The sequence below is a fragment of the Stenotrophomonas sp. TWI1149 genome, assembly GCF_039673155.1.
Lineage (GTDB): Bacteria > Pseudomonadota > Gammaproteobacteria > Xanthomonadales > Xanthomonadaceae > Stenotrophomonas > Stenotrophomonas maltophilia_AA.
Map to the genome: position 1 here is coordinate 1 of NZ_JBDJLB010000018.1, position 57671 is coordinate 57671.

A 57671-nucleotide genomic window follows, 5' to 3' on the forward strand; every position below is an offset into this window, starting at 1 on the left:
TTGTTGCTTTTCGGTAGTTGATTTTAAACTCTTCGTGTCCTCTCTGCCCCCCCCCCCCCCCCCCCCCCACTACTGTGCGCCCCGACACGCATTTCACACGCGGCGCCATGCCAGAATCCAGGCATGAATCGCCAAGACGTCCCACTGAACCTGTCCAGCAGCGCACGCCGCGTGGTGCGCTGCGCCGTCGCGTGGGCGGCGCTGGCGGCGATCCCGCTTTCCGGATGTGCAGGAGATCACGTGAAACCGAGCTATTCCAAGTCAAGCGTCGAGCCGGTCGTGGTGACCAAGGTGTCCGACTCCACCCTCCAGGTGCAGTTCGAGGAACCTGCCGAAAGCATGTACTACGCAGCGGGAATCAGCTACGTCGTCGAGGCGGACACCATGAAGATCGTCATCGACCGGTGTCCGATATCCGGCAACTGCGCAACCATGCTGCGCCGTCACATCGTGCCTGGCCCACCCAAACCTGCGGTGCAGGATATTCCGCTGTTGGCGCCTCGCGTTGTAATGCTCTTCGCCGACGGCGAAGAGCAAGTCTTTCCTTAAGGGGGCGCTATGGCTGACAAGGTAGTCCTGGGTATCCATAGCGACGTAGACCCCAACACGCAAGGATCATTCAATCAGTTTGTGGATGGTCATGCCTGGATCACGGTCACCCGAAATGGCGACACGCAGTACTACGGCCTGTGGCCAGACGGGCACCCACGCGCAGGCGATAACGGACCCGAAACGGACATCAGGGTCGGCTTGGAAACAAGGTTCAGGTCGTCGGCCTCCCGCTACTACGAGCTGACACCCCAGCAGGAAAAGCAGCTCGATCAGGCCCTGAACGAGAATGTCGCATGGGCATACACGAACACCTGCGCGTCATGGGCGACGGCGACAGTCTCCAAGGTGACCGGGCAAACGCTGGATGCCGGCGAGTTGATGCTCACCGATACGCCCCGGGAACTGATCGAGTCCATCCGCAAGGCAGAACGTCTTCAGCCCACTACCCCGGCGAACCCGCAGCCTCCGCCGGAACCCAGGCAGCAGGGATCCAGTGCAGGATCGCTGAGCGACACGTCCCTGTCGCTGCACCAACAAGCCATCGAGGGCGTCCACAAGCTGGACGCAGCCCTGGCCCGGCAGCCTGACCAGTCCAGCGAGCGCATGGCCGCCAGCCTGGCGAACCTGGCCCGGGCCCAAGGACTAGAGCGGATTGACCACGTCGTCCTGGGAAAACCCACTGGCCCCTCGTCCGACTCACAGAACGTATTCGTGATCCAGGGCGCGCTGGACGACCCTGCCCACCGGCGGGCCCATATGGGGATCGACGCCGCAGTGCATACCCCGGTCGACGATTCGATCCGGCAACTGCAGCAGATCGACCGCCAGCAGGCTGCAGCCACGGTCGCCGAACCTGCCCAGGTACTTGAAGAGGTACAGCATCGGCGGCTGGTTTGATCCAGTCCCGTTGAGACAGCCACTGACTGGCGCCACAGCGAACGACCCGAAGAGAGTGCACCTGGAACCGGCAAACCACGCTACGGTTTGCCGTATCCAGCCGCATCGGTGAAAATCGGGGCATTCCCCACATTGCGAGCCCCGATGCACCATGACACCGACCTGATCAACATCGTGGCCGTTGGCCTTGGGCTCGCCTTCATCCTTGGCGCGCTGGCCAACAAGCTGCGTTTGTCCCCGCTGGTCGGTTACCTGGTTGCTGGCATCTGCGTAGGACCGTTCACCCCCGGCTTCGTCGCCGACCAGGCGCTGGCCAACCAGCTGGCCGAGATCGGCGTGATGCTGCTGATGTTCGGGGTCGGCCTGCATTTCTCGCTGAAAGACCTGATGGAGGTCAAAGCGATCGCCATCCCGGGTGCGATCGGCCAGATCCTGGTCGCCACCCTGCTCGGCTGGGGCCTGGCGGCCCTGATGGGCTGGCCGGTGATCTACGGCGTGGTGTTCGGTTTCTCGCTGGCCACGGCCAGTACCGTGGTGCTGCTGCGCGCGATGGAAGAACGGCGCCTGCTGGAGACCACGCGCGGCAAGATCGCCATTGGCTGGCTGATCGTGGAAGACCTGGCCTGCGTCCTGGCGCTGGTGATGATGCCGGTCATGGCCGGCGTGTTCGGCCCGGACGCGGCCAATGAAACCCACACCGTCGGCAGCGTGCTGGCCAGCATCGGCTGGACCTTCGTGCAGCTGGGCCTGTTCGTGGCGGTGATGCTGGTGGTCGGGCGCCGCGTGATCCCGTGGATCCTGGAGCGCATCGCCGGCACCGGTTCGCGCGAGCTGTTCACCCTGGCCGTGCTGGCGATCGCGCTGGGCGTGGCGTTCGGCTCGGCGATGCTGTTCGGCGTGTCGTTCGCGCTGGGCGCGTTCTTCGCCGGCATGCTGCTCAACGAATCCGAACTCAGCCACAAGGCCGCCAACGATTCGCTCCCGCTGCGCGATGCATTCGCGGTGCTGTTCTTCGTCTCGGTCGGCATGCTGTTCAATCCGGCCATCCTGATCGAGCACCCGTGGCAGGTCCTGGCCACCGCGGCGATCATCATGTTCGGCAAGTCCGCCGCTGCGTTCGTGATCGTGCGTGCCTTCGGCCACCCGACCGGTACCGCGCTGACCATTTCGGCCAGCCTGGCGCAGATCGGCGAATTCGCCTTCATCATCGCCGGCCTCGGCGTGACCCTGAAGATCCTGCCGCCGACCGGACAGGCGCTGGTGCTGGCCGGTGCGTTGATCTCGATCATGCTCAACCCGCTGGTGTTCGGCCTGCTCGACCGCTGGCTGCTCAAGCACCAGGAAACCGCCCCGACCACGGTGGAGACCGAGCTGCCACCCGGCCCCTCGCTGGACCTGCACGACCATGCCATCGTGATCGGCTACGGCCGCGTCGGCAGCGCGCTGGCGCAGGTGCTGCGCGACCGTGGCGTGCCGGTGATGATCATCGACGACAACAAGGAACACGTCGCCGAAGCGCATGCGGCCGGCCTGCCCGGCATCCGTGGCAGCGCCGCCTCCGACCGCGTATTGGCCGAAGCACATCCCGAGCGCGCCAAGATCGCCGTGCTGGCGATCCCGCAGCCGCTGGAAGCCGGTGAAACCCTGGCCAAGCTGCGCGCGCTCAATCCCGGCCTGACCCTGCTGGCACGTGCGCACAGCGATGCCGAGGTGAAACACCTGCTCGCCCACGGCGCCGATGGCACGGTGATGGCCGAGCGCGAGCTGGCCTATTCGCTGGCCGAGATGGTGATGTCCACCCCGCCGTACCGCAAGATGAGGCAGCAGCACAGCATTCCAGTGGTGTGAGGGACGCTACGCGACCGGCACGCAGATGTCCGCACGCAGGATCGCCTCAGGGACCTCTTCCGGATCGTCGAGGTAGTGGTAATACAGCTCGGCATCGCGCAGCGTGTGGCCGCTCTCGGGCAGCCAGTCCCGCAGCAGCACGTCGGTGGCGGCCTCCAGCCCTGCATAGCTGCCCAGATGGCGCCGCACCGCATACGCGCCGCCGCCCAGTGTCAGCGCACGCAGCGGTGCCGGCAGCGCGTGCGGCGTGCGACCGAACCCGATGCCGCAGTCGAACACGCACTCGCGCACCGGCACATCGCGGTGATCGGTGCGTGCAATGCCGACCAGCTGCTGCAACTGCTCGGCCCAGCCCTGCTCGGCCGCCCAGGTGAAGATCTCGCCGAACGCCTGGTCGAGATCATCGAAGGCGCCTTCCCTGCGCAGCGCGACCACGTCGAAGGGTTCCAGCGTGGTCACGGTCACCTGCAGGGGTACCGCGTCGCCGCTGTGATCACCCGCCGGCAGCGACAGCTGCTGCTGCCAGTGGCTGCGCAGCCCGGCATCCTCGCGCAGGGTACTCGGCGTGGCATCCAGCGCCTGGCGGCAGGCACGGGCCAGCGCCTGTGGACTCTCATAACCGACATGCAAGGCGACCTCGGTGACCCGGCTGTCGGCCTGCCCCAGCAGCGTCAGCGCCTGCAGCAGGCGCAGCCGGGCCACGGTACGCCCGGGGGTTTCGCCGGTCAGCGCGCGGTACAGACGATGGAAGTGGAACGGGGACTGGTGCGCGATCGCGGCCAGTGCCTCCAGATCGGGCAAGGCATCGCCAGCGCGCAGGCACGCCTGCAGATGGGCGATGACGCGGTCGATACCGTGGCGCTGGCGTACCTGGGCAATGCGGCTCATGGCGGGCTCCATCTCGGGGTGACGCTCAGCGTGCGTCGTGCCCCACCCCGGCGCGTGGCCGATCTTGCGCAGTTGGGGAATCGTCAGCCGATCCTAACCCTGCCGGTAGAGCCACGCCAAAAAACCCCACGGCAGCCGGCCCGCACCGGCCGCCGTGGGTCCTGCCTCTACGCGTTGGCCAACGCCTGCTCCAGGTCCGCCAGCAGGTCATCGATGTGCTCGATGCCCACCGACAGCCGTACCGTGTCTTCGCTGACGCCCGCTTTTTCCAGCTCGGCCGCATCCAGCTGCCGGTGGGTGGTCGAGGCAGGATGCGTGGCCAGGGATTTGGCATCGCCCAGGTTCACCAGGCGGGTGAACAGCTGCAGCGCGTCCAGGAAACGCGCGCCTGCCGCGCGACCACCGGGCAGGCCGAAGGTCAGCACGCCGGAGCCGTGGCCGCGCAGGTACTTCTGCACCAGCGCATGTTCGGGGTGGTCGGGCAATGCGGCGTAGTTCACCCAGGCGACCTTGGGATGCCCCTGCAGATGGTTGGCCACGGCCAGGGTATTGGCGTTGATCCGGTCCAGCCGCAGCGCCAGCGTCTCGATGCCCTGCAGGATCAGGAAGGAATTGAACGGCGAGATCGCCGCGCCGGTATTGCGCAGCGGCACCACCCGCGCGCGACCGATGTAGGCAGCCGGCCCAAGGGCTTCGGTGTAGACCACGCCGTGGTAGCTCACGTCCGGCTCGTTCAAACGACGGAAGCGCTGCTTGTGCTCGGCCCATGGGAAGCGCCCGGAGTCGACGATGGCGCCACCCAGACTGGTGCCATGACCGCCGAGGTACTTGGTCAGCGAATGCACCACGATGTCCGCGCCGAAGTCGAACGAGCGCTGCAGGTACGGCGTGGCCACCGTGTTGTCGACGATCAGCGGGACGCCATGCGCATGCGCGATCTTCGCCACCGCCTCGATGTCGGTGATGTTGCCGCGCGGGTTGCCGATCGACTCGACGAACACCGCCTTGGTGCGGTCATCGATCAACGCACCGAACGCCTGCGGATCGCGGTAGTCGGCAAAGCGCGTCTCAATGCCGAACTGCGGCAGCGTATGCGCGAACAGGTTGTAGGTGCCGCCATACAGCGCGCTGGCCGAGACGATGTTGTCGCCCGCTTCGGCGATGGTCTGGATCGCGTAGGTGATCGCGGCCTGTCCCGAGGCCAGCGCCAGCGCGCCGATGCCGCCCTCGAGCGCGGCGATGCGCTGCTCCAGCACGTCCGTGGTCGGATTCATGATGCGGGTGTAGATGTTGCCCGGCACCTTCAGGTCGAACAGGTCCGCGCCGTGCTGGGTGTCATCGAAGGCGTAGGCCACGGTCTGGTAGATCGGCACCGCCACCGCGCGCGTGGTCGGGTCGGGCCGGTAGCCGCCATGCACGGCGATGGTCTCCGCGCGCCACTGTGATTCGGGACTGCCGTGTTCGGACATCGCATCGTCTCCAGGTGAATGCCGACGATACCGAACAAAAAACCCCCGCCGAGGCGGGGGTTCATGCCAAACCAGCATGGTCTGAGGCGCAACGGTTATCAGGCCGCCGGCGCGTGCGGGGCTCAGCCCTTCACGAACACCAGCTTGCCCTCGGCCGCATCGACGCGGATCACATCGCCATTGAGGAACTCGCCGGACAGGATCTTCTGCGCCAGCGGATTCTCCAGCTGCGACTGGATCGCACGCTTGAGCGGGCGGGCGCCGTACACCGGATCGAAGCCGACATTGCCCAGCAGCTCGAAGGCGGCGTCGCTGACCTCGATGCGCAGGCCACGCTCGGCCAGGCGCTTTTCCAGGCCCTGCATCTGGATGCGGGCGATCTGCTTGATCTGCACCTTGTCCAGCGGATGGAACACGACGATGTCGTCCAGGCGGTTGATGAATTCCGGGCGGAAATGCGCCTGCACCACGCCCATCACCGCCGCCTTCATCTGCGTATAGGCCTCCGGACTGTCATCGCTGCTCATGTCCTGGATCTGGTGCGAGCCCAGGTTGGAGGTCATCACGATGACGGTATTGCGGAAGTCCACCGTGCGGCCCTGGCCATCGGTCAGGCGACCGTCGTCGAGCACCTGCAGCAGGATGTTGAACACATCCGGATGCGCCTTCTCCACTTCATCCAGCAGGATCAGCGAATACGGGCGACGACGCACCGCCTCGGTCAGGTAGCCACCTTCCTCGTAGCCCACATAGCCCGGGGGCGCACCGATCAGGCGCGCGCCGCTGTGCTTCTCCATGAACTCGCTCATGTCGATGCGGATCATCGCGTCGCTGCTGTCGAACAGGAACTCGGCCAGCGATTTGCACAGCTCGGTCTTGCCCACGCCAGTCGGGCCCAGGAACAGGAACGAGCCGCTCGGGCGGTCCGGATCGGACAGGCCCGCACGCGAGCGCCGCACCGCATCGGAGACCACCTTGATCGCCTCCTCCTGGCCGACCACGCGGTTGTGCAGCACCTCTTCCATGCGCAGCAGCTTGTCGCGCTCGCCTTCCAGCATGCGGTTGACCGGGATGCCGGTCCAGCGCGACACCACCTCGGCGATTTCCTCGGCGGTGACCCGGTCCTGGACCAGCTTGAACTCGCTCGTTTCCACTTCCTGCGCGGCAGCCAGCTGCTTTTCCAGCTGCGGCAACTGCCCGTACTGGATTTCGCTCATGCGACCGAAGTCCTGGCGGCGCTGCGCCGACTCCAGCTCCAGCTTGGCCTGCTCGATCTGCTCCTTGATCCGGGTCGCGCCCTGCAGCGTGGCCTTTTCCGACTTCCAGATCTCGTTGAGATCGGAGAACTCGCGCTCCAGCGCATCGATGTCGGTTTCCAGATCGGCCAGGCGTTGGCGCGACGCGTCATCCTTTTCCTTCTTGAGCATTTCGCGCTGGATCTTGAGCTGGATCACGCGCCGCTCCAGGCGGTCCAGTTCTTCCGGCTTGGAGTCGATCTCCATGCGGATGCGCGACGCGGCTTCGTCCATCAGGTCGATGGCCTTGTCCGGCAGCTGGCGATCGGCGATGTAGCGGTGCGACAGCGTGGCCGCCGCGACGATCGCCGGGTCGGTGATCTCCACGCCATGGTGCACGGCGTACTTTTCCTTCAGCCCGCGCAGGATCGCGATGGTGTCTTCGACGCTCGGCTCGCCCACCAGCACCTTCTGGAAGCGGCGCTCGAGCGCGGCGTCCTTCTCGATGTACTTGCGGTACTCGTCCAGCGTGGTCGCACCGACGCAGTGCAGCTCACCACGCGCCAGGGCCGGCTTGAGCATGTTGCCCGCATCCATCGCGCCATCGGCCTTGCCTGCGCCGACCATGGTGTGCAGCTCGTCGATGAACAGGATCACCTGCCCCTCGCTCTTGGCGAGGTCGTTGAGCACGCCCTTCAGGCGTTCCTCGAACTCACCGCGGAACTTGGCGCCGGCGATCAGCGCGCCCATGTCCAGCGAAAGCACGCGCTTGCCGCGCAGGCCTTCGGGCACTTCGTCGTTGATGATGCGCTGGGCCAGGCCCTCCACGATCGCGGTCTTGCCCACGCCGGGTTCGCCGATCAGCACCGGGTTGTTCTTGGTGCGGCGCTGCAGGACCTGGATGGTGCGACGGATTTCCTCGTCGCGGCCGATCACCGGATCCAGCTTGCCGCTCTCGGCGCGCGCGGTCAGGTCGATGGTGTATTTCTCCAGCGCCTGGCGCTGGTCTTCCGCATTTTCCGACTGCACGGTCTCGCCACCGCGCACCTTCTCGATGGCGGTTTCGATCTTCTTCTTGTCGGCACCGGCAGCGCGCAGCGCCATGCCCAGGGTGCCGCCATCGTCGACCGCGGCCAGCACGAACCACTCGCTGGCGATGAAGGCATCGCCGTGCTGCTGGGCCAGCTTGTCGGTGTTGTTGAGCAGCCGGTTCAGATCGTTGCCGATCGACAGATTGCCTTCCTGCCCGGAGACCTTGGGCAGGGCCTCCATGGTTTCGTTCAAACGTTCGCGCAGTACCGGCACGTTGACGCCGGCCTGGGCCAGCAGCGGGCGCGTGCTGCCGCCCTGCTGGTCCAGCAGCGCGCTGAACACATGCACCGGTTCGATGATGTTGTGGTCGCGGCCCACGGCCAGCGACTGCGCGTCGGCCAGCGCCTGCTGGAAACGCGAGGTGAGCTTGTCCATCCGCATGATTCTTGTCCTCGATGTAAACGGGAGCTGGCCGTGCCAGCACTCTCTGTCAGATGCGGTTACGCGGGCGTGTTTCAAGGGTGGATGAGATGCCGATTCAGCCGCCGTCGGCCTTCCCGCAGTCCTTTCCGCCCCCCGCCCGCGCGGGCCTTCACGCGCTGGGCGGCCGCTCCAGCACAGGCGGCGCGGCCGGGCGCGGCACCAAGCAGCCAAGGCTGGCGGGCAGGTCCAGCGCCACGTCATAGCCCCCGGTGACGCCGTAGCCGATCCGCCACGAGGACGGGAACAGGTCCGGCGGCTGGAAGGCGATATCCACCGGAATCGCCGCCACCGTGTCGGTGATCTGCAGCGGTGTGCTGGCCGGGGCGTACTCTATGTCCTCCGCGCCGCGCGTGGTGATCACGTTCCGGCGCTGGATCGCCGCGGCCGGCACCGACGAGCGCGCCGCGCCGCGCATCTGGAAGGCCCCGTGGAAGCCGGTATCGACCAGCATCAGGTGGTGCTCGCGGCCCCGGATCGGATAGCGGACCTGCTGGAACGGCCCCCACAGCGACGAGGTGTAGACCATCCGGCGCGTGCAGGCAGCCGGCGTGTGCGACCCCAGCAGCGTCAACGTTTCGCGGGACAGCCGGACCGGCCCCAGCGCGCGCAGCACGTCCAGGCCGATCAGGTTGATCCCGCGCGCGGCTTCGCTGTTGAACGACACATCGCGCACGCGCTGGCCACCGAGTTCGATATCGATCGGCGCGACCAGCCCCGCCTGCTGGATCTCGTCCCCGACGATGCGCGACACCACGAAGTTGCCGGTGACCGCCAGTCCCAGCGATTCGGCCAGGGCGCGGCTGATATGCGAGCGCGGCGCACCGGTGTCGATGATGAAAGAGGCTTCGTGGGCGACGACAGCGCCATCGCGGCTGCCATGCAGCGTCACCGTCACCGAGGGCAGCTCATTGCTGAACTGGATCGGGACCTCCACGTCCTGCCCGCGCCCGGCCACCGGCAGCGCGCTGCGCGGCCACGCGGTGAACGCCGCGAACGCGGGCCGGGTGACATCGGGCACTTCATCACCGGGCGCGAGCATCGGCACGATGGTGCGCTGGTAGTCCTCGCGCACACGCAGCATCAGCCTCGCCCACTGCGCGATGTCGCCCTCGATCAGCGCATTGCCGGCCAGGGTGGATTCGCACAGGAAGGCCAGGCCCTGCAGCGCCGGCGGTGCATCGGCGGTTTCGGCCAGGCACTGGCGTGCGGCACGGTTGGAGGCATCCAGCTCTCCACGGACGCGGTGGTAGCCCGCCGCGCCGAGATGGCGGCGCGGGCCGGACGCCCCGCTCATGTCGCGCAGCGTCATCAGCTCCGCGCGCAGCACCGCATCGCTGTAGCCGAACCCATCGTGGAGCGCCACCGGATCGGCCGCCACGGTGACCGGCAGCATCGCCACGCACGCGCCCAGTACCCACATCCGCATCCCGTACTCCCGTCGACGTCCCCGCTCGACCCTAGCACGGGAACCACGCTGCGCTCACGCCTGCTTTCGTCGGCGCGGGCGATGCTGGGGGCCGGTTCCGCACGGAGTGACTGCATGCATTACGAACTGTATTACTGGACCGGCATCCAGGGCCGCGGCGAGTTCGTGCGGCTGGCGCTGGAAGACGCCGGTGCGGGCTACACGGACATGGCGCGCGTCCATGGTGATGCGGTGATGCAGCCGCACCTGGATGGCAAGGTCGAAGGCCTGCAGCCGTTTGCCCCGCCGTTTCTGCGCACCGGGCGGCAGGTGATCGCCCAGGTCGGTGCGATCCTGGATCATCTGGGCCCGGAACTGGGCCTCGTTCCCGATGCCAGCTCGCGGCGACAGCAGGCGCTGCAGCTGCAGCTGACCATCGCCGATCTGGTCGCCGAGGTGCACGACACCCATCACCCGATCGCCGCCTCGAAGTACTACGACGACCAGAAGCGCGAAGCCAAGGCGCGCGCCGAATCGATTCGCGCCGAACGCATGCCGAAGTTCCTGGGGTATTTCGAGAACGTACTCAAGCACAACGGCGGCCGACATCCCCTGCGAGAGCATTCCTACGTCGATCTGTCGCTGTTCCAGCTGCTGAGCGGGCTGGAGTACATGTTCCCGCGCCGCATGCAGGCGCTGTGGCCGTCGCTGCCGCAGCTGCGCGCGTTGAAGGACCGCGTGGAAACCCGACCCAACATCGCCGCCTACCTGGCCTCGGAACGGCGCCTGGCCTTCAACACCAACGGCATCTTCCGGCACTACCCGGAGCTGGATGGGGAAGCCTGATCCCTCGCCGGCCCGCCTCCACCCGGTAGCTCACGACCGTTGGTCGTGAGCGCAGGTTGGGTCGTGAGCCGGTAGTGCCGTCGCCGGAGCGTCAGGTCCGCTCAGCAGGCTGCTTCTGCAGCGACAACAGCGCCAGCAACCCCGCCAGCACCACATACGCGCCTGCAAACTGCCAGCTGATGATCTTCGGCAGGCCTTCCAGCTGCCACGGCAGGTAAATCCCACCGCGCGGGTCCACCGAATGGATCAGGCCGAACAGCGTCAGCGCGGCGGCCACCAGCAGGAACCCGGACGCGCGCAGCAGCTTCCCGTCGATCATCGCCACCACCGCCGCGATCCACAGCATCGAGGTGATGATGAAGCCATTGCCCAGGGTGAAGATCACTGCCAGCTCGGGCAGGCCGTGCCCGTCCAGCGTGGTGGTCAAGGCCACCAGCTGCTCCGGCGCGATCCAGCCCGGCGCCTTGATCGCCAGCAGGTAAGCGACCGAAGGCAGGAAGCCCAGCACCATCGCCCCGGCATGCTCGCGCGGCGTGGCCTGGAAGGCCTGGGTGGTGATGTCGATCGCCACGTACACGATGATCGGCGCCAGCACCGCCAGCGGCAGCCACTGCACCAGGCCGGAGATCACCCCCAGCATGCCGCCGATGCCGACGAACAGGCCGGTCAGCAGCGTGTAGCCGCTGCGCGCCCCCATGTGCTTGTAGGCCGGCTGGCCGATGTACGGCGTGGTCTGCGCCACACCGCCGCAGAAGCCGGCCACCAGCGTGGCGATCGCTTCCACCAGCAGGATGTCGCGGGTGCGGTAGTCGTCACCGGCAGCGCGTGCACTCTCGGAGACGTTGATGCCACCCACCACCATCAGCAGGCCGAACGGCAGCAGCAGCGGCAGGTAGGTGATCGCGGTCGGCAGGCCGTCGATGAAGCCCAGCGTCGGCCACGGCAGCACCACCTGCGGCGGCACCCACTCGGGCACCTTGAAGCCCGGTGCGCCCAGCCCGGCGAGCCCGAGGCCGTAGTACAGAATTGTGCCGAACACGAACGCGACCAGCACGCCGGGCGCGCGGATCGGCAGCTTCCGCTTGGCGATCAGCACGTACAGCAGCAGGCCCAGCGTGACGAAGCCGACGATCGGCGAGCGCAGCGTTTCCAGCAGCGGCAGGAACCCCATCAGCACGATCGCGATGCCGGCGATGGAGCCAAGCAGCGAGGCCCGCGGCAGCGCGCGCGTGACCGCTTCGCCGAAGAACGACAGGATCACTTTGAGCACGCCCATGATCACCAGCGAGGCCATGCCCAGCTGCCAGGTCGCGATGGCGGCATCGTGCGGGGCCAGCCCCTGCCCCTTGAAGGCGAGGAAGGCCGGGCCGAGCACCAGCAGCGCCATGCCGATGCTGGTCGGGGCATCCAGGCCCAGCGGCATCGCGGTGACATCATCGCGGCCGGTGCGGGCGGCCAGGCGTCGTGCCATCCAGGTGTAGAGCACGTTGCCGACCAGCACGCCGAACGCGGTGCCCGGGAACATCCGGCCGAACACCACATCCGCGGGGAACTGGAAAATGCCGACCAGTGCCATCGCGATGAAGCCGAGGATCGACAGGTTGTCGACCACCAGGCCGAAGAAGCCGTTGAGATCGCCGGCAACGAACCAGCGGGGGCGTCCGGAGGGGACGGGGGCAGTGGCGGACATGCGGGGGACGGCCGTGGGGAGGGGGTAGCCGATGGTAGGGCCTCACCGCCGCCAGTAACAGGCGCATGGATGGAACGCCGGGAAACGTCCGCGGGTGGGACGCGTCACCGCGCGGCAGTGCCGGCCGCTGGCCGGCACCTTCAGGATGCTTCAGGCAATGGCGGGAGCCGGCCAGCGGCCGGCACTACCGGAACGCGTGCGCCTCAGGGCTTGTTGAGGAAGTTGTTGGCCAGCAGGTCCCGCACATCCCCGACCCGCCCGCTGAGCAGCGCCTTGGCCGCATACAGCGCGGTGCCGGCCACCTGCTTGGCTTCCACCTGCGGCGGCATCACCAGCTCGGTCGGGCTGGTGTGCACGTCCAGCAGCGCCGGGCCGGGATGGGCCAGGATGTCCTGCACGGCCTGCTCCAGGTCCTCCGAGCGGGTCACGGTGCGCCCGTAGAAACCGATCACCTCGGCCAGGCGGCCGAAATCGGGGTTCTGCAGGTCGGTGTAGTTGTCCAGCAGGCCTTCGACCTTCTGCTCCAGCTCGACGAAGTTCAGCGAGCTGTTGTTGTAGACCACCACCTTGATCGGCAGGTTCTCCTGCACCGCGGTGAGCAGATCGCCGAGCAGCATCGCCAGGCCACCATCACCGGAGAGCGAAATCACCTGGCGGCCCGGGTAGGCCTTCTGCAGGCCCAGCGCCTGCGGCATCGCGTTGGCCATCGTCCCGTGCAGCAGGCTGGTCAGGGTGCGGCGACGCCCATTGACGCGGATATGGCGCAGGATCCACACCATCGGCGAGCCGCCGTCGGCAGTGAACAGCGCATCGTCGGCAGCGTGGCGGTCGATCAGCGCGGTCAGATGCTGGGGGTGGATCAACTCGCCCTCGCCCGGCTGCTCTTCCCTGGCCCGTGTAGCCAGCGCCTTTTCGCGATGCTCCATGCACTCGTCCAGGAAGCTGCGGTCCTCGCGCTCCGGCAGCAACGGCAGCAGCGCCTCCAGGGTCGGGCCGATGTCGCCCACCACGCCCAGGTTCACCGGATGGCGGCGGCCAAGATGGCTGCCATCGCGATCCACCTGGATCAGCGTGGCCTTGTCCGGGTAGTACTGGCCCCAGGCGAAGTCCGCGCCGAGCAGCAGCAGCGTGTCGCAGGCCATCAGCGTGTGGTAGCCGGACTCGATGCCGAAGATGCCGGTCATGCCCATGTTGTACGGGTTGTCGTACTCGACGAAATCCTTCGCGCGCGAGGTATGCGCGATCGGCGCCTTGAGCTTGGCACCCAGCGCGACCAGCGCGTCATGCGCATGCTCGCAGCCGGCGCCGGCGTAGATGCCGATGCGCTTGCCCTCGCCGATCAGCGCGGCGATGCGCTGCAGTTCATCGTCCGAAGGACGCAGCACAGGCTGGGTGTAGTGCACCGAGAACGGCGGATCGTGCTTGACCTCGGCTTCGCTGATGTCGGCCGGCAGAATCACGACGGCCACACCACGACGGCTGATCGCCGCCTGGCACGCCAGGGTCACCACGCGGCGCGCCTGCTCCGGGCTGTGCACCTGCTCGCAGAACACGCTGCAGCTGCCGTACACCGCCTTGAAATCGACTTCCTGCGGGAACTCCATCCCCAGCTCGGCGGTGACCACCTGGCTGGCGATCAATACCATCGGCGCGCGGTTGCGGTTGGTTTCGAACACGCCGTTGATGAAGTGCAGGCCACCCGGACCGCACGAGCCGGCGCAGGCGGTGAGCCGCCCGCTGATCAGCGACTCGGCACCGGCGGCAAACGCGGCCACTTCCTCATGCCGCATGTGCACCCATTCGATATCGCTGCGATGGAGGGCATCGGTGACATGGTTGAGGGTGTCACCGACGATGCCGTAACAGTGACGGACACCGGCGGCCTGCAGGGTTTCAACCACGATCTCGGCAACGCGCTTGCTCATGACATGCTTCCACGACGAGGGGGAAGCGTCAGCCTAGTATCGGGCAAGTGACACTCATGTGGGTTTGCGCGATCAGGGCTGCGTGTTCACCCATCCCCGCACCGCACCGCGCGTGGGATTTTCATAACGCACCTGCACCCAGCCGTCGCGCTCATCCAGCAGCGCGACACGGTCGTCCCGGACCAGATAGCGCTTGGTAGCGGCATCGCCCGGCTGGCTGTACAGGGGCAGCCGCGCCGCCATCACACGGCCGGAAACAGGGACCAGCGCCGAGCCGGCGGGCGGCGTCTCCAGGCCATCGGCGATGGCGGTCTCCAGCACCTTGCCGGCAGGATCGAAGGTGCTCCAGACCGCCAGCGGACCGCCGTCGGCGGTCTGCGTGACGAGCACGTAGGGCTCGAGGAGTTCGTCGAGCATCAGCAGGCGTTCGGCGCGGTACAGATACAGGCGCGTGCCGTCGTAACGGTACTGGTCCACGTACCACATCGGGCCACCGCGGCAGCTGCTGCCCAGGGTGCGGGTCGCTGCATCCACGGTCAGGCCCATCAGGCCACCGCATTGCGCACCGTCGGTCGAGACCGGTTCGAGCGCGACCAGCTGCTGCTGCGCCGGGTCGTAGCGATAGACCGCCACCGCCTCATTGACCATGCCCACCGAGGCGCGCGCGACCAGCTCCGGGCGGCCATCGAAGTCGACATCCTCGGCCGACAGGCGCGCAGTGCCGTCCGCATCGGCCGCACCCGGCAGCATCTGGCGCGTGCCGGAAGGCGTGAGCAGCACGGCGATGCTGCCGCCCTCCTGCACCTCGGCCTGCGCCTGCACGCCCGGCGCAACCTCCCATCGCAGCGGGGCCGGGTCGGCATCCTGCGCGTGCGCGCACGTCACCGCCAGGCCCATCACCACCGCGGCCAGCATCGCATCCCTGTGTTTCATCATCGCTCCGTGAGGCGCCACCGCGGCGCCCGGGATCAGAACGATACTTCAACCGCCTGCTGCGCCCACAGCACCGACTGATGGCCGGTCGCCTGCTTCCATGCCAGGCGGATGGCTTCGATGTCGGCGCGGCGCTGCGGGGTGTTTTCGTGCAGGACCACCAGCACCTTGGTGCGCAGGCGGTTCGGTTCGGGGGCGCCGCGGAACAGCCACTGGCCGTAGGCATCGAACACGGTCAAGCCGTCCGGGAAGCGCGGCGTGACCTCCTTGTCGAGGAAGGCGCGCCACTGCGCGTCGCTGATGCCCTCGGTCTGCGGGCGGTCGGCCACGCCGGTTTCCTCGCCCACGCCGAAGTAGAGCTCGCTGCGGACCCAGCCGGCGGCCGCGTCCGGGCGCGCGGCATCGCCCTGCAGGGTGGCCGTGGCGGTGGTGGCCGTGGCGGTGGTGGGCGGGGTCGGCTTGGCGGCCGGGGCGGCGGTGGCACAGCCGCTGGTGGCCAGGACCAGGGCAAACAGAATGGCGCGGAACGACATGGACAACTCTCCGGAAACACAGGGACAGGCAGGGGAAGGAGCGTGCCGGACATCCGGGTCCGGTGCAGATCGCCAACGGCTATCTGCTGATAACCACCCCGATGGGACTTGCGTCACACAGGGACATCACGCGAAGATAATATATCGCTTCATCCGGATGGATTGGTAGTGCTGGCCATGGGTCGGCAACACCTCCCCCCTCCCTCCCCCTCGTCGTCCTGCTGGAGTCCGCATGTCCCGTCCGTCCGCGTCGCGCCTTGGCCTTGCCATCGCGCTCGTCCTCTCCTCCCCCCTGCTGGCCCAGGACGTACTTGCGCAGGACGCGCCGACCACCGCCAAAACGCTGGACACCGTGATCGTCACCGGCACCCGCGCCATCGACCGGACCGTGCTGGAATCCACCTCGCCGGTGGACGTGCTCACCGCCGAGGACATCCGCAAGGCCGGCGTGGTCAATGGTGAACTGGGCAGCGCGCTGCAGGCGCTGCTGCCCTCGTTCAACTTCCCGCGCCAGTCCAACTCCGGTGGCGCCGACCATATCCGTGCCGCCCAGCTGCGCGGGCTCTCGCCCGACCAGGTGCTGGTGCTGGTCAACGGCAAGCGCCGCCACAGCAGCGCGCTGGTGAACACCGACAGCAAGATCGGCAAGGGCACCACCCCGGTCGACTTCAACGCGATCCCGGTCAGCGCGATCAAGCGCATCGAGGTGCTGCGCGACGGCGCCGGCGCGCTGTACGGCTCCGATGCGGTCGCCGGGGTGATCAACGTGATCCTCGATGACGCCCCGGAAGGCGGCGCGTTCGAAGCCAGCTTCGGTGCCAACCACACCGACCTCAAGCCGATCGACCGCACGATCACCGATGGCCAGACCAGCTATGCCAGTGCCAAGGTCGGCACCGCGCTGGGCGACGAAGGCGGCTTCCTGCGCGTCGGCCTGGAGCTGAAGAACCACGAGGGCACCAACCGCGCCGGCTTCGATCAGATTCCGCCGTGGGACCAGAGCGAGACCAACCTTGCCCTGCAGGGCAAGCGCAACTACGTGCTCGGTGACGGCAAGACCCGGGATCTCAACGCCTGGTACAACGCGCAGCTGCCATTCGGCGAGACCTCCACGTTCTACAGCTTCGCCACCTTCAACCAACGCGACAGCGAAGGCGCGAACTACTTCCGCTACCCGGACAGCGACGCCAACTGGGCCCAGGTCTACCCGAACGGCTACCGCCCGATCTCCGAAGGCGAGAACCGCGACGTGCAGGCCGTGGCCGGCGCGAAGGGCCAGTGGGGCGAGTGGAACTACGACGCCAGCCTGGATTACGGCGTCAACACGTTCACCTACCGCCTGCGCAACTCGATCAATGCCTCGCTGGGCCCGACCAGCCCGACCCGCTTCAAGACCGGTGATTACCGCAACGAGCTGACGGTCGCCAATGTCGACCTCGGCCGCGTGTTCGCGCAGGGCGACAGCATCACCCACAGCCTGGGCCTGGGCCTGGAAGCGCGTCGCGACCATTACGAAACCCGGCCGGGTGACCCGAGCAGCTATGCCGCCGGCCCGTTCACGGACCGCCCGACCGGCTCGCAGGCCGGTGGCGGCCTGACCCCGCAGGATGCGACCTCGCTGTCGCGGGATGTCGCCAGCGCCTACGCCAGCCTGTCCAGCCAGTTCGGCGAGCATTTCTCCAGCGATCTGGCCGCGCGCTACGAGCACAGCGACGACTTCGGTGGCGAGCTCACCGGCAAGCTGGGCCTGCGTTACGAGTTCACCCCGGCGTTCGCGCTGCGTGGCGCGATCTCCAACAACTTCCGCGCGCCGTCGCTGGCGCAGATCGGCTACGAGTCCACCTCCACCGGCTACAACGCCGCTGGCCAGCTGGTCCAGGGCCGCGTGCTGTCGGTCAACAATCCCATCGCCCGCGGCCTCGGCGCCACCGACCTGAAGCCGGAGAAGTCGCTCAACACCAGTCTGGGCTTCACCAGCCGCATCGGCGACCACTTCGACGTCTCGCTGGACTTCTTCCAGATCGACATCGACGACCGCATCGCGCTGTCGGAGAGCATCACCGGCGATGCGCTGACCGATTACGTGCAGCAGCAGTTCGGCGTGGCCGGCCTGCAGAGCGCCAGCTTCTTCGTCAACGCCGCCGATACCCGCACCCGGGGCGCCGAACTGGTGAGCAACTGGCGGCAGTCGCTGGGCAATGGCGAGCTGGTGCTGACCGGCACCTACGCCTACACCAAGACCACCCTGAAGAACGTGCTCGCCACGCCGCCGGGTCTGCTGGCGCTGGATCCGGACTACGTGCTGTTCGGCGTGGAAGAGACCAATACGCTGACCGACGCCACCCCGCGCACCCGCGCTGCGCTGGCCGCCAGCTGGGCCAATGACCGCTGGTCGCTGAGCAGCCGTCTCAGTCGCTATGGCAGCGTGACCCGTGTGTTCAACTTTGGTGATGGCTACATCCCACGCCAGACCTACGGCGCGGAATGGCAGCTGGATGCCGAGGTCGAATACAAGATCACGCCGCAGTGGAGCGTGGCACTGGGCGGACAGAACCTGACCGACAACTACTCGGATCTGTCCAACGATGACATCTACTACTTCGGCAACCTGCCGTACGACGTGCTGTCACCGATCGGCAGCAATGGTGCGTACTACTACGGCCGCGTCCGCTACACGTTCTGACCGATGGTGCCGGCCGCTGGCCGGCACCGCTGCATGAATGTGGTTGCCATGACCTGGCAATCACATCCACGCTGGCATGTTGGTCACCATGGCCAACGACTTCCCCCAACGTCCGCCGCCGCCGCTGCTGGACGATGCCTGTGCGCTGTTCCTGGATGTGGATGGCACCCTTATCGAATTCGCGGACGACCCCGAGTCGGTCGCGCTGCTGCCCGATGTACGTGAAGCAATCGGGCGCATCAGCGACCGCCTGGATGGCGCGGTCGCGCTGATCAGCGGGCGACCGCTCGCCCAGCTCGACACACTCTTCGCGCCCCTGAGCCTGCCCGCTGCCGGCCTGCATGGCCACGAGCTGCGCAACCATGAGCAGCGCGCGCAGAGCACTGATCCCTCCGCCGATACCAGCGAGTGGCTGCATGCCCTGCACCAGCAGGCGATGCGGTTCGCGCATGGCTATCCCGGCGTGCTGGTGGAGGACAAGGGCCGCAGCCTGGCCCTGCACTGGCGCGGCGCCCCGCATGCCGCCAACGATGTGCGCGCGTTCGCCGAACGGCATATCCGCGGGCATGCCGGCTACAAGCTGCAGCCCGGCGACCATGTCATCGAATTCCTTCCCGAAGGCAGCGACAAAGGTCGCGCGATGCGGCAGCTGATGCTGCAGCCGCCGTTCCGCGATCGCATGCCGGTCTTCGTCGGCGATGACCTGACCGATGAATTCGGCTTTGGCGCGGCCAACGACCTGCATGGCTGGAGCGTGCTGGTCGGGGCGCGCGAGCCCAGCGATGCGGTGTTCGCGCTGCCGACGATACGCAGCGTGCACGCCTGGCTTCGCGAGAATGCCTACTGATGCCTTGATCCCAAGGCCCCCTGACGCCGCGCGCAGGTCTCCCCCACCGGTGTGCCGCCGCGGCATGACACGAGACTTCCTGCATCATGAGCGAACCCGATCTGAATCTGGGCGTGGTCGGCAATGGCAGCTTCGGCGCGCTGATCGACAAGCACGCGCGCGTCGTCTGGAGCTGCCTGCCGACCTTCGATGGCGACCCGACCTTCTGCGCCCTGCTCGGCCCCAACCAACAGGAAGGCGGTGACTTCGGCATCGAGCTGGAGGACATGGTCGACAGCGAACAGAGCTACCTGATCAACACCGCCATCCTGCGCACGGTGTTGCGCGACAAGCATGGCGGCGCCCTGGAAATCATCGATTTCGCGCCGCGCTGGCGCCAGAACGACCGCTTCTACCGGCCGGTCAGCCTGATCCGCCAGGTGCGTCCGTTGTCCGGCAACCCGCGCATCATCGTGCGTGCGCGCCCGCTGGCCGACTGGGGTGCCCGCGTGCCCGAGGCCACCTGGGGCAGCAACCACATCCGCTGGGTACTGCCCGACCACGTGCTGCGCCTGACCACCGATGTGCCGCTGCGCTTCGTGCGCGACGGCCTGCCGTTCGTGCTCAACCATCCCGTGCACCTGGTGCTGGGCGTGGATGAATCGCTCAACCGCTCGCTCAGCGGCTACGTACAGGAATCCTTCCAGCGCACGCGCGACTACTGGCGCGAATGGGTGCGCTATCTGTCGATCCCGCTGGAATGGCAGGACGCGGTGATCCGCAGCGCGATCACGCTGAAGCTGTGCCAGTACGAGGACAGCGGCGCGATCATCGCCGCGATGACCACCTCGATCCCGGAAGCGCCCGGCAGCATCCGCAACTGGGATTACCGCTACTGCTGGCTGCGCGACGCCGCCTTCGTGGTGCGCACGCTCAACCGCCTCGGCGCGACCCGCACGATGGAGCAGTTCCTGGGCTATATCTTCAACCTGGCCACCGCCGATGGCAGCCTGCAACCGCTGTACGGCATCAGCTTCGAAGCCAAGCTGGAAGAGAGCGAAGTACCGTCACTCTCCGGCTACCGCGGCATGGGCCCGGTGCGCCGCGGCAACCTGGCCTGGGTGCAGCGCCAACACGATGTCTATGGCAGCGTGGTGCTTGCCTCCACCCAGCTGTTCTTCGACCGCCGCCTGCAGGACCCGGGTGACGCACACACCTTCGCGCGGCTGGAACCGCTCGGCGAGCAGGCCTTCACCCTGCACGACGTGCCGGACGCCGGGCTGTGGGAATTCCGTGGCCGCACCGAAGTCCACACCTACACCAGCGCGATGTGCTGGGCCGCCTGCGACCGCCTGTGCAAGATCGCCGTGCGGCTGAAGCTGGACGACCGCGCCACTTACTGGCGCGAGCGCGCCGACATCATCCATGCGCGCATCATGCGCGAGTCGTGGAGCGAAGAACTCGGCCACTTCACCGATACCTTCGGCGGCCATCGCCTGGATGCGTCGTTGCTGCTGCTCGCCGATATCGGCTTCATCGAGGCCACCGACGCACGTTTCGTGGCCACGGTCGAAGCGATCGGCCGCGATCTCAAGCACGGCAACGCGCTGTACCGCTACGTGGCGCCGGATGACTTCGGCGAGCCGGAAACCAGCTTCACTATCTGCACCTTCTGGTACATTGATGCACTCGCCGCGATCGGCCGCCTGGACGAAGCGCGCGAGATGTTCGAGACGCTGCTGGAGCGCCGCAACCATCTGGGCCTGCTCTCCGAGGATCTCGCGTTCGACAATGGCGAGGCCTGGGGCAACTTCCCGCAGACCTATTCGCACGTCGGCCTGATCACCGCCGCGATGCGCCTGTCGCGCAGCTGGCAGGAGGCGTCATGAGCCGCTTGGTCGTCGTCTCCAACCGGGTCGCCGTTCCCGGTGAATCCCGCGCCGGCGGCCTCGCGGTCGGGCTGCTGGCCGCGCTCAAGGAGCGCGGTGGCCTGTGGTTCGGCTGGAGCGGCAAGTCGGTGCGCGACAACAGCGGCGCACTGCACGAGCAGGTCGACGGGGACATCCGCTACGTCACCATGGACCTCAACAAGCGCGACGTCGATGGCTACTACAACGGCTTCGCCAACCGCACGCTGTGGCCGCTGCTGCACTTCCGGCTGGACCTGGTCGACTACGACCGCGCCACCCGCGAGACCTATCGCCGCGTCAACGCGCTGTTCGCCGAGAAGCTCGCGCCGCTGCTCCGCGAGGACGACATCGTCTGGATCCATGATTACCACCTGATCCCGCTGGCCTCGCTGCTGCGCGAGCGTGGCATCGGCTGCCGGATCGGCTTCTTCCTGCACGTGCCGATGCCCTCGGCGGATCTGCTGCAGGCGATGCCGGACCATCTGCGGCTGTTCTCCAGCCTCTACGCCTACGATCTGGTCGGCTTCCAGACCCAGCGCGATGCGGACCGCTTCCAGTCCTATGTGCGCCTGTTCGGTGGCGGCCGTGTGCTGCCCGACGGCGAACTGGAAGCGCCCGGCGGTCGGCGTTTCCGCGCCGCCGCCTTCCCGATCGGCATCGATACCGAGTTCATCGCGCGCCAGGCCAAGGCCGGTGCGAACAAGCCCGCGGTCAAAGACCTGCGCGGCAGCCTGCGCAATCGCCAGCTGGCGATCGGCGTGGACCGCCTCGACTATTCCAAGGGACTGCCCGAACGCTTCCAGGGATTCGAGCGCTATCTGGAACGCCACCCGGACCAGCACGGCTCACTGACCTACCTGCAGATCGCACCGGTCTCGCGCGGCGATGTCACCGAATACCGGCAGCTGCGCGGCCAGCTGGAGCAGATCGCCGGGCACATCAACGGCGGGCATGCCGCGCCGGACTGGACCCCGCTGCGCTACGTCAACCAGAACTTCACCCATGCCACCCTGACCGGCTTCTACCGGGCGGCGGCGGTCGGCCTGGTGACGCCGCTGCGCGATGGCATGAACCTCGTCGCCAAGGAATACGTCGCCTCGCAGGACCCGGAGAACCCCGGGGTGCTGGTGCTGTCCCTGCTGGCCGGTGCGGCCGATGAACTGAAGCAGGCGCTGCTGGTCAATCCGCATGACCTGGATGGTGTCGCGGATGCGATTGCCACTGCGGCGACGATGCCGTTGAAGAAGCGCGTGGAGCGCTGGCAGGCGATGATGGACCACCTGCGCACGTACGACATCAATCATTGGCGGCAGACGTATCTGCAGGCGCTGGAAGGGTGATGCCGGCCAGCGGCCGGCAACGCGGGTGATGGCGCGAACGTTTACGGTAGTGCCGGCCGCTGGCCGGCAACGCGTCCACCCGTCAGTCGAGGAACCGCGTCGCCTGCGCCGGTGTCGGCAGGAAACACGTGTCATGCCGACCGAACCACCGATACCGGTTGCGGGCCAGCGCCCGATACGCGGGGTCTCGCAACCTGCGGGGTAACCCGCGCAGCACGCCCACCAGACGCCATGCGCCGCCCAGCCCCGTCAGCACGCGGAGGATCGCATCGGTGCCCGTCCACGCACGCCCTGCGTCGAGCAGCAGGAACGACGTCGGGTCCTCCGGAGCCAGCCCGTGTGCCTGCAGCAGGGCCCGTCCCTGCGCGCCCTGCATCGCCGCGAAGCGGTAGCGGCCCCGCGTGTCGAAGCGCAGCAGGAACCGCACCCAGCGGCTGCACAGGGCGCACACGCCGTCGAAGACGATGACCGCTTCTGCCGACGGTCCAACCACCGGCTGTCCGGTAGTCAGGGCGCGATCCACGCCAGGGTCGCCATGCGCCCGGTGCGGCGGTCACGCCGATGCGAATAGAACCGCTGCGGGTCGGCCAGGGTGCAGTACTGACCGCCGCTGATGCAGGCCGGGTCCAGCCCGGCCGACTGCAGCCGCCGGCGGGCCAACGCATACAGATCGACCTTCCAGTGCCCCGGCCGGGTCGCCACGAAGGCCGTCGCGGCCCCCTCGTCGCGCTCGACGAAAGCCTCGAACACGTCCTCGCCGATCTCGTAGAGGGCCGGACCGGCCGCGGGCCCCAGCCAGGCCTGCAGTTGTGCGGCCGGGGTCTGCATGGCGGCCACGGTGGCCTCCAGCATGCCGTCGGCCAGCCCACGCCACCCGGCATGGGCGGCGCCGATCTCACCGCCATCGCGCGCGGCGAAGACCACCGGCAGGCAGTCGGCGGTGAGGATCGCCAGCACCACGCCCGGAACCGAGGTCACGGCGGCATCGGCGGTGGGTTCAGCCTCCACGCCGATGGCCGTCGGCGGGGCGGTGAAGCGACGCACGCCGGTCCCATGCACCTGGCGCAGCCAGTGCGGCGCCGAGGGCAGGCCCAGCCCGGGCACGAGCAGGTCGCGGTTGCGTTGCACCTGTGCCGGGTCGTCGCCGTCGGCGGCGTACCGGTTGCCCATGTTGAACTGGTCGAACGGCGCGACCGAACCACCTGCGCCGAAGCGCAGGGTGGTCAGCGCATGGACCCCGGTCGGGGCCTGCCAGTCGGCTGGCAGCACGGGCACGGGGGCATCCATCAGCGGCGGTTGCGTTCCTGCTCGGCGAAGCGCTTGCTGTCTTCGCGCAGGGCGTGCAGCAGGGCCTGCATGTCGGCCGGCGGCGGCGCACTGTTGGTGATCTTTTCCCCGGTGATCGGGTGCACGAACTCCAGCGTTTCAGCGTGCAGCGCCTGGCGCTTGAAGCCGCGCAGTTCGGCCACCAGCTCATCGCTGGCACCCTTCGGCAGCTTCAGCGCGCCGCCATACAGCTGATCGCCGATGATCGGGTGGCGCAGGTGCGCCATGTGCACGCGGATCTGGTGGGTACGGCCGGTTTCCAGGCGGCACTCCAGCGCCGTGTGCGCACGGAAACGCTCGCGCAGGCGGTAATGGGTGATCGCTTCCTTGCCGTCTTCGCGCACGGCCATGCGGATGCGGTCGCGCGGGTGACGGTCGATGCCGGCGGTGGCGGTGCCGCCGGAGACCAGCGCGCCGACCACCACGGCCAGGTACTGGCGATGCACCTCACGCGCGGACAGCTGCTCGACCAGCGCGGTCTGCGCCTGGATGGTGCGGGCGATGACCATCACGCCGCTGGTGTCCTTGTCCAGGCGGTGCACGATGCCGGCGCGCGGCAGCACCGACAGCGAGGGGTCGCGGAACAGCAGCGCATTGACCAGCGTGCCGGTCGGGTTGCCCGCGCCGGGGTGGACCACCAGGCCGACCGGCTTGTTGATCACGAACACGTGCTCGTCCTCGTACAGGACCTCCAGCGGGATGTCCTCCGGCTCGGCATGGGTCTGGGTGTCGAGCACGACATGCAGGCTGGCCACCTCGCCGCCGCGCACCGGGTCGCGGCCGCGCACGGTGTCGCCGTCCAGGAGGACGTCCCCGGACTTGATCCACTCGGTCAGCTTGGACCGGGAGAATTCGGGGAACAGCTCGGCCAGGACGGCGTCGAAACGCCGGCCGGCGGCGGTATCGGGCACGATGGCCTGGCGGGGGGAATCGGAATCAGCAGGGGTATCGGACATGGGGGCACACCGCAATAGGGACAATTTTGGGGTCCGGGCGACCAGTTTCAGTCGCGGGACAGGCCACTAGGCTATCATCGACCCTTCGTATTCCAGCCGCGTCCCGCCCTGACCCCATGATCCGACGCTCCGTTATGCTGTCCGCGCCCGTCCGCCTCGCCGCCCTGATGCTGGTGCTGCTCTTCGTCGCCACCGGCTGCCACCGCGGTACCAAGGGCAAGAATCCGGATGAAGGCCTGCCGGTTGAGCAGCTCTATGAAAAGAGCCACAAGCTCATGGAAGGGGGGAACTGGAGCGGTGCCGAAGCCAGCTTCCGCCGCCTGGTAGCCCAATACCCGTATGGCCCGTATACCGAACAGGCCATGATCGAAAGCGCCTACGCGCAGTACAAGGCCGGCAAGCACGATGACGCGGTGTCCAGCGTGGACCGCTTCATCCGTACCTACCCGACCCATCGCAACATCGCCTACATGTACTACCTGCGTGGCCTGGCCAATGGCAACCGCGACACGGTCTTCCTGCGCCGCGTCTGGTCGCTGGACCCGAGCCGCCGCGACCTGTCCAGCCCGCGCCAGGCCTATGCCGATTTCACCATCGTCACCGAGCGCTACCCGAACAGCCGCTACGCCGCCGACGCGCGCCAGCGGATGATCGCCCTGCGCGACGTGTTCGCCCAGTACGAGCTGGACAACGCCCTGTACTACCTGCGCCGCGAGGCCTACGTCTCGGCTGCCAGCCGCGCCAACTTCCTGCTGGACAACTACCCGCAGAGCGCGTTCCAGTACGATGCCGTGGCCGCCCTGGGCGAGGCCTACACCAAGCTGGGCAACAAGACCCTGGCCGACGATGCCCGCCGCGTGCTCGAGCTGAACCAGCCCGACCACCCGTGGCTGCAGGGCAAGTGGCCGAAGTACCCGTGGATGGTCCGCAAGCTGAACCCGTTTGCCGGCGAGAAGTCCGCCAGTACCGGTGAACGCAACGCCACGATGAACCGCAAATAATGAAAAGGCCCCGAAAGGGGCCTTTTTTATTACGGTGGTGCCCGACCGGGTGGCTTCTCAGCCCTTGTACCCATTGCTGATCGGGTACCGGCGCTCACGCCCGAACGCCCGGCGCGAGACCTTCGGCCCCGGGGCGGCCTGGTGGCGCTTCCACTCGCTGGTGCGCACCAGACGCAGCACACGGTCCACCACCTCGGCGGCATACCCGGCGGCCACGATCTCCTCGCGCGACTGCTCCTGGTCCACGTAGCGGTACAGGATGCCGTCCAGCACGTCGTAGGCCGGCAGCGAGTCCTGGTCGGTCTGGTTGGCGCGCAGCTCGGCCGAGGGCGGGCGGGAAATCACCGCCGGCGGGATCACCGGGGCGCCGCCGACCGTATTGCGCCACTTGGAGAGCCCGAACACCTCCGTCTTGTACAGGTCCTTGAGCGGGGCATAGCCGCCGCACATGTCGCCGTAGATGGTCGCGTAGCCCACCGCGTACTCGCTTTTGTTGCCCGTGGTCAGCAGCAGCCCGCCGAACTTGTTGGACAGCGCCATCAGGATCACGCCGCGGCTGCGCGACTGCAGGTTCTCTTCGGTCACATCGGCCGCCTGCCCCTCGAACATCGGGCCGAGCGCGGCCATCAGGCCCTCGAACACCGGTTCGATCGAGACCGCTTCCAGTTTCACGCCCAGCGCGCGGCACTGCTCGGCGGCCAGGTCGTTGGACATGTCCGCCGTGTAGCGCGACGGCAGCCGCACCGCGGTGACGTTGGCCGCGCCCAGCGCATCCACCGCCATCGCCAGCACCAGGGCCGAATCGATGCCGCCCGACAGCCCCAGCCAGACCTTCTTGAAGCCGTTCTTGCGGCAGTAGTCCTGGATCCCGCGGGTCACCGCGCGCCAGGCCAGCGCGTCCATGCTCTCGTCGCCGTCGTCCATCCACTCGCGCGGCAGGAAGCGGCGCGCATCGGCGTCGTAATCCACGACCAGCCACTGGTCGGTGAAAGCCGCGGCCGCCGGATGCACCGTGCCATCGCCATCGGCCACGACCGAGGCCCCGTCGAACACCAGCGCGTCCTGGCCGCCCACCACGTTCAGATAGGCAATCGCCGCCCCGCTCTCACGGGTGCGCTCGGCCAGCAGCGCATCACGCTGGGCGTGCTTGCCGCGCTCGTAGGGGGAGGCGTTGGGCACGATCACCAGCTGCGCACCGGCGCGCACGGTATCGGCCAGCGGTTCGGCGAACCAGAGGTCCTCGCAGACCAGCACGCCGACCGGAACGCCCTTCAGCTCGAACACGCAGCTGCCGCCGTCCGGATCGACATCGAAGTATCGGCGCTCATCGAACACCGCGTAATTGGGCAGCTCGCGCTTGCGGTAGGTGTGTTCGACCTTGCCATCGCGCAGCACGCTGGCCGCGTTGTAGACCACCGCACCGGCGGCCTGTGGCCAGCCGACCACGGCCGCGATGCCGGTGGTGGCCGCCGCGATGCGCTCCAGCGCCTGCTGGCAGTCGTACAGGAAGCCCGGGCGCAGCAGCAGATCCTCCGGCGGGTAGCCGCTGATCGCCAGCTCCGGGAACACCACCAGCTCGGCCCCGTATTCGTCGCGCGCCTCGGCGATCATCGCGATGATGGTGTCGGTGTTCTGCGCCACTGCGCCAACCGGAAAATCGAACTGCGCCAGGGCAATGCGGAGCGACGTCATGGGGGTCCAGCCTGTGGTTGCAATACGCACATTGTAGTGCCGGCCGCGGGGCGGCCCCCCCCCCAAAGGCCGCAGCACAAATGTGGGCCGGCCCGCCGCCGGCGCACCGAGGTTGCACTCCGACCTTTGTTGTGCCGGCCGGGGGCCGCAAACCCCGCATCGGGCGGCCGCACGCTGTGGCGCCGGCCAGCGGCCGGCACTACGTGGCGTGCGTACCGACCAAGGGTCGGCACCTACCGGTCCGGGTAGTGCCTGAAACGCAGAAAGGCCGCCCGGAGGCGGCCTTTCCAAGCCGACCAACGGTCGGCTTCTACAGACACGTCAGCCGCTGCGCGGCTGGCGGTCTTATTTCACCAGCTTGGCGATGGCAGCGCCCAGGTCGCCCGGCGAGCGGACGGTGACGACACCGGCAGCTTCCATGGCGGCGAACTTGCCTTCCGCGGTGCCCTTGCCGCCCGATGCGATCGCACCGGCGTGGCCCATGCGCTTGCCGGCCGGAGCCGAGGCGCCCGCGATGAAGCCGACGACCGGCTTCTTCACGTGGTTCTTGATGTACTCGGCACCGGCTTCTTCAGCGTCGCCGCCGATTTCGCCGACCATGATGATGCCTTCGGTCTGCGGATCTTCGTTGAACAGCTTCAGGCAGTCGACGAAGTTCAGGCCGTTGATCGGGTCACCACCGATGCCGATGCAGGTGGACTGGCCCAGGCCGACTTCCGTGGTCTGCTTGACCGCTTCATAGGTCAGGGTGCCCGAACGCGACACGATGCCGATCTTGCCCGGCTTGTGGATGTGACCCGGCATGATGCCGATCTTGCACTCACCCGGGGTGATGACGCCCGGGCAGTTCGGCCCGATCAGCACGGTGTCCGGATGCGAGCGGGTCAGCACGTTCTTGACGCGCAGCATGTCCAGCACCGGAATGCCTTCGGTGATGCACACGATGACCTGGATGCCGGCAGCGGCCGCTTCCAGGATCGCGTCAGCCGCGTACGGCGGCGGCACGTAGATGACCGAGGCGTTGGCGCCGGTGCTCTGCACGGCGTCGGCAACGGTGTTGAAGACCGGCAGGTCGATGTGGGTGGTGCCGCCCTTGCCGGGGGTCACGCCGCCAACAACCTGGGTGCCGTACTCGATCATCTGAGTGGCGTGGAAGGTGCCCTGCTGGCCGGTGAAGCCCTGCACGATCACCTTGGTGTTCTTGTTAATCAAAACAGACATTGGATTTCCTTCGGTGTCGGATCAGGCAGCGTTCTTGACAGCTTCGACGACCTTCTTGGCACCGTCGTTGATGTTGTCGGCCGGGATGATGGCCATGCCGCTGTCACGCAGCAGCTGCTTGCCTTCTTCCACGTTGGTGCCTTCCAGGCGCACCACGACCGGAACCTTGACGCCCACTTCCTTGACCGCGGCGATGATGCCTTCGGCAATCATGTCGCAGCGGACGATGCCGCCGAAGATGTTGACGAAGATGCCTTCGACCTTGTCCGAGGACAGGATCAGCTTGAACGCTTCGATGACGCGCTGCTTGTTCGCACCGCCGCCCACGTCCAGGAAGTTCGCCGGCTCGCCGCCGTTGAGCTTGATGACGTCCATGGTGGCCATGGCCAGGCCGGCGCCGTTGACCATGCAGCCGATGTTGCCGTCCATGGTGACGTAGTTGATGTCCAGCTCCGAAGCGGTCACTTCGGTTTCGTCTTCCTGGGTCTTGTCGCGCATGGCGACCAGCGCCTTCTGACGGAACGCGGCGTTGTCGTCGCTGTCGAACTTGCCGTCCAGCGCGTACAGGTTGCCGTCGTCCAGGATGGCCAGCGGGTTGATTTCAACCAGGGCCAGGTCCTTTTCGTTGAACAGGCGGTACAGGTTCACCATGATGCTGGCGAACTGGCCGGCCTGCTTGGCGGTCAGGCCCAGCTTGAAGCCGAAATCACGGCCGTGGTAACCCTGCACGCCTTCAACGAAATCGACGTTGAGCGAGTGGATCAGCTCGGGGGTTTCAGCGGCGACCTGCTCGATCTCCACGCCGCCTTCCGAAGAGGCGATGTAGGTGATGGTCTTGGTGCCACGGTCGACCAGCACCGACAGGTACAGTTCCTTGACGATCTCGCCGGCGGTGGTCACCAGCACCAGGTTGACCGGGAGTTCGACGCCGGCGGTCTGGTAGGTGGCCATCTTGGTGCCGAGCATCTTGGCCGCAGCGGCCTTCACGTCGTCGGTGGTCTTGCAGAACTTGACGCCGCCAGCCTTGCCGCGGCCGCCAGCGTGGATCTGCGCCTTGACCATCCAGGGGCCCTGGCCCAGGGCGTTGGCAGCTTCAACCGCTTCGTCCGGGGTAGCCGCGACCTTGCCGGCCGGAACGGGAATGCCGTACTCGGCAAGCAGCTGTTTTGACTGGTATTCGTGGAAATTCATGCGTCACCGTGGGAATAGGAACGACCGCACGCATCTCCAAGGCTCCCTCACGGGGGCGCCGGTAAGGACCGCGGCGGGCCCACTATTGTGGACGACCCGGCGCGCGCGCGCAAAGAAGTCCGTCCGGAGACAGCCACGCCAGGGGGTTTCCGGCGCAATTTCAGACAGTTGCGGCAGGGGCCGGAAACCGCCTTGCGGGCACCTCGCCGCACCGCCGCGCAGCCGGCCGGCGCCCGCCCACCGTCCCGCCTTCACACGCCCGGCCCCGGCCGGCCGCCCCCAAACCCGGCCGGACCCCCTACACTGCCCCCGTGCCAGAAGGGGAGTTCCGGCGTGTCACCCAGTGCTTCATTGATCGACCGCATCGAATCGATACCGCGGCGCGAGCTGTATTTCTTCGCGTTGTACCGCCTGCTGATGGCCACCGTCATCGGCGCGCTGCTGTTCAGCCCGTTGACCAGCCTGGTCGGGGCCGCCGACCACCCGAAACTGGCGACGATCGTGGCCAGCGGCTACCTGCTGGTGGCCGTGCTGGTGCTGCTGTTCGGCCGCAACGAGCGCTGGCTGCGCACCATCGTGGTGTGGAGCGTGGCCGCCGACATCATCGCCGCCACCCTGCTCGCCCATGCCCTGCCCGGTGCCAGCGCGGGCATCTCGATGTCGCTGCTGTTCAACATCGCCGCGGCCGCCACCCTGCTGCCCTTGAGCATGGGGCTGGGCCTGGCCGCTGCCGCCAGCGCCGCCACCGCCGGCGAGTACATCTGGAAACAACTCGAAGGCGGCGACCCGACCCGCACCCTGGCCGAGCTCGCGATGTTCGTCACCAGCTACCTGGCCATCGCCTTCATCAGTTACCAGGTCGGCAACCGTGCCCGCATGAACCAGCAGCTGGCCAACCAGCGCGGCGATGAAGTGGCCAACCTGTTCCAGATCAACGAGCTGATCATCCGCCGCATGCGCACCGGCGTGATCGTGGTCGATGGTGCCAACCGCATCACCCTGGCCAACGAGGCCGCCTCCACCCTGCTCGGCGATGCCGACGGCAACAGTGGCAGCGGCCGGCTGGAACTGGGCAGCGCCGCGCCCGAGCTGAGCCGCCGGCTGCTGCGCTGGCGCAACGGCTGGACCAACGAGGAAATGCCGCTGCAGCTCTCGCCGGACCAGCCCGAAGTGCAGCCGCGTTTTGCCCGCCTGCTCGCCGGCAGCGACCTCACCCTGGTGTTCCTGGACGACTCCACCGTGGTCTCGCGGCGTGCCGAGTCCTTGACGCTCTCGGCGATGGGTCGCTTCTCGGCCAGCCTCGCCCATGAGATCCGCAACCCGCTGGCGGCGATCAACTACGCCGCCCAGCTGCTGGAAGAATCCACCGACATCGGCGACACCGACCGCCGCCTGCTGCAGATCATCAACCAGCAGTGCCAGCGCACCAACGGCATCGTCGAGAGCGTGCTCGGGCTGGCCCGGCGCGAGCGCGCCAACCCGGAGAACGTGGACCTGGCCGCGTTCGTGCGCCGCTTCGTGCTCGAATACAAACAGGGCCTCTCGCTGGAGACCGACAGCGTGGAGCCGATCATCAGCGAGACCTCGGTGCACGCCCTGGTGGACCCGCGCCACCTGCACCAGATCCTGACCGTGCTGGTCCACAACGCGCTCAAGTACGGCCGCGTGGCGGAAGAGCCTGCGCGCGTGCGGCTGCGCGTAGCGCGCCAGGACCGCACCGCCATCATCGATGTGATGGACCGCGGCCCCGGCATTCCCGAGACCGTCGCCAGCCAGCTGTTCCGGCCGTTCTTCACCACCTCCGAGCATGGCACCGGTCTGGGCCTGTACATCGCCCGCGAACTCTGCCGGGCCAACCAGGCACGGCTGGAGTACGTCTCGGTGCCCGCCGGCGGCGCCTGCTTCCGGCTGGTGCTGGCCGGCCCGCACACGATGATGGCCGGATGAGCCGCGCACACCTGCACACCCCCGTCAAACATTTGTCGCCAACGACCGCCCTCGGCTATCTTCCTTCCTTATGAATGACACCCGCAGCGCCCTCGTCGTCGACGACGAGCGTGACATCCGCGAACTCCTCGTACTGACCCTGGGCCGCATGGGCCTGCGCGTGAGCACCGCGGCCAACCTCGCCGAAGCCCGCGAGCTGCTGGCCAGCAACCCGTACGACCTGTGCATCACCGACATGCGGCTGCCCGATGGCAACGGCATCGAGCTGGTCACCGAAATCGCGCAGCACTACCCGCGCACGCCGGTGGCGATGATCACCGCGTTCGGCAGCATGGACCTGGCGGTGGAAGCACTGAAGGCCGGCGCGTTCGATTTCGTCAGCAAGCCGGTGGATATTTCGGTGCTGCGCGGACTGGTCAAGCACGCACTCGAGCTCAACAACACCGAGCGTGCCGCGCCCGCACCGCTGGCCCCGGAACAGGCTGCACGCCTGCTCGGCGATTCGCCGTCGATGGATGTGCTGCGCGCCACCATCGCCAAGGTCGCGCGCAGCCAGGCGCCGGTCTACATCCTCGGCGAATCCGGCGTCGGCAAGGAGCTGGTCGCCCGCACCATCCACGCGCAGAGCGCGCGTGCGCCGGGCGCATTCGTGCCGGTCAACTGCGGCGCGATTCCCTCGGAGCTGATGGAGAGCGAGTTCTTCGGGCACAAGAAGGGCAGTTTCACCGGTGCGCATGCCGACAAACCCGGGCTGTTCCAGGCCGCGCATGGTGGCACCCTGTTCCTGGATGAAGTGGCCGAGCTGCCGCTGCAGATGCAGGTCAAGCTGCTGCGCGCGATCCAGGAGAAATCGATCCGCCCGGTCGGCGCCGCCACCGAGGTGCCGGTCGACGTGCGCATCCTCTCGGCCACGCACAAGGACCTGGGCGAGCTGGTCGAGGACGGCCGCTTCCGCCACGACCTCTATTACCGCATCAACGTGATCGAACTGCGTGTGCCGCCGCTGCGCGAGCGCCGCAGCGACCTGCCCGCGCTGGCCGCCTCGATCCTGGCCCGGCTGGCCCGCACCCACGGCCGCCCGACCCCGCTGCTGGCGCCCTCGGCGCTGGAAGCCCTGGCCCAGTACCACTTCCCCGGCAACGTGCGCGAACTGGAGAACATCCTCGAACGCGCCCTGGCCTTGGCCGAGGAAGACCGCATCGGCGCCAGCGATCTGCGCCTGCCGCAGCACGCGCCGCGTTTCGGCGCCGGCAATGCAGCCGCCACCCAGGAAGAAGCGGTGGTCGACCTGCCAGCCGGCAACGGCGCCCTGCCCTCCTACATCGAGCAGATGGAGCGCACCGCGATCCAGAAGGCGCTGGAGGAGAACCGCTGGAACAAGACGCGCACGGCCGCGCAGCTTGGGATTACCTTCCGCGCGTTGCGGTACAAGCTGAAGAAGCTGGGGATGGACTGAAATCCCCCGTCGCCCGCAGAAAAAAGGCCCGCTCGCGCGGGCCTTTCCGTATCAGCCCACCGCGCTGATCAATCCTTGGTCACCCGGTTGATCTCCGCCAGACCGGTCACACCGGCCGCGGCCTTGATCAACGCCGACTGGCGCAGATCGTTGACCCCGGCCAGCTGCGCCGCTTCGGCAATCTGCAGCGCATTGCCACCGGCCAACACGATCGTGGAGATCTCATCGGTCATCGGCATGACCTGGTACAGACCGGTACGCCCCTTGTAACCCTCGGTGCACTCATCGCAGCCGACCGGCTCGAACAGCTTGATGCCCGCGTCCAGCTGGGCCTGGGTGAAGCCTTCCGCCAGCAGCGCGTTGGCTGGCAGCTCCACCGGGCGCTTGCAGTTGTTGCACAGCCGGCGGGCCAGGCGCTGGGCGATCACCAATGTCACCGAGCTGGTGATGTTGTACGGCGCGATGCCCATGTTCATCAGGCGCGCGATGGTCTGCGGGGCATCGTTGGTATGCAGCGTGGAGAGCACCATGTGGCCGGTCTGCGCAGCCTTGATCGCGATCTCGGCCGTTTCCAGGTCGCGGATTTCGCCGACCATGATGATGTCCGGATCCTGGCGCAGGAACGAGCGCAGCGCCGCGGCGAAGGTCATGCCGCGCTTGACGTTCTGCTGCACCTGGTTGACGCCGGGCAGGCGGATTTCGACCGGGTCTTCCGCGGTGGAGATGTTGCGCGTTTCATCGTTGAGGATGCCCAGCGCGGTATACAGCGACACGGTCTTGCCCGAGCCGGTCGGGCCGGTGACCAGCACCATGCCATACGGCTTGTGGATCGCATCCAGGAACAGTCTCTGCTGGGCCGGCTCATAGCCGAGCTTGTCGATGCCCAGCTTGGCCGCGCTGCCATCGAGGATACGCAGCACCACCTTCTCGCCGAACAGGGTCGGCAGCGTGCTGACGCGGAAGTCGATCTGGCGGGTCTTGGACAGGTTGAGCTTGATGCGCCCATCCTGCGGCACGCGTTTCTCGGCGATATCCAGCTGCGCCATCACCTTCAGGCGCGCGGCGATGCGCTGGTTGAGCTTGACCGGGGCCTTGGCCACGTTCTTGAGCAGACCATCGATGCGCAGGCGCACCCGATAGTCGTCTTCGTAGGGTTCGAAGTGGATGTCCGAGGCGCCTTTGCGGATGGCGTCGACCAGTACCTTGTTGATGAACTTTACGACGGGGGTGTCGTCGCCTTTGGCGTCGACGCCGGAGTCGATGGACCCGCCTTCTTCGTCGCCTGCAGAGACGTCCAGGTCGCCCATTTCGTCGTCAGTGCCAAGCGCTGAACCAAGTGTGTCCTGCTTGGACTGCCACTGCTCCAGCGTCCGACGGATCTGGTCTTCATCGACCAAGATCGGCTCGACCACCAGATTGGTGTGGAACTTGATCTCATCCAGCGAATGAGTGGGGTTGCTAGTGCCGACGAAGAGCTTGCCACCGCGCTTGAAGAGCGGCAGGACGTGATGCTTGCGCAGCAGCTCTTCGCTCACCAGACTCATTGCGTTCTGGTTGTTGTCGAACGCCGACACGTCGAGCAGAGGCATTCCGAACTCCACCGCGTTGGCGGCGGCCAGCTGGGCACTGGTGACCAGCTTTTTCTGCGCGAACCACTGAGGCAGCGGCAAGCGGGCAGCAGTAGCCTGCGCCATGGCTTCACGCGCAGCTGTCTCTTCAATCGCCCCGTCTTGAACCAAGCGACGAGCAATGCCGGTAATTCCGACAAGGTTGGGAGAAGTTGCGGCGTTCATGTTCGTCCTTTGGTTCAGTACAACTGTTTCGCGGGTTCGGAAGTGTCGATTTGTCAGCTGTGACCCGGCTTTGAGACAGGCCAGCAGGAAAGATGGCCAGCTGTTTGCACCATCCTGCATCGGTTCAAGAACTTTTGCATCTGTCCGCAGCCTAGTGGCCGAGGGTCATTCCGAACCTGCAGAGATTTGCGATCAATCGCCTGCCTTAAATGCTCATCAAAGAGGTCAGCCTCGCCTTGCAGGCTGCTCAGGGCGATGGCATCTGACGACCTGGAGTTGGCATCAGAGATCAGTTCACCCCATCTGAGCTGACCCGCGGAGTACACCAACAGTCGCACGTGCGTGCAACACACGTCCTGCTACAGCTCACCCTATAACGCGAAAAAAAAGCGGAGGGCATTTAGCCCTCCGCTCTAGGTCTTTCGACTCACCGCGCCAGCTTTAGTTGGTCGGCGGAGTCACAACAGCGCCCTGGCAGCTGCCCGGGCGGTACTTGGATTCGATCGAACCACTGCAGGACCAGCTCGGAACAACGCCATCAGCGACACCAGTGGCAACCGGGGTCAAAGTGATGGTGCTGCCGTCGATATCGTCAGAGATACCCTGCGCCGTCGCAGTGATGGTGGTGCCGTTCCAGGTCAGGTTCGACACGTACTGCGTCTGCTGGAAGTCAGGTGCCCAAGTGGTCGGCGGCAGCGCATTGTTGCTGGCCACGAACTCGGAGATGTCCGTACGCAGCGAAGAAGCGGCCAGGATGACTTCCGAGACCTTGGCCTTCTTGGTGTAGTTCGAGTACGCCGGCAGCGCGATGGCGGCCAGGATGGCGATGATCGCGACCACGATCATCAGTTCGATCAGGGTAAAGCCCTGCTGCTTCTTCATGAGTACATCCCCTAGAGGTAGATAAATAGTAGGGCACTGGGCCCTTGCCTGACCGGCAAGCCGGGTGAGCGAGGCGGGCGCCCCGTGCGGGTGGATCGAAGCAGGTTGCGTGCCAACAGTGCCAGCAATGCTCCCCAGCATTCCCCGGCGCAATGATGGCACCAATCTTCAGGATTGGAACCCCCCTCACAACAATTTGCGACGCATCCTGCAATGTGACCAGTTGCGTCACCTTTTGACACCCCCGGTCTGGACCGGTTGCCCCCGCCGGACGCCCGGCAGGACTGCCAACGCTTCCCGGAACCGGCTACCATGCGGCGAGATAGCCCGCCTGGGGATGGTGTGGCTGGGGAGCCCTGTATGTCTGTCAGCCGTAGCGCGATCAAAAAAGAGCCCGTGGCGCGTAGCACCATGGAGTTGCAGCCGTTTGTCTGGGAGGGGACCGACAAGCGCGGCATCAAGATGAAGGGCGAGCAGCCCGCCAAGAATGCCAATCTGCTGCGCGCCGAACTGCGGCGGCAGGGAATAATGCCTAGCGTTGTGAAGCCAAAGCCGAAGCCACTCTTTGGCAGTGCCGGCAAACCTGTGGGCGCAAAGGACATTTCCTTCTTCAGCCGCCAGATGGCGACCATGATGAAGTCAGGCGTGCCCATCGTCAGTGCATTGGAGATCATCGGCAGCGGACACAAGAATCCGCGAATGAAGAAGCTGGTGGGCAGTATCCGAACGGACATTGAAGGTGGCTCATCCCTGCATGAAGCCATCAGCAGGCATCCAATCCAGTTCGACGAGCTATACCGCAATCTGGTTCGAGCAGGCGAAGGCGCCGGTGTACTTGAGACCGTGCTCGACACAATCGCGACTTACAAAGAGAACATGGAAGCCCTCAAGGGCAAGATCAAGAAAGCCATGTTCTACCCCGCGATGGTCGTCGCTGTCGCCGTGTTGGTCAGCGCCATTCTTCTGATTTTTGTCGTGCCGCAGTTCGAAGAAGTATTCAAGAGCTTCGGCGCCGAGCTTCCAGCCTTTACCCAGATGATCGTCGGACTATCGCGATTCATGGTGTCGTATTGGTGGGTAATGCTGGCAGCTGTGCTTGGCGCTATTTTCGGATTCATCTACGCGTACAAGCGATCCCCGAAGATGCAGCACACAATGGATCGCCTGATCCTCAAGGTGCCGGTCATCGGCCAGATCATGCATAACAGCTCCATCGCCCGCTTCGCCCGCACCACCGCCGTGACCTTCAAGGCCGGCGTGCCGCTGGTCGAGGCGCTGGGCATCGTCGCCGGCGCTACCGGCAACAAGGTCTACGAGGAAGGCGTGCTGCGCATGCGCGATGACGTGTCGGTCGGCTACCCGGTCAACATGGCGATGAAGCAGATCAACCTGTTTCCGCACATGGTGGTGCAGATGACCGCCATCGGCGAGGAGGCCGGCGCGCTGGACACCATGCTGTTCAAGGTGGCCGAGTATTATGAGCAGGAGGTCAACAATGCCGTGGACGCCCTGAGCAGCCTGCTGGAACCGATGATCATGGTGTTCATTGGTACCATCGTGGGCGGCATGGTGATCGGCATGTACCTGCCCATCTTCAAACTCGGCGCGGTAGTTGGATAACTAATCAATGGCATTTCTCGACCAGCATCCCGGTCTCGGCTACCCCGCCGCGGTCGGACTGGGACTGCTGATCGGCAGTTTCCTCAACGTGGTGATCCTGCGCCTGCCCAAGCGGCTGGAGTGGGAGTGGAAGCGCGATGCGCGCGAGGTCCTGGAAGAACCGGACATCTACGAGCCGCCACCGCCCGGCATCGTCGTGGAGCCCTCGCACTGCCCACACTGCAAGCACAAGCTGTCCTGGTACGAGAACATCCCGCTGTTCAGCTGGCTGGCCCTGCGCGGCAAGTGCCGCCATTGCCATGCCCCGATCTCGATCCAGTACCCGCTGGTGGAGCTGCTGACCGCCGTGCTGGTGGCTGCCAGCGTCTGGCAGTTCGGCTTCGGCTGGCAGGGCTTCGGTGCGATCGTGCTGAGCTGCTTCCTGGTGGCCTTGTCCGGGATCGATCTGCGTACCCAGCTGCTGCCCGACCAGTTGACCTTGCCACTGATGTGGCTCGGCCTGATCGCGGCCAGCGACAATCTCTACATGCCGGCCAAACCGGCCCTGCTGGGCGCGCTGGCCGGCTATCTGTCGCTGTGGTCGGTGTGGTGGCTGTTCAAGCAGCTGACCGGCAAGGAAGGCATGGGCCACGGCGACTTCAAGCTGCTGGCGGCCCTGGGCGCCTGGTGCGGACTCAAGGGCATCCTCCCGATCATCCTGCTGTCGTCGATCGTGGGCGCCATCATCGGCTCGATCTGGCTGTACTCGCGCGGCCGCGACCGGGCCACGCCGATCCCGTTCGGGCCGTACCTGGCCATCGCGGGCTGGATCGTGTTCATGTGGGGCGAGCCGTTGATCAACGGCTACCTGAGCTACGCCGGCCTGCGTTGAGGGCCGCGCGATGAGCCGCTTCGTGATCGGGCTGACCGGCGGCATTGCCGCCGGCAAGAGCGAGGTCAGCCGCCGCTTCGAGGCGCTGGGCATCACCGTGGCCGATGCCGACCTGGCCGCACGCGCAGTGGTGGCCCCCGGCAGCGAGGGGCTGGCCCGGATTGCCGCTCACTTCGGCACCGACATCCTGCTGGCCGACGGCCAGCTGGACCGCGCTGCCCTGCGCGCGCGCATCTTCGATTCAGCGCAGGACCGGCAGGCGCTGGAGGCGATCACCCATCCGGCGATCCGCCAGCAGCTGCGCCAGGCCTGCGCGCAGGCCGAGGGACCGTATGCGATCGCGGCGATTCCCCTGCTCACCGAGGCCGGCGGCCGCCAGCAGTACCCCTGGCTGGACCGGATCCTGGTCGTGGACGTGCCGGTGGCCGTGCAGCACGCGCGGCTGATGCAGCGCGATGGCATCGACGCGGCCCTGGCCGACCGCATGATCGCCGCGCAGGCCAGCCGCGAGGCGCGCCTGGCCCTGGCCGACGACGTGGTGGTCAACGACGGTCACCCGGACCATCTGCAGGCGCATGTGGAGCGGCTGGATCGGGCCTATCGGGAGTTGGCGGCGCGGTAGATCTGGAGGAGCCGACCAACGGTCGGCTCTACCGTGTCAGGCGGGGGAGAACGTCAGCGTGGCGATCACGCCGCGCCCGGCACCCGGACGGACGTTGACCTGCCAGCCATAAAGGTCACACAGACGGCTGACGATCGACAAGCCGATACCGCCGCCCTGCGAATGCCCCGCGTGCGTGCCGCGGTAGCCACGCTGGAACAGCTTGGCCGCATCTTCCTCGCTCAGCCCCGGGCCGCTGTCGATCACCTCGACCGCGTTGGCACCGACGCGCACGCGCACCGCGCCTTCCCTGGAATACTTCACGGCGTTGCCGATCAGGTTGCCGAGTGCGACCGACAGGGCCGATTCCGGCGCGTCGATCACCAGATCGTGGTTGCCTTCCAGGACCAGCTCCAGCGGCTTGCCACCCAGCTGGGCGCGATGCGAATCCAGCAGCTGCTCGGAGACCCGGGCGACATTGCTGCTGCCCTGCCCGCGCTCGTTGCGCGAGAGCAGCAGCAGTGCGCCGATCAGATCGGTGCATTGCTGTTCGGCACGCTGGATGCGCTGCAGCCGCTGCAGCACCTTGGGATCGAGATCCGGGCGGGTCAGCAGCAGCTCGGTGGCGCCACGGATCACGGCCAGCGGCGTGCGCAGTTCGTGGCTGACGTCCGCGTTGAACTCGCGGTCGCGCTGCACCACTTCGGTCAGCCGCGCGGAGTAGTCATCCAGCGCCTGGGCCAGCTGGCCCACTTCATCGTCCGGGAAACGCGGTGCCAGGGGTTCCGGCTCGCTGGTGCCACCGCGGTAGGCGCGCAGGCGGGCGGCCAGGTCGGACACCGGCTTCATCACCTTGGAGGCGGACCACCAGCCCAGAACGAGGGACAGCACACTGAACACCAGGACCGAGAAGAACAGCGCGCGGTTGAGCTGGCTCTCGCCGCGGATGCTCTCCGTCATGTCATAGGCGAGGAAGAACCACACCTCCGGCGTTTTGCGTACCGCCAGCTTGTAGGAAAACGGCTTGCCGCCGTCATCCACGCCGCTGACACCGTGGATGCCATCGTTGAACTCATACCAGTCCGGCTGTTCCAGGCGCAGCGCCTCGAACTTGTCCGGCCGGACCAGTCGGGCGTACATCTGCTGCACCGGAAGGTCGGGGCTGCGCGAGGGGTCTGCCGCGAAACGCTTGGCGTACTCGTTGATGTTGCGGTTCATGACATCTTCGACCAGCTGGTTCTCCACGCGGGCGCGGGTCCAGTTGGTGGCGAACGCAAACAGCGTGGTCAGGCAGAAGCCCAACAGCACGAACGAGACGATGATGCGGCTGCGCAGCCGGCGCCGGTATGGCGCGCGGCGACGCCCCCCCCTGCCCGTCACCGGATCAGGCTTCCGGCGCGGCGATGCGGTATCCGATGCCATGACGGGTCTGGATCATCGGAACCTCGAAAGGCTTGTCGACCACGGCGCGCAGGCCGTGGATATGCACGCGCAGGGAATCCGAATCCGGCAGCTCTTCGCCCCACACGCGGGTTTCCAGCTCCTGGCGGGTGACGACGGCCGGCGAGGCCTCCATCAGCGCCTGCAGGATCTTCAGCGCGGTCGGGTTGAGCTGGAGCAGCTTGCCCTGGCGACGCACTTCCAGCGTATCCAGGTTGTACTCCAGGTCACCGGTTTCCAGCACGCGGGTCTGCACGCCCTTGCCGCGACGCGACAGGGCGTTCAGACGCACCTCGACTTCCTGCAGCGCGAACGGCTTGATCAGGTAGTCATCGGCACCGGAATCGAAGCCGGCCAGTTTGTTGTCCAGGGAATCGCGGGCAGTCAGCATCAGCACCGGGGTCTGCTTGCGCGCCTCGTTGCGGAGCTTGCGACAGACCTCGATCCCATCCATGCCGGGCAGGTTGAGGTCCAGCACGATCGCGTCGAACTCATGGACGACGGCCAGGTGCAGGCCGGTGACGCCATCGGCAGCGAAGTCCACGGTGTGGCCGCGGTCTTCGAGGTAATCGCCCAGGTTGGCGGCAATGTCGCTGTTGTCTTCGATTACAAGGATTCGCACTGTGACCTCTAGTTGGAAAAACGACCGACGCGCTGTGCGCGGTCCATGCTGCTCTGGGACGTATTCTTGACCCGTTCCCGCTGGGCAACCGTCATGCACTGCGTCTGCGGCATGTTGGAGCCCACCACGCGCTCACGCCTGCATATTAGACGGCTATCTTCGCGCGCCTGTGTCAAAACGGTGTGCACCACGTGCTGGTCGTTGAACAGTTCGCTGCGGTTGGCCGCCGACAGGGAGGCCTCGCTGCCGTTGCGCTCGACAATGCCACGCATGCGCCCCAAGGCTTCACGGACCCGGCTGCGCTGATCCAGGGTGATTTCCGAGTAAGTCTCGCCGTCGCTCAGGTCCGCTTCGATCTTGGTGATCTGTTCAGCCAGGGGCTTGCCGGGTTCAAAGATTTCCTTGTTCTTCGGCGCCGCTGCGGCGCTTCCCATTGCCAGTACCAGTGCCGCGGCCGCCATGGCCATCGTCAAACGCTTCATGTCGAGCTGATCCGTGCTGTGAAGTGAACGCCGAATGTATGCCGCACCTGCCAGTGGCAGCAAGTGCTGGAGGTCAGGGAGAAAAAGGCCCAGGCGTTTCCGCCTGGGCCTGAAGGTGTTTCCCGATTACCGATCCTGCTGAGGAGGGCAGAGCTGCGGTTCGACAGAGCCTACGCCCGGGCCGATTAAACCGATGTTAAGACCCTTCCCGACCTTGAAAATACGCATCAACCCCTTGTATTTGCAGGCTTTTTCAAGGAAGCAACATGGTCGATGATGCGTCCGGCGAGGTCGGCCTGGCAGATCGCTTCGATCCCCTCCAGCCCCGGGGTGGAGTTGACCTCCAGCACCAGCGGGCCGCGGCTGGAGCGGATCAGGTCCACCCCCGCTACCCCCAGCCCCAGGGCTTTGGCCGAGCGCACGGCCACCAGCTGTTCGGCCCGGCTGGCTTTGGCGGCGCGGGCGCTGCCGCCGGCATGCAGGTTGGAGCGGAAGTCGCCGTCCGGGGCCTGCCGCTGCATGGCCCCGACCACCTGGTCGCCGACCACCAGGCAGCGCAGGTCGGCACCCTGCGCCTCGCCGATGAACTCCTGCATCAGGAAGTTGGCATACAGCCCCCGCAACGCCTCCACGATGCCGCGCGAGGCGCTGGCCTTCTCGGTCAGGATCACGCCACGGCCCTGGGTGCCCTCGTTGAGCTTCACCACGTGCGGCGGCGGGCCGAGCATCGAAAGCAGATCGACGGTGTCATCCGGGTTGTCACCGAACACCGTGACCGGCATGTCGATGCCCTTGGAGGCCAGGATCTGATGCGCCCGCAGCTTGTCGCGCGCACGCAGGATCGCATCGGAGGGATTGGGGGTGCGCGCGCCCATCATCTCGAACTGGCGCAGGACCGCCGTGCCATAGCGGGTGACGGAGGCGCCGATGCGCGGGATCACCGCGTCCACCCCGGTGATCGGCCGCCCCTTGTAATGCATGGTGAAGCCGTCCGCCGCGATCCGCATGTAACAGCGCAGCGGATCGAGGATGCGCACGGTATGGCCACGCGCACGCGCGGCCTCCACCAGGCGGCGCGTGGAGTACAGCTTGCTGTTGCGGGACAGGATGGCGAGTTTCATCGCGGCGCAGGGGGCGGGAAAGCGCGAAGCATAGCGCGCTGGGCGCATGGGGGAAGTAAGGTCGCGCTCACCGAGAATGAACGTCGAAAGGGCAGCAGGCCGCCTCCCCTCTCACACCGACATCACACTGCACTGAATCGCCCCGGCCTCTGTAGACACCTCGAAGCCTCATTATGATTGCTGCTTTTAGAACTCTACCGGAGACAGCCCGTTGTTGTGTCCGTGCTGTCGTCTGGTGTTGTAGAACATCTCGATGTAGTTGAAGACGTCGGACTTTGCTTGCTCGCGAGTCACGTAGATCCGGCGCTTGATGCGCTCGCGTTTGAGGAGTTGGAAGAAGCTCTCGGCGACCGCGTTGTCGTGACAGTTGCCGCGCCGGCTCATGCTGCTGATGAGCCCATGTGCTTTCAGGAAATCTTGCCAGTCGTGGCCAGTAAACTGCGTACCTTGATCGGAGTGCACCAGCAGCCCGGCAGGCGCCTTGCGTCGCCATATGGCCATCATCAAGGCTTGCAGCACCAGGTCGGTGTGCATCGTGGATTGCATCGCCCAACCCACGACCTTCCGTGAGAAAATATCCAGCACCACTGCCAGGTACAGCCAGCCCTCGTGCGTTCGGATGTAGGTGATGTCGGTCACCCATGCCTGATTGGCGATGCTCGGATCGAACTGACGCGCCAGCTGATTGTTGGCGACGATAGCCGGCCTCCCACCGCGCATGCCCGGTCGGCGCCGATAGCCCATCTGTGCCCGCAGACCTTCCTGTCGCATTAATCGCGCCGTCCGATGCTTGCCGCACGATTCACCCAGGTCGCGCAGATCACGGGCAATCTTCCGGTAACCGTACACGCCGCCGCTTTCCAGCCAGGACTGCTTGATTAGGCCCAGGACACGCGTGTCATCCTTGGCCCTTGCTGACATCGGTGCGCTCCGCCAGGCGTAGTACCCGCTGCAATGCAGGCCAATACCTTACACATGCTTCGAAGGCGGAATTGCTGCTCATGATCGAGCATGAACCCGGACAGCTTGGCAAAGTACGCTGCGGCCTTTTTTAGGATGTCTCGCTCTTCGGCTACCCGCCGCAACTCCGACTTGACCCTTCGCAGTTCGGACGCCTGATCGATTGCCGCCGGATGCGTGGATGATGGATTGGCGTCTTGCTTTCGTCAGGCATAGAGGCTGTGGATCGATATTCCGAGCCGACTTGCAACATCAGCGACTGAATGTCCGCGGTCAGTGACCTGCTTGACCGCCTCGATCTTGAACTCCTGCGTGTATCGCTTGCTGCTCATAGACACCCCTAGTGCTGCTGTGAATTATGGCTGCAAAGCGTCCAGGAAAGTCGGGACGATTCAATCGCCGAATTAAGATAAGGTATTGCGCCTGATTCGTGAGGCCCCCGGGCCAGGTGGATATGGCGGTCTCTTGGCAGTCTCAAAGAGCGCGGTCAACCGCCTCCTGGCCCAAGAACCAAGATACGACGCGAAACCACGCTCTCTCCGAGTTCTCTCATTGCCGTGAGCATTGCATTGGCCGTGACTGTAGCGGCCAAGTGCGGCATCTTCCCGATCGGAACCAGTCGCACGGAAATTCCCTTTTCAGCGAATTCCCCTGTCAGCCGAAAGAAATGACGCGCCTCCCTTCCTTCAAATACCTCATTATGGAACGCCAGAACATCAAATCCGCAGGAATTCTCACTATTCGCCGAGGTAGGCATTACATAGCTGTATGCCAAGCCACAGAGTTCGGCCAAGCGTTGGAGCAGATCAACCAAGCGCCCATCAGCGCAGAACGGATGCCCGATAAACGCATCCCAGGTGAATGCATCAGGATAGCCAAGCGCTGCGGAGCTATTAGGCACGTGGACAGCACTCTTAGTAAAAGCTTGCACTCTTTGTGTTTGAGACACCAAAAACGCCTCGATAGAACCATATATCACCACACTGACGCGTGAAAAGTGCGCTTCCTCAACAGCCTTAGCATCGTCACAGAAGTGTAAAATATTCTGGCGAATCAGCAGTTCAGGCAGGCAGTCAACATGAATAACCGAACGCTGCATGCCACGAATGAGGGTGGACCTTACGGCGCCCGCTGTCCTCATCCCAGGCATTTGCTGCCCGCTAAAAGCATGGTCATGCATGAACATGCCGCTCGCTCGCTCGGCTTCACGCTTAATCTTGCCGAAGATCGACGGCGAGACCACAGCGATATCAAGGTCGGCCTCTCCGGGGACGAAGTCATGTCCATGAAGCAGACTTACGCCAAACTTTGTCGATCCGACTACGTAGACGTCGTCGGCATCACATTCCAAAAGCACCGCAAGCTTGGTACGGACCCTATTTGCGGCCTGGGCAATGGTTGTCGATACCGACAAGTCATGCGAAGCGTACGACGCCTCGGCTATCTGCCGTGCTGTCTGACCCGCGGAGAACCACTGAACCATGTTGCTCATGACACAGCAGTGCTTTGAATATCCAACAGAATATCCTGGCTAGCATGAGGGGCTTCGACGGCATCGAGCACACGTAGCCAGGCCGTTCTGATCTGAGCCCTGAGGGATGCAAAGCGACGCCAGAACACTTCAGCGCCCCAAATCTAAAGGAACGACGGCATTCGGAGCACTTGCCCCATCTTTACCAGCGTTGAAGAGTGTCTTGAAGTACGCACCCAGTTTTATGACGTCGATCGCGAGAAAATCAAGCGGTATGAGACGCAAATCGAGATCGCTTAGTTCTCTCAATTGCCGCTTGAGATCACTAAGCGTAACTGGACGCTCATGTGTGAGCATTTCATGGAACGGCAGTCCATCCATTTCCTGGGGATGAGGCATGCCCCCCTCTCGAAGCGAGCTTCCGCCAAGCATGGAGATCGAACTTGCGATTCCATGGTGCGGAACAGCATCAACCATCCGGGAAGGAGCGGACCGCAGCTCCTCGCGCCGAGCCGTCAGCTCGGTACTGCAAAACTCTTGCGATCCAGTGATGTAAAGCGATGAGGTACTCGAAGAGCACTCCGCAACACTCGTAGTGAATGCTGGCGCGTCTAAGGCCAACAGGGAGTCCATGTCCATCTACTGGCATCCTTGCGCTAGGTAACGTGAATAAAGCGGAATGTAGAAGCGGGCAAAGGGTATGTCAAGGCATCAATCGACTCTGTGACAACCGTCGCACCAAGAGGGAGGATAATCACAGTTTTCGCAGAAAAATGGCTTGCTCTACCAAGATATCTCGTAATGCCGCAGGCAGGCAGGCAGGCAGGCAGGCGTGATTATTGGGTGTGGCGAGGGCAAATGTTCAACTGGTGACGATTGCAACTAGAAGACCCTCTCGTCGCCGAATCTATCCGACTCAATCAGCCCTTTCGATGCCTGCCATTTAAGACGGATGCAATGCTCATCTCTCGTGAAGGCTGGCGACAATATAGGCAATACAATGTCGTATTGGTGGACATCAGCTCCGGCGCAGTCGCTAGCGGACGCACGCACGCTGCCGCATTCGGCCACGTGCGTGAAGAAAGACATCTGACTAATGGAGTGCGCGAGTGGAAGCCTGATACGCGCTGATCTTCAAGGCGATGAAGAGACAGTTTTCTCAGCCTCAAGGCTAGCACGGGGTCTTGCCTTCGATGGCACACGGGCTATTCTAGGCATGCCGCAGATCCGCAAAGGGAGCACGTTATCAAGGATTCTCCGAAACAGGATCGTGAGAGGCAGCAGCGAGCGATGGGCTCTCCTAGACACGACCGCCAGCTACGCGATGGAATAGGTTGATCTTCGGAATCTCCAAGAAGTGTCCTCAGTAATCTTGATACCATATGCCAAACTGCCATTATTCACTCAGAGATCCAGGGATAACCTCACCTTCATGCGCAAACGCACGCGAGCGCTTGCTTTTCCAGACTTATGGCAGATAGATGCGAGACTTTTTCGATCGATCGGTAAGCGAATGCACTCCATTCAATTCGGCACCCCACCAATTGACCTGGAATGATCTACTGCAGAACTACGGTGTAAATTCGCACAGGCGGGCACTCCTACTGTCGCTTCGTTTACTCTTTGATGAGTTAGCACTGTCCGGGATCAATACTCATTTCTTTCTTGGCGGCGGGAGCTTCTTCGACACATCATACCCAGAGCCAAAAGACGTTGACTGCCTGATATTCTACTCCACAGGCCAAGTCGCCGACTTCCAAGCGGCCAAGGAAGCCTGCAAACGAGGCTTCTGCTCTGGAATAGATTCCCGCATGGCCCCACTCGATGCAGACCCAATGTTAACGGCAAGGATGACTGCCTTCTTCACCATGCTTTACAGCATCGACCGGAACGATGCCAAGGCCCGCAGGGCATCATATCTCGTCCATACGCGCCGCTAAGATTCATGAAGAAGAGGACTTACATAAAGCCAGGTGGATCCTGCCTCTTTAGCAGTCGCACATCATTTCTCCACAGCCGGCCTAGAAGGGGTAGATTTATCTATGACATATATCCCGTCATATCCCCTGACATGCTCGCTACCCGAGACATACCCCTGAGCGCTCGCCTCAAAACGCTGCCCTTTCAAATTTTTAATACCGCATTGCGGAGCGCAAAGCCAAGCGTTCCAACTCCTCGCGGAGAAATAGATGCTCGCCGGACTTAGGTCCGCGAGAAGATACCCGGCGGGCTCATAGTCGGGTCTCTTTCTTGTGCCCTTTACCTTGCTGGCATGAACGTTGCCGAGCAACGCAATTGCACCCACCGCCCCATCGCCCACCGCCCCCCTCAACCGAGCGGCTATGCCTTGATCTCTCGATCCCCCCACTCGATCATCGACCAAGAGCACCCTTAGGTTAGCGCCACCATTTCGGACAACTCGCAACTTCTCGATCAGACGGAACATTGCAGTGCTTGTGCGACCGTCCTGCGCCTTCCTGCGCCAGAACCCACCCTCAAGCAATGCCTCTCTATTCGCTCCGCCACCATCGCTCTGCATGTACGCGTCGATCCTCGCCTGTTCGGCTACGGGCATTTCCAGAGCCACGACCAATGGCTTGCCCTCGTTAGCGATGGAGCAAGCCAATCCCGCAACGAAGTCGGGAGCCTCATTGGTACCATGTATCTCTCCAACCAGGATTAGACCTGGCCTCGGCATGCCAGCCGGCCAACTACACCGCGGCTCCTCAGCACCTGTTCCATTTGGCCAAGCACCCAAGATGACAACTACCAACAGACCAATGATCCTCATAGGCTACTCCCCCCAGCACACCCTGTCTTCTTTGGTCCCTCCAGCGCAGTGCGACCTCGAAGCAAAGGCTCAATGCGGGTTCGGGTTAAAAGGAAATAGGGTTGCGTGCGCGCGTAGTAGCGGGCAAGAAGGACTGAGCTGCGCGCACGCAGCACCTCCCGCTTATCATCAGATGCGGTGCGCGTCTCACTTATAGCAATGGCGAATGGCAAATCATCGGCACTATTACTCAATGCAAAAGCTCCTGGACAATTCTCTCTGCAATTGGATATCCAGTGTGGCTCTGCAGGAAGCCCCACTGTCCGGAGGGATTAGCCTCTAGAAAGACTAGGCGACCGTCGAGATCTCGAATGAAGTCCATTGATGAGTACCTGAGGCCTAGCCTCTGATTGAGTTCGATCAGCACCCGCGCTTCTTCTTGGGGCACCGCATAACGATAGTAGCTCAAGCCCTTATGCACACCCTCTCGGCTATCCACTAGATCACCGCCGGACGCACCTGTATCGATCGCCCCTGCATAAACCGCGTCGCCGACGACAGCGATACGCAATTCATATGCCTTTGGAACAAGGCGCTGCAGAAGAACAGGGCAGCCGGAGCTGCGCCCCAGAACTTCCAGGTGACTCTTCTCCAACCGAAGTGTCCTCACGTACATCGGACCAGACTCGCTCGAGCTACCTTGACTTATTGCCTTGTTGATCACAGCGTAGTCAGCTTCAACCAAGAACTTTTTCAGCTTTTCACCGTCATTTGAAATGATCTGCTCAGGAATATGCAGACCCAGCGACGCCGCAATCTTCGACTGAATGAGACGGTTCGCGACCCCCCGGCGAGTGAGGAATGGAGTGTCCACCGGGTTAACCCAGTTCGCGTGACCAAGACAATAGAAGAGGTACTCGAGACAGTAAGTATCCTCAGCCCTGGAGAATCGCTTAGCGCTCAATTCCTCAGGCGGAGAGCCGTTGTGAAAATTGTAGCTCCTACACCACACTCCACGAATCTCATCTGGAGAAAACCAACGCCCATTTGAATCAAGCACCGCAAGCTCGGATGACCCCGTACCCAAGCCAAGCAGGTAGTCGCCTGGACTTCGTGATGAGGTCAAATCGAGATGGAACCAGTCAACTCCCATGTGATTTAGCTTATCGCGCATGAATGAGAGATTGGGATCTGACCGCTCACACACCAGGAGAACTGAACCGGTCACATCCATACTCCCCTAACAAGATCGTAAGAACAGTTTGAAGGGGGACTCGTCAGGTCCTCCAGGTCGCTGCGCGCAGCAACCGAGTTTGGACAGCAAAGCCTATACTCGCAGCCTCGGCATTTCATTCGCGCACTTTTGTTGCTACGCCAGTAGAGTTCACTTCTATCCAAGATTTTCTCTATCTGATCGCCACCACACTCACTGAGGCTCCCCGTTCGGATATGGTTTTCCATCGGATCAGGATAGAAATGTCCATACTTATCGACGTGCAGGCACCCGAAACTCTCGCCATAGTTCTCTATCAGATGATAAAACTCAGCTCGAGAAATGAATGCACTCTGGGTAACGGCTGGAATCTCGAATTTGGTTGCGCCAGGTATGTCCTCAACTGCCGCGATGTAAATCTGGACTCGCGAGTCCTCGGCCAACGCACTCCCCCGAATCGTCTCAGCCACGCTGCGCGGCGCTACAACCCAAACCACAAGCCCGGCTGATAGCCGCAGGAGGTCTGAAACAGTAGCCAACAGAGATAGTTCATTAACAGATTCTTTGGTAACAAATATGGAGAGCGAAGCCAGGCCGAGACGCGCATTCCAAGCCTTGACCTGCCTGACGAGCAGATCAACGTCGTAGCTACACGGATACTCCAACGAAAGAGCACGAAGTCGCGGGAACATGGGCAATCTAGAGTCCATTCGGAATCGCAAGGAACGATCCGATGCGGTGGACCTAATGAGATTCCTCTCAAAAAGGAACTCTATGACAGCGGCCTCTTCAACTGTCAAATCAGCAGAGTGCTGAAGATCAACTGTACGCTCAAGCAAGTCAGCAACAGCCAACGTTATCCTTTGAACCTCATTGCGAGCGAGATCCATCAACGCCGCAGCGTGATCCCCGCGCACCAGTACAGTCTGATGCCCGAAGCTGAGCCTCATTGGTCCTTTCTCCATAGCCGAGCCACCACCATCCTGGGGATGAAAATTTGCTGCCAAACAGGGGCACTCGTGAGCTTGGGCTACAAGCACGGGCGCTATGCAGAAAGGAGGACCCCAGCAAGTGTGCCGAGGCCCCCCCAGCTCATTCACTCAAGGCGCGCAGGCTACGTCAGTGTTGTGCCACGCCCTGAGCCGAGCCCACCTGGATCAAGAATCCAGCACGGACCCATCAACCTCACAGTACCCCGGTACACCCGCTTCGGGATCACCGTCGTAGCAGCACCACACGTCGGTCTCGGTTTTCGGGCCACCTTGCCCGTCAGTGTCACCACCCCAACCGCCGCATACGAGCACGAGCTCATCAACAGTTAACTCTCTCATCTTTACTCCTTTAAAGGTCCTTGAGAAAACTACACCGTACCTACTGCACGGCACTTCTTTTTACCACGGCAAAGCAACCAGAAACAACACACGTGCGTCAACATTCGACAAACCGAAAGTACTCAACTGGCATTGCAGCTTCGCGCGTCGGCCCAAAGACCAGCAACACTCAGGCAAGCGTCGTACCGCACGGTTCGACCGGGTCGCCACGCCCGCTCAGTAAACCATCGACTTTGTTATTCAGATCGTCAGCTATCCTTCCCTGGTCCAACCGAATCAAACGATCAGCCAGCTTCATTGTCTCGGGGCGGTGTGTGATGACTATCCGCGTGATGTCCAACTGCGCAAGCTCACGGTGAATCGCAGATTCACGTGATACATCGACGTTCGCCGTCGCCTCATCCAAGATGAGAATAAGTGGCTTACGATACAAAGCTCGGGCCAAGAGAAGCCTTTGTTTTTGACCGCCAGAAAGCGATGAACCCATGTCACCCACTTGCGTCTCGAGTTGCATCGGCATGCGATGGACGTCGCCCTTCATAGCAGCCATATCAAGGCATTTCCAGACAAAATCAACATCAGGGCTGTCCGCGAAGAAGGTCACATTCTCAAGGATGGAACCAGTGAGAAGATCATCGTCCTGCATAACAATTCCGATCCTCTGGCGAATCACACGTGGCCCCCAGTTGCTCAGGCTCACACCGTCATACAGCACCTCCCCGGAAGTTGGCGGATACAACCCGGTGATTACCTTTACCAAGGTACTTTTCCCGCAGCCCGACGGACCCGTGATGGCAACAAACTCCCCCGGCCGTATGTGGATGCTGATGTCCTCCAGAATTGATTGCTCCCTCGCGCCGTACCTAAAGCTAACTAATTTCATCTCGATCTCGCCTCGAACGTTCACCGCCGTCGCAGGATCCTTATCAAGCCCCTCTTCACTCTCACTGAGCGCAATGTCAGAGATCCGATCTGTATGGAGTTCAGTGACGCGCCATGCAATACACTGCTCAACCAGCGCGCTTACTCGATTGGATAGCTGCTGACGATAGGCAATAAATGCATACACGCCACCGACGGTTAGCTCGCCCGAAAGAATGGCGCTTACACCCATGTAAACGATCAAAACAAAACTCAGCCCTTCGGCTAGGGATCGAGATGACCCCAGGCCAATTTGAAAGTACCCATTTCGAATGGACGCGCGAACTTGGTCGGCGTACTTGTTGGCCCAGAGCGCTTCGCGCGACGCCTCACCACCCATTGTCTTGATGGTCTGCATGGCACGCAAGGTCTCGATTCGAGTTCCGCGCTCTGATACACCGGCCTGGATACTCTCCATACCGAGCTTCATGGCAGTCGGAACCGTCGCCACCTTCACCATGACGTAGAATCCAATGAACGCCAGCGCGACAAGCGTCATCTTCGGCGAGTAACTGAGCATGAAGATAAGGACACCCACTCCCAGGATGCCATCTAGAATTGCGCCAATAAGTCCACTTGCAATCAAGCGTCGTATGGGATCAATAGACTCTAATCGCGAAAGTGCGTCGGCAAGACGCCTGCGATGGAACCACGTCAAAGGAAGCGTCATCATGTGATGGAATAGACGCCTACTCATGTCCCACCCCATGAGTTCCGAAGCGCGTTGCAAGGTGGCGCTTCTAATTACTTCCGCAGCAGCATTAAAAATCGTTACACCTGCGAAGCCTAGAGCGAGAACTACCAAAAATTTTTGATCGCCCCGTACGACCACCTCATCCATTGCCAATTGCATAAATAACGGGGATATAAGTATAAAGACCTGCAGAAGGACGGAGAACACCAACGCGGCGCACAGCGCACCGCCCACTCCGTTCCTGAAGCGTATTAGCGACCATATATTTAATGGAGAGCGAGTCTTCCTTCGCTCGAAGCCCGGCGCAGTACTGACCTCCAAGGCCACGCCACTGAATGAACGCGAAAGCTCTTCCGCACTCATGGTTAAAGAGCCATGCGCCGGATCGATAATGTGGAAGCGCCCGCGCCGGACCTTCTCCAAAACGACAAAGTGATTAAGCTTCCAATGGAGGATCGCGGGCAAGGAGAGATCCCTTAGCTCTTCGAGTTCACACCGAACTGGCCTACATTGAAGATGGAGCGCTCCAGCCAGCGCGATCAGCTGACCAAGCTCCAGCCCTCGCTGCGATGTGTAGAATTTTTGCCGAAGCTCATTCATCTCCAGCTCTGCACCAAGCAGGGCCGAGCACACTGCGAGGCAAGCCAAGCCACATTCACTTGCCTCTGATTGGATTCGTCGGCCGTACTTACTCGACATCTTTAACTCCGAATGACGGAACGCGACTGTACAGTTGGTGCACTGCACTGATGATGTCGCAGTGATACTCGATCAACCTAGTCCACTTGCCTTGCAACTCGACTTGTCGGAGCCTTATCTCGAACCCGCCTTGAGACATGCTGTACAGCGTCTTTAGAGGAATGTAGGAGTCCTCCGGCATTCCCGCCTCGTGGAGGCAATGATTGAAGATAAGGCGACCAAGCCTTCCGTTGCCATCCAAGAACGCATGCGCGTTGTAGATGAGCGCCAACACCTGCACAGCTGCAAGCAGCCCGCCTCCGAGGGATCCTCCGGCAAGGAGCCCTGGAATTTCCTCGATGCGCTTCCGCGCATCTTTCCAGTCCGGCATCGAGAGACGAACCGAACCGTCAACAGAATGAACAGATACCGCCTTGCTTCGAGTTGATCCGCCGAGACCGGTCAAGGACGCATTGAGCGACCCAATGTCCATGCCGCTGAGAGCGCCATGCTGACGCTCTCTGCGCCAGGATCTGTAGCGGCGTATGCATCTTATCTCACTGCGCAAAAGGCGCCCAAAATCGACCGACTGCTGCGGCATATGGCCAGATAGCTCATGTTTCAATGCGCCCAGCGCGCGCGCACCTTCAGCCGACGCTATCCATTCCCGCATTTGCTTCGCAGGAACGGTTCGCCCAATGCTCTTGATCAGATTTTCGCAACAGGCCACCTTCTGTATGAGGGACTCCTCCAATTCAATTGACCGCAGAGGAATAATGCGCCTAGGAACATTGCCGGCACTCCTTGCCATAAAGGATTCCTGCATTTTTTCACCCAATGAGACACACCAGAGACACGCGACGCCGAGCGTAGAAGCGATACACCCAGTCACTTAGCATCAAATTGAGATGACAAGGGGCGCAGGATCCAATCCATCATCGAACGCTCCTCCAGAATCACATCCGCCTTGAACCTCATACCAGGCACAAGCATGAACTCAGCCTGGCCCACCGACATCTTTTGATTATTTAATTCCGCGATCACGCGAAAATGGCTTTCTTGCGCCTGAATATCAGGAGGAAGATCTGAGATTGCCGTTGGTGACTGGGCCACCTTAATTATTCTCGCACTCGCGACGCCAAACTTCTGATACGGGAACGCGTCGTACTTTATCCTGACCTTAGTACCACTCCCAACAGCTGCAATCACCGTCGATGGCACCCAAAGCTCGGCCAGAAACTTTGATCCTGATGGCATGACCGCTCCCACGGCTTTTCCTCCTTCGACCCACGCACCAGGCTGAATCCTGAGCGAAGTAAGTCGGCCGGTAGATGGCGCAGTTAGGGCAACCGCGGATTCCGCCTTATACGCAAGTTCTTTGTCTTTAGAGTTGATCATGTCCGCAGAGTTGACCGCCCTATTCAATTTTCGCTCCGCCTCTAGCCTACGCAGCTCGTGACTGAGCTGGGCCCTCTCCTGCTTTAACTCCGAAATACGAATTTGAGTGTCCGCCAAGCCTTGCTTGGTCGTGAGCACCCTTGTTAGCGCATCGCGATACTGAAGCTCGGTAACGATACGCTCTTGCCTGAGCCCGTCATAATCTTGTACGGTCTTTTCGGCCAGTACAATCATGCTCTCAAGGTTTGCCGCACTCCCATCCAGAGTACTTAATTGCTCTCCAATTCCTCTGCTGCGCTCCCTTGCAGAGGCTTCTTGGCTATCAAGTGATGCGTCGCTTGCCTGGCCTTTCTCTATCGACGAAATAGTGAGCTGCTCGCCCATTTTGGCGCGCACCGCTCCGACGCTAAGCCCATCCGAAGTGACCCTATCGATGGAGAGCGTAGCAATCAAGTCGCCAGCCATAATGTAGCTTCCCTCCTCTACCGAAACGGCAGTGAATACGCCAGCTGCTGGAGCGGAGAGTGTCAGCAGGCCTGAGGATGGCACCAGGTTGCCGTTGACGGCCTGTGTCTGAGGGTAGGAGGCACTGTTTAGGAAAATAAGAACCGCAGTGACCAGCAAAACTACGAACGCTGTTGTTGTCCAGAGACCGACACCCGGCACTCGGATCGGTGCTCCATAGCGCTGTCGAGATGCCTCAAGTGCTTCTCGGCGGAACAGCGCGACCTTACCGACTGCCCGTTCTTTATCATTAGTCATGGAGATGATTGGCATTATGCGCAGGCGACCTGCCCGGGGAGCAGGCTTCACGATGCTTTTGCCACGACTGGCCTCTAAGTGACTGAGGCAACCTGAGTAAAGTGTGACCCAGGATGAGAAAGTCGCTCGGCAGTCGACCGAGTGCAGCGAAAAGTGGAAGCGGCAGCTGAGCGGAGGACTTCCGGGCCGCGGGATACCTACCGCTTAGCCATGTCATGGCATTCATCGAAATTCCTTTTCATTTACGACGTTCCAGAGCAATCAGCTCCTAAGTTAGGCGCCGCCTCACTCTGGGCCGAATCCGTTCGTGCTCAAGCCAAGATAATCCTATTGCTTCTCAGTAGCGCGTACAAGAGGGGAAGCCTTTGTCACCCGCTTCGGTCGGTGCAGACCTCGCCTCAGCTCACTCTCCCGAAGCGCTTCCACTAGCTCCTCCTTCAGCCGGCGCGCGGGTGGCTATAGATGCTGGCGTGAATAGTCTCGTGCCTGACGCGCTGGCTGGAATCGTCCGGATCCATGTCGCGAAGCGTGGCACCAATCTGTTTGGAGCCACCAGCCTTACGGATCCCAGTGATCACGGACGAACTGAGAGCGCTCGCCGCCCTCGCGACTTCGCACGATCAGCAGACGGTGCCGAACGGCGCGAAGCGCTATACGCGCCAGCGCCTTGCCAAGCCACCTAGCGGGTCAGGGGCGAAGGGCTGCGCCCCAAACGCCGGACGATGGATCACATACTTTTGCCACCCTAGATCTCGATCTGGACAGCAGCGCATTGTTCCGCGCGGACCTCGGCGCGCAGGGCGCCGCTTCCCAGGCATCCTCCCCACAGGCTGCCCAGCGGTCGGACAGCGCCTCCAGCTCGCTCAAATGGTAGTAATACTTGAACATGCTGACACCCTAACTGGTTAGTGGGTGTTTCACTTGGAGATCGAGTCTACGCTCTGCATTGGGCTACAAATCGCCAATGACTATGCCAAGCATCAGTCGCTTGATGCCAGCTTCATGGCGCCCGTTTTCGGAAAGCTGGTTCATATCAACCTACGCGCGCCCAATTTGCTCTCCGCTGGGAAGCTAAATGACCTCCAACGTGGGCTCACGCAGCTGCCCGGAGGCGGCTTTACGGAGCAATTCATCCAGTTCCTTCTTGTCCAAGTCTTCCTGCACGCATCGCCCTGAACGTATCGGAAAGTGCCGCGCTCTTGCGCGCCGCCGCTAGTCGCGAGCGATCACCAGAGTGCAAATCAAGCGCACGGACAATGAAGCGACAACCCAAGCAGGATCGAAGGTTAAGAAGAACAGGAAGGCGTAGAGCCTTAATCGTCGCGAAAGAAGAGGCGGGCTTGGCATGGAGCGATACCTCAAACGATATGGGAAGGTCGTTTGAAGGCAGCGATTCTAGATTAGCCCCTTTTCATTCATGCACTTAGCTGCATGAGCATTGGAACTGTAGGCGCTTGAACTGGAGCGGGTGAAGGGAATCGAACCCTCGTCAGTAGCTTGGGAAGCTCAGGAGCAATCCATTCAAATCAACAACTTGATCCCGCTTTCCGCTCCGCAATGCTGCGAACGACCAGGCCTTTTTTGCCGTTAGATTGAGCGGGCTTATGGCGATTGCGGAGCGGAGTCGTAACGTTCCGGCTGCCCTATGCCAGAATCCCGCACACACGAAAACCGTATCGGCGCGACCAAGATGGACGTGGAAACCCTCGAAAAGCTCTGGCCCTTGATGACGCGCTACCCTTGGGCATTCCTCACAATATTTGTTGCGGGGGTACTACTGGGCGTCGCAGCACAAAAGGCCTGGGTCGCGGTTACGACCGCCAGACCGAAGCCGTCCATGGAAGCCACCCCGCCGGTGCCCGCAAAAGAGCAGCCAGTCCCTGCCGCCCCCCTGTTCAAGCCCAGCGACCTTCAGGTCGAGTGCATCCGAGTGCTGCGGTACTTCGATGACACTTGGGTTTCAGCCTCCCAGATCAGCCCGAAGTTGGCGATGGTGACGCCGCCTAAAGCTGATCTCCGCCAGGCGCTGGAGGGGCTGGCGGAAAAAGGATGGGCGATGGACCGACTCTCCACAATCAGCGAACCTCGTTACCGTTTGAAGGGCGCCGGCCTCGACTACGCCCAGAAGCGCGGATTTCCGGTGGGGCCAGAAATCGATAGGCCACGCCCGTAGGGCCCCACCATGTCAAGGTCGGGGAAGATCAACAGAAACAACGACTAAGCCGCTCATTCGCGATCACTGGCGACCTACAGAAATCAATGACTTGCCTGTGGGATGGGGTCAGTTTGGGGTCAGTCAATCAGGCCGCCTGATCGTCGTCGAAAGGCTGCAGCCGGTTGGCGATGCCGTCGAACCTCGCGGCCTCGGTACGTAGCCGGTCGGCGCCGCGCCGGCGAGTCGCCCTCGCCCGCCAGTCGCCGCTGCGGATGCTGTCCAGGTAGTCGGCCTGCTGCCATAGCGAAGCCGCCCTCGCGCGCGCCCAGCGCGCCTTGCCGATGCTCTTCTGATCCATGCAGCTACTGTCGCCGCCGGCGGTCGCACGCGCCGATACGGAGACAACGCAGGCTGACTGCCGCTACAACTTCGAATTGGGGATCGCGTGCAGTCGTCTCTGCTGCTGGATCTCGGTGCGGGAGAACTTGCGGGCCGGCTCGTCGTTGGCAACCAGCCGTGCCACAGCCGCCTTCAGAGGCACCCCCTCGAGTACCCGCGCTGCGCACCAGCGCTCGGCGTAGCGTTTGCCTTGGCGCACGCT

The 57671-nt window shown here is 63.8% G+C and carries 44 protein-coding genes and 1 pseudogene (1 of these 45 running past the window's edge); 15 read left to right on the forward strand and 30 right to left on the reverse strand.

The features are described 5' to 3' along the window. Positions 1 to 123 precede the first annotated feature (123 nt). The 3 genes from ABE424_RS17830 (at position 124) to ybaL (ending at position 3297) form a co-directional block, all read left to right on the forward strand. Positions 124 to 549: a hypothetical protein gene (locus ABE424_RS17830; protein ID WP_346492259.1), complete on the forward strand. Its 426-nt coding sequence runs from the start codon at positions 124 to 126 to the stop codon at positions 547 to 549. Positions 550 to 558: 9 nt separating this feature from the next. After that, positions 559 to 1449: an XVIPCD domain-containing protein gene (locus ABE424_RS17835; protein ID WP_346492258.1), complete on the forward strand. Its 891-nt coding sequence runs from the start codon at positions 559 to 561 to the stop codon at positions 1447 to 1449. 144 nt (positions 1450 to 1593) lie between these two features. Next, on the forward strand, positions 1594 to 3297 hold the full coding sequence (gene ybaL / locus ABE424_RS17840; protein WP_346492257.1) for a YbaL family putative K(+) efflux transporter: 1704 nt from the start codon (positions 1594 to 1596) through the stop codon (positions 3295 to 3297). A 6-nt stretch (positions 3298 to 3303) separates the two neighbouring features. Here ybaL and ABE424_RS17845 read toward each other — a convergent pair whose 3' ends face one another. From ABE424_RS17845 to ABE424_RS17860, 4 genes are all read right to left on the reverse strand, one after another. After that, complete coding sequence (locus ABE424_RS17845) at positions 3304 to 4185, reverse strand: AraC family transcriptional regulator (RefSeq protein ID WP_346492256.1); 882 nt, start codon at positions 4183 to 4185, stop codon at positions 3304 to 3306. Between the two features lie 167 nt (positions 4186 to 4352). Then, a complete protein-coding gene (locus ABE424_RS17850; RefSeq protein ID WP_346492255.1) occupies positions 4353 to 5654 on the reverse strand; it encodes an aminotransferase class I/II-fold pyridoxal phosphate-dependent enzyme in 1302 nt (433 codons plus the stop codon). A gap of 122 nt (positions 5655 to 5776) precedes the next feature. Next, complete coding sequence (clpB, locus tag ABE424_RS17855; RefSeq protein ID WP_346492254.1) at positions 5777 to 8362, reverse strand: ATP-dependent chaperone ClpB; 2586 nt, start codon at positions 8360 to 8362, stop codon at positions 5777 to 5779. Positions 8363 to 8513: 151 nt separating this feature from the next. After that, on the reverse strand, positions 8514 to 9830 hold the full coding sequence (locus ABE424_RS17860) for a retropepsin-like aspartic protease (protein WP_346492253.1): 1317 nt from the start codon (positions 9828 to 9830) through the stop codon (positions 8514 to 8516). A 114-nt stretch (positions 9831 to 9944) separates the two neighbouring features. Between ABE424_RS17860 and ABE424_RS17865 the strand changes: the two genes are divergently transcribed. Continuing rightward, complete coding sequence (locus tag ABE424_RS17865) at positions 9945 to 10655, forward strand: glutathione S-transferase (protein ID WP_346492252.1); 711 nt, start codon at positions 9945 to 9947, stop codon at positions 10653 to 10655. Between the two features lie 91 nt (positions 10656 to 10746). Here the strand turns inward: ABE424_RS17865 and ABE424_RS17870 are convergent, their stop codons facing one another. From ABE424_RS17870 to ABE424_RS17885, 4 genes are all read right to left on the reverse strand, one after another. Further along, complete coding sequence (locus ABE424_RS17870) at positions 10747 to 12345, reverse strand: hypothetical protein (RefSeq protein WP_346492251.1); 1599 nt, start codon at positions 12343 to 12345, stop codon at positions 10747 to 10749. A gap of 203 nt (positions 12346 to 12548) precedes the next feature. Beyond that, positions 12549 to 14270 carry a thiamine pyrophosphate-dependent enzyme gene (locus ABE424_RS17875; protein ID WP_346492250.1) on the reverse strand — a complete coding sequence of 574 codons (1722 nt, stop codon included), beginning with the start codon at positions 14268 to 14270 and terminating at the stop codon, positions 12549 to 12551. 72 nt (positions 14271 to 14342) lie between these two features. Then, entirely contained in the window at positions 14343 to 15203 is an 861-nt protein-coding gene (locus ABE424_RS17880) for an SH3 domain-containing protein (protein ID WP_346492249.1), read from the reverse strand. Between the two features lie 35 nt (positions 15204 to 15238). Then, entirely contained in the window at positions 15239 to 15736 is a 498-nt protein-coding gene (locus tag ABE424_RS17885) for a DUF3574 domain-containing protein (protein ID WP_346492248.1), read from the reverse strand. A gap of 232 nt (positions 15737 to 15968) precedes the next feature. Here ABE424_RS17885 and ABE424_RS17890 point away from each other — a divergent pair, with 232 nt between their 5' ends. The 4 genes from ABE424_RS17890 to otsA all read left to right on the forward strand — a co-directional run bounded on the left by ABE424_RS17890 (position 15969) and on the right by otsA (position 22495). Beyond that, entirely contained in the window at positions 15969 to 18419 is a 2451-nt protein-coding gene (locus ABE424_RS17890; RefSeq protein WP_346492247.1) for a TonB-dependent receptor, read from the forward strand. An 88-nt stretch (positions 18420 to 18507) separates the two neighbouring features. Next, positions 18508 to 19266 carry a trehalose-phosphatase gene (otsB, locus tag ABE424_RS17895; protein ID WP_346492246.1) on the forward strand — a complete coding sequence of 253 codons (759 nt, stop codon included), beginning with the start codon at positions 18508 to 18510 and terminating at the stop codon, positions 19264 to 19266. An 86-nt stretch (positions 19267 to 19352) separates the two neighbouring features. After that, complete coding sequence (locus ABE424_RS17900; RefSeq protein ID WP_346492245.1) at positions 19353 to 21134, forward strand: glycoside hydrolase family 15 protein; 1782 nt, start codon at positions 19353 to 19355, stop codon at positions 21132 to 21134. Then, positions 21131 to 22495, forward strand: a complete 1365-nt coding sequence (gene otsA / locus ABE424_RS17905) for an alpha,alpha-trehalose-phosphate synthase (UDP-forming) (protein WP_176988389.1) — start codon at positions 21131 to 21133, stop codon at positions 22493 to 22495. The genes ABE424_RS17900 and otsA overlap by 4 nt, the downstream gene beginning before the upstream one ends. An 82-nt stretch (positions 22496 to 22577) precedes the next feature. Here otsA and ABE424_RS17910 read toward each other — a convergent pair whose 3' ends face one another. From ABE424_RS17910 to rluD, 3 genes are read right to left on the reverse strand one after another with little or no spacing between them, the layout of a single operon-like run. Continuing rightward, complete coding sequence (locus tag ABE424_RS17910) at positions 22578 to 23006, reverse strand: thiol-disulfide oxidoreductase DCC family protein (protein WP_346492262.1); 429 nt, start codon at positions 23004 to 23006, stop codon at positions 22578 to 22580. Then, entirely contained in the window at positions 23003 to 23782 is a 780-nt protein-coding gene (gene pgeF / locus ABE424_RS17915) for a peptidoglycan editing factor PgeF (RefSeq protein ID WP_346479777.1), read from the reverse strand. The genes ABE424_RS17910 and pgeF overlap by 4 nt, the downstream gene beginning before the upstream one ends. Beyond that, complete coding sequence (rluD, locus tag ABE424_RS17920; protein ID WP_019183947.1) at positions 23782 to 24777, reverse strand: 23S rRNA pseudouridine(1911/1915/1917) synthase RluD; 996 nt, start codon at positions 24775 to 24777, stop codon at positions 23782 to 23784. The genes pgeF and rluD overlap by 1 nt, the downstream gene beginning before the upstream one ends. A gap of 116 nt (positions 24778 to 24893) precedes the next feature. On the opposite strand from rluD, the gene ABE424_RS17925 reads away from it, so the two are divergent. Beyond that, a complete protein-coding gene (locus ABE424_RS17925; protein ID WP_346492244.1) occupies positions 24894 to 25778 on the forward strand; it encodes an outer membrane protein assembly factor BamD in 885 nt (294 codons plus the stop codon). A 57-nt stretch (positions 25779 to 25835) separates the two neighbouring features. On the opposite strand, the gene ABE424_RS17930 is transcribed toward ABE424_RS17925, so the two are convergent. The 3 genes from ABE424_RS17930 to sucC form a co-directional block, all read right to left on the reverse strand. After that, the gene (locus ABE424_RS17930) at positions 25836 to 27470 is read right to left on the reverse strand and encodes an NAD+ synthase (protein WP_179460233.1); all 1635 of its coding nucleotides are present in this window, start codon (positions 27468 to 27470) and stop codon (positions 25836 to 25838) included. Positions 27471 to 27815: 345 nt separating this feature from the next. Then, complete coding sequence (gene sucD / locus ABE424_RS17935) at positions 27816 to 28691, reverse strand: succinate--CoA ligase subunit alpha (RefSeq protein ID WP_176988385.1); 876 nt, start codon at positions 28689 to 28691, stop codon at positions 27816 to 27818. Positions 28692 to 28712: 21 nt separating this feature from the next. Beyond that, a complete protein-coding gene (gene sucC / locus ABE424_RS17940; RefSeq protein WP_179460232.1) occupies positions 28713 to 29882 on the reverse strand; it encodes an ADP-forming succinate--CoA ligase subunit beta in 1170 nt (389 codons plus the stop codon). A 333-nt stretch (positions 29883 to 30215) separates the two neighbouring features. Between sucC and ABE424_RS17945 the strand changes: the two genes are divergently transcribed. Further along, entirely contained in the window at positions 30216 to 31829 is a 1614-nt protein-coding gene (locus tag ABE424_RS17945) for an ATP-binding protein (protein ID WP_346492243.1), read from the forward strand. A 70-nt stretch (positions 31830 to 31899) separates the two neighbouring features. Beyond that, the gene (locus ABE424_RS17950) at positions 31900 to 33285 is read left to right on the forward strand and encodes a sigma-54 dependent transcriptional regulator (RefSeq protein ID WP_346492242.1); all 1386 of its coding nucleotides are present in this window, start codon (positions 31900 to 31902) and stop codon (positions 33283 to 33285) included. Between the two features lie 68 nt (positions 33286 to 33353). Here ABE424_RS17950 and pilB read toward each other — a convergent pair whose 3' ends face one another. Both pilB and ABE424_RS17960 read right to left on the reverse strand, forming a co-directional pair. After that, entirely contained in the window at positions 33354 to 35078 is a 1725-nt protein-coding gene (pilB, locus tag ABE424_RS17955) for a type IV-A pilus assembly ATPase PilB (protein WP_346492241.1), read from the reverse strand. 441 nt (positions 35079 to 35519) lie between these two features. Continuing rightward, positions 35520 to 35960 carry a pilin gene (locus tag ABE424_RS17960; protein ID WP_346492240.1) on the reverse strand — a complete coding sequence of 147 codons (441 nt, stop codon included), beginning with the start codon at positions 35958 to 35960 and terminating at the stop codon, positions 35520 to 35522. 360 nt (positions 35961 to 36320) lie between these two features. Between ABE424_RS17960 and ABE424_RS17965 the strand changes: the two genes are divergently transcribed. The 3 genes from ABE424_RS17965 to coaE are packed head-to-tail and all read left to right on the forward strand — an operon-like array spanning position 36321 to position 39073. Further along, positions 36321 to 37580: a type II secretion system F family protein gene (locus tag ABE424_RS17965; protein WP_346492239.1), complete on the forward strand. Its 1260-nt coding sequence runs from the start codon at positions 36321 to 36323 to the stop codon at positions 37578 to 37580. A gap of 7 nt (positions 37581 to 37587) precedes the next feature. Next, positions 37588 to 38451: an A24 family peptidase gene (locus ABE424_RS17970; protein WP_176988378.1), complete on the forward strand. Its 864-nt coding sequence runs from the start codon at positions 37588 to 37590 to the stop codon at positions 38449 to 38451. 10 nt (positions 38452 to 38461) lie between these two features. Continuing rightward, the gene (gene coaE, locus ABE424_RS17975) at positions 38462 to 39073 is read left to right on the forward strand and encodes a dephospho-CoA kinase (protein ID WP_346492238.1); all 612 of its coding nucleotides are present in this window, start codon (positions 38462 to 38464) and stop codon (positions 39071 to 39073) included. A gap of 36 nt (positions 39074 to 39109) precedes the next feature. Here the strand turns inward: coaE and ABE424_RS17980 are convergent, their stop codons facing one another. The 12 genes and pseudogenes from ABE424_RS17980 to ABE424_RS18035 form a co-directional block, all read right to left on the reverse strand. Continuing rightward, positions 39110 to 40474 carry a HAMP domain-containing sensor histidine kinase gene (locus ABE424_RS17980; RefSeq protein ID WP_346492237.1) on the reverse strand — a complete coding sequence of 455 codons (1365 nt, stop codon included), beginning with the start codon at positions 40472 to 40474 and terminating at the stop codon, positions 39110 to 39112. Further along, the gene (locus ABE424_RS17985; protein ID WP_019183933.1) at positions 40437 to 41114 is read right to left on the reverse strand and encodes a response regulator transcription factor; all 678 of its coding nucleotides are present in this window, start codon (positions 41112 to 41114) and stop codon (positions 40437 to 40439) included. The genes ABE424_RS17980 and ABE424_RS17985 overlap by 38 nt, the downstream gene beginning before the upstream one ends. Positions 41115 to 41122: 8 nt before the next feature. Continuing rightward, entirely contained in the window at positions 41123 to 41596 is a 474-nt protein-coding gene (locus ABE424_RS17990; protein WP_346492236.1) for a hypothetical protein, read from the reverse strand. Positions 41597 to 41823: 227 nt separating this feature from the next. Next, a complete protein-coding gene (gene rimK, locus ABE424_RS17995) occupies positions 41824 to 42717 on the reverse strand; it encodes a 30S ribosomal protein S6--L-glutamate ligase (protein ID WP_346492235.1) in 894 nt (297 codons plus the stop codon). Positions 42718 to 42903: 186 nt separating this feature from the next. After that, positions 42904 to 44009: pseudogene (locus ABE424_RS18000) on the reverse strand (IS3 family transposase). A gap of 155 nt (positions 44010 to 44164) precedes the next feature. Continuing rightward, complete coding sequence (locus ABE424_RS18005; RefSeq protein ID WP_346492234.1) at positions 44165 to 45169, reverse strand: hypothetical protein; 1005 nt, start codon at positions 45167 to 45169, stop codon at positions 44165 to 44167. A 129-nt stretch (positions 45170 to 45298) separates the two neighbouring features. Then, positions 45299 to 45787, reverse strand: coding sequence for a hypothetical protein (locus tag ABE424_RS18010; protein WP_346492233.1), 489 nt, complete (start codon positions 45785 to 45787; stop codon positions 45299 to 45301). 2381 nt (positions 45788 to 48168) lie between these two features. Further along, the gene (locus tag ABE424_RS18015) at positions 48169 to 49092 is read right to left on the reverse strand and encodes a hypothetical protein (RefSeq protein ID WP_346492232.1); all 924 of its coding nucleotides are present in this window, start codon (positions 49090 to 49092) and stop codon (positions 48169 to 48171) included. Between the two features lie 50 nt (positions 49093 to 49142). Further along, on the reverse strand, positions 49143 to 50081 hold the full coding sequence (locus ABE424_RS18020) for a hypothetical protein (RefSeq protein ID WP_346492231.1): 939 nt from the start codon (positions 50079 to 50081) through the stop codon (positions 49143 to 49145). Positions 50082 to 50631: 550 nt separating this feature from the next. Further along, positions 50632 to 52776: a peptidase domain-containing ABC transporter gene (locus ABE424_RS18025; protein WP_346492230.1), complete on the reverse strand. Its 2145-nt coding sequence runs from the start codon at positions 52774 to 52776 to the stop codon at positions 50632 to 50634. Continuing rightward, positions 52766 to 53581, reverse strand: coding sequence for a Fic family protein (locus ABE424_RS18030; protein WP_346492229.1), 816 nt, complete (start codon positions 53579 to 53581; stop codon positions 52766 to 52768). The genes ABE424_RS18025 and ABE424_RS18030 overlap by 11 nt, the downstream gene beginning before the upstream one ends. A 62-nt stretch (positions 53582 to 53643) precedes the next feature. Further along, positions 53644 to 54930: an HlyD family efflux transporter periplasmic adaptor subunit gene (locus tag ABE424_RS18035; protein ID WP_346492228.1), complete on the reverse strand. Its 1287-nt coding sequence runs from the start codon at positions 54928 to 54930 to the stop codon at positions 53644 to 53646. A gap of 1630 nt (positions 54931 to 56560) precedes the next feature. Between ABE424_RS18035 and ABE424_RS18040 the strand changes: the two genes are divergently transcribed. Next, positions 56561 to 57088, forward strand: coding sequence for a hypothetical protein (locus tag ABE424_RS18040; protein ID WP_346492227.1), 528 nt, complete (start codon positions 56561 to 56563; stop codon positions 57086 to 57088). 127 nt (positions 57089 to 57215) lie between these two features. On the opposite strand, the gene ABE424_RS18045 is transcribed toward ABE424_RS18040, so the two are convergent. Together ABE424_RS18045 and ABE424_RS18050 are read right to left on the reverse strand one after the other, a co-directional pair. Then, positions 57216 to 57428, reverse strand: a complete 213-nt coding sequence (locus tag ABE424_RS18045; protein WP_346492226.1) for a hypothetical protein — start codon at positions 57426 to 57428, stop codon at positions 57216 to 57218. Positions 57429 to 57491: 63 nt separating this feature from the next. Then, positions 57492 to 57671 carry the 3' portion of a hypothetical protein gene (locus tag ABE424_RS18050; RefSeq protein ID WP_346492225.1) on the reverse strand. It continues 159 nt past the right edge of the window, so only the last 180 of its 339 coding nucleotides appear in the window; the start codon falls outside the window, past its right edge; the stop codon is at positions 57492 to 57494.

What these genes read in the sequence shown, in the direction of transcription:
- ABE424_RS17925 (WP_346492244.1), top strand. Translation starts at nt 24,894, where the DNA reads ATGATCCGACGCTCCGTTATGCTGTCCGCGCCCGTCCGCCTCGCCGCC.
- ABE424_RS17880 (WP_346492249.1), bottom strand. Translation starts at nt 15,203, where the DNA reads ATGAAACACAGGGATGCGATGCTGGCCGCGGTGGTGATGGGCCTGGCG.
- ABE424_RS17870 (WP_346492251.1), bottom strand. Translation starts at nt 12,345, where the DNA reads ATGTCCGCCACTGCCCCCGTCCCCTCCGGACGCCCCCGCTGGTTCGTT.
- pgeF (WP_346479777.1), bottom strand. Translation starts at nt 23,782, where the DNA reads ATGGATGCCCCCGTGCCCGTGCTGCCAGCCGACTGGCAGGCCCCGACC.
- ABE424_RS17850 (WP_346492255.1), bottom strand. Translation starts at nt 5,654, where the DNA reads ATGTCCGAACACGGCAGTCCCGAATCACAGTGGCGCGCGGAGACCATC.
- coaE (WP_346492238.1), top strand. Translation starts at nt 38,462, where the DNA reads ATGAGCCGCTTCGTGATCGGGCTGACCGGCGGCATTGCCGCCGGCAAG.
- rluD (WP_019183947.1), bottom strand. Translation starts at nt 24,777, where the DNA reads ATGTCCGATACCCCTGCTGATTCCGATTCCCCCCGCCAGGCCATCGTG.
- ABE424_RS17830 (WP_346492259.1), top strand. Translation starts at nt 124, where the DNA reads ATGAATCGCCAAGACGTCCCACTGAACCTGTCCAGCAGCGCACGCCGC.
- ABE424_RS17990 (WP_346492236.1), bottom strand. Translation starts at nt 41,596, where the DNA reads ATGAAGCGTTTGACGATGGCCATGGCGGCCGCGGCACTGGTACTGGCA.
- ABE424_RS17980 (WP_346492237.1), bottom strand. Translation starts at nt 40,474, where the DNA reads ATGGCATCGGATACCGCATCGCCGCGCCGGAAGCCTGATCCGGTGACG.
- ABE424_RS18045 (WP_346492226.1), bottom strand. Translation starts at nt 57,428, where the DNA reads ATGGATCAGAAGAGCATCGGCAAGGCGCGCTGGGCGCGCGCGAGGGCG.
- sucC (WP_179460232.1), bottom strand. Translation starts at nt 29,882, where the DNA reads ATGAATTTCCACGAATACCAGTCAAAACAGCTGCTTGCCGAGTACGGC.
- ABE424_RS18020 (WP_346492231.1), bottom strand. Translation starts at nt 50,081, where the DNA reads ATGAGGCTCAGCTTCGGGCATCAGACTGTACTGGTGCGCGGGGATCAC.
- ABE424_RS17900 (WP_346492245.1), top strand. Translation starts at nt 19,353, where the DNA reads ATGAGCGAACCCGATCTGAATCTGGGCGTGGTCGGCAATGGCAGCTTC.
- clpB (WP_346492254.1), bottom strand. Translation starts at nt 8,362, where the DNA reads ATGCGGATGGACAAGCTCACCTCGCGTTTCCAGCAGGCGCTGGCCGAC.
- ABE424_RS17875 (WP_346492250.1), bottom strand. Translation starts at nt 14,270, where the DNA reads ATGAGCAAGCGCGTTGCCGAGATCGTGGTTGAAACCCTGCAGGCCGCC.
- ABE424_RS17835 (WP_346492258.1), top strand. Translation starts at nt 559, where the DNA reads ATGGCTGACAAGGTAGTCCTGGGTATCCATAGCGACGTAGACCCCAAC.
- otsA (WP_176988389.1), top strand. Translation starts at nt 21,131, where the DNA reads ATGAGCCGCTTGGTCGTCGTCTCCAACCGGGTCGCCGTTCCCGGTGAA.
- sucD (WP_176988385.1), bottom strand. Translation starts at nt 28,691, where the DNA reads ATGTCTGTTTTGATTAACAAGAACACCAAGGTGATCGTGCAGGGCTTC.
- ABE424_RS18005 (WP_346492234.1), bottom strand. Translation starts at nt 45,169, where the DNA reads ATGAGCAACATGGTTCAGTGGTTCTCCGCGGGTCAGACAGCACGGCAG.
- ABE424_RS17960 (WP_346492240.1), bottom strand. Translation starts at nt 35,960, where the DNA reads ATGAAGAAGCAGCAGGGCTTTACCCTGATCGAACTGATGATCGTGGTC.
- ABE424_RS18015 (WP_346492232.1), bottom strand. Translation starts at nt 49,092, where the DNA reads ATGCGCGATAAGCTAAATCACATGGGAGTTGACTGGTTCCATCTCGAT.
- ABE424_RS17890 (WP_346492247.1), top strand. Translation starts at nt 15,969, where the DNA reads ATGTCCCGTCCGTCCGCGTCGCGCCTTGGCCTTGCCATCGCGCTCGTC.
- ABE424_RS17845 (WP_346492256.1), bottom strand. Translation starts at nt 4,185, where the DNA reads ATGAGCCGCATTGCCCAGGTACGCCAGCGCCACGGTATCGACCGCGTC.
- pilB (WP_346492241.1), bottom strand. Translation starts at nt 35,078, where the DNA reads ATGAACGCCGCAACTTCTCCCAACCTTGTCGGAATTACCGGCATTGCT.
- ABE424_RS18025 (WP_346492230.1), bottom strand. Translation starts at nt 52,776, where the DNA reads ATGTCGAGTAAGTACGGCCGACGAATCCAATCAGAGGCAAGTGAATGT.
- rimK (WP_346492235.1), bottom strand. Translation starts at nt 42,717, where the DNA reads ATGAAACTCGCCATCCTGTCCCGCAACAGCAAGCTGTACTCCACGCGC.
- otsB (WP_346492246.1), top strand. Translation starts at nt 18,508, where the DNA reads ATGGCCAACGACTTCCCCCAACGTCCGCCGCCGCCGCTGCTGGACGAT.
- ybaL (WP_346492257.1), top strand. Translation starts at nt 1,594, where the DNA reads ATGCACCATGACACCGACCTGATCAACATCGTGGCCGTTGGCCTTGGG.
- ABE424_RS18040 (WP_346492227.1), top strand. Translation starts at nt 56,561, where the DNA reads ATGCCAGAATCCCGCACACACGAAAACCGTATCGGCGCGACCAAGATG.
- ABE424_RS17930 (WP_179460233.1), bottom strand. Translation starts at nt 27,470, where the DNA reads ATGACGTCGCTCCGCATTGCCCTGGCGCAGTTCGATTTTCCGGTTGGC.
- ABE424_RS18010 (WP_346492233.1), bottom strand. Translation starts at nt 45,787, where the DNA reads ATGGACATGGACTCCCTGTTGGCCTTAGACGCGCCAGCATTCACTACG.
- ABE424_RS17965 (WP_346492239.1), top strand. Translation starts at nt 36,321, where the DNA reads ATGTCTGTCAGCCGTAGCGCGATCAAAAAAGAGCCCGTGGCGCGTAGC.
- ABE424_RS17950 (WP_346492242.1), top strand. Translation starts at nt 31,900, where the DNA reads ATGAATGACACCCGCAGCGCCCTCGTCGTCGACGACGAGCGTGACATC.
- ABE424_RS17970 (WP_176988378.1), top strand. Translation starts at nt 37,588, where the DNA reads ATGGCATTTCTCGACCAGCATCCCGGTCTCGGCTACCCCGCCGCGGTC.
- ABE424_RS18035 (WP_346492228.1), bottom strand. Translation starts at nt 54,930, where the DNA reads ATGCCAATCATCTCCATGACTAATGATAAAGAACGGGCAGTCGGTAAG.
- ABE424_RS17860 (WP_346492253.1), bottom strand. Translation starts at nt 9,830, where the DNA reads ATGCGGATGTGGGTACTGGGCGCGTGCGTGGCGATGCTGCCGGTCACC.
- ABE424_RS18030 (WP_346492229.1), bottom strand. Translation starts at nt 53,581, where the DNA reads ATGCAGGAATCCTTTATGGCAAGGAGTGCCGGCAATGTTCCTAGGCGC.
- ABE424_RS17865 (WP_346492252.1), top strand. Translation starts at nt 9,945, where the DNA reads ATGCATTACGAACTGTATTACTGGACCGGCATCCAGGGCCGCGGCGAG.
- ABE424_RS17885 (WP_346492248.1), bottom strand. Translation starts at nt 15,736, where the DNA reads ATGTCGTTCCGCGCCATTCTGTTTGCCCTGGTCCTGGCCACCAGCGGC.